This is a genomic window from Curtobacterium sp. MCBA15_008, from assembly GCF_001865065.1.
Lineage (GTDB): Bacteria > Actinomycetota > Actinomycetes > Actinomycetales > Microbacteriaceae > Curtobacterium.
Genome location: NZ_MJGN01000023.1, coordinates 155,596 through 213,266, shown reverse-complemented (window position 1 = coordinate 213,266; position 57,671 = coordinate 155,596). Strand labels below are relative to the sequence as shown.

The window sequence follows — 57,671 nt, the reverse complement described above, 5'->3', positions numbered from 1 at the left end:
GGCGCTATCGTCATGCCCTCTGGCTGCTGACCGTCCGTGACCTCCGGGTCCGCTACTCGACGTCGGCGCTCGGGTACTTCTGGTCGATCCTCGACCCGCTCGTGATGTCGGGGATCTACTGGTTCGTCTTCACGCAGGTGTTCCACCGCGGATCGGTCGGCGAAGCGCCGTACATCGTGTTCCTGCTGTCGGCGCTGTTGCCGTGGATGTGGTTCACGGGCGCCGTCTCGGACTCGACGCGGGCGTTCATCAAGGAGACCAAGCTCATCCGGTCGACGACGATCCCGCGCAGCATCTGGGTCGCGCGGGTGAACGCGTCGAAGGGGATCGAGTTCCTGCTGAGCCTGCCGGTCCTCGCGATCTTCGCGATCGCCACCGGCGCCACCGTGCACTGGGAACTCGCGCTCTACCCGCTGGCCATCGTGCTGCAGTGCGCGCTCGTCTACGGTCTCGGGCTCATCGTGGCCCCGCTCGTCGTGTTCTTCCGCGACCTGGAGCGTGCCGTCAAGCTGGTGCTCCGCTTCCTCTTCTACGCATCCCCGATCATCTACGGCACGCAGGCGCTGCCGGATCGCCTGCACGACCTCGCGGCGTTCAACCCGCTGAGCGGCATCTTCGGCATCTACCGGTCGGCGTTCTTCCCCTCGCAGCTCGACTGGTTCGAGGTGGCGGTGTCGGTCGTCGTCACGGTGGTCGTCGTCGGGGTCGGCCTCGTCGTGTTCCGCCGCAGCGAGCACCGGGTCCTCAAGGAGCTGTGATGACCGCCACCGAACAGACCGACCGCACCGCCACGGTCGCGCCCGTGATCACCGTGCGCGATGCCGGCATCCGGTTCAAGCGGAACCGGCGGGCCAGCCGCAGCTTCAAGGACCTCTTCGCAGGCAGCAACCGTCGGAAGCGCGCCGACGAGTTCTGGGCGTTGCGGCACGTGTCCTTCGACGTCCGCCCGGGCGAGGCGATCGGCGTGGTCGGTCGCAACGGCCAGGGCAAGTCGACGCTCCTCAAGCTCGTCGCGCAGGTGATGCTGCCGGACGAGGGCCGGGTGCACGTCGGCGCCGGGGTCGCACCGCTCATCGAGATCACCGGTGGCTTCGTCGGGGACCTGTCGGTCCGGGACAACGTGTACCTCACCGCGGGGCTGCACGGCATGTCGCGCGCTGAGATCCGTGATGCCTTCGACGAGATCATCGAGTTCGCCGAGATCGCCGACTTCGTGGACACGCCCTACAAGCACCTGTCGAGCGGCATGAAGGTGCGCATCGCGTTCGCCGTCATCTCACGGCTCGACGAACCCGTGATCCTGGTGGACGAGGTCCTGGCGGTGGGCGACAAGGGGTTCCGCGAGAAGTGCTACAAGCGCATCGAGGAACTCCTCGCCGGCGGCCGCACGCTGTTCTTCGTCTCGCACAGCGACAAGGACCTGCGCCGCTTCTGCGACCGGGGGCTCTACCTCGACAAGGGCCAGCTGCAGCTCGACGGCACGATCGAGGAAGCCCTGGCGCGCTACTCGGCCGACTACGCCGTCTGACGGTCGAGCCACTCCCCCACAACCCGGCCACCACGCCCCGCCCTCCACAGCCGTCGGTGCCGCGGGGTCGGACCAGCGCCCGGACGTCGGACCCTCCCCCTACCGTGACGGCATGCACCACCCGACACCGGCCTACGCAGTCCCGTTCACGATCGACCGTTCCCTCGCTCCACGCCGCTACGACCTGGTGAACGTCGGCGACGAACCCGTCGACGGTCTCACCCTCACCCACCTCGGCAACGGCTACTGCCCGCCGCTCGCCGTCCGTCGACTCGAACCCGGCCGAGGGCTCTCGATCGCGGTCTTCGGCGCCGACCCCGAGGACACCGGCGTGGTCGTCGTCCGCTGGCGTCGGCCGGACCGCTCCGAGTACCTGTGGCGGATGTCGCTCGTGGGTGACGGCCGTGCGGCGTAGGACGGTCCGGGGCTCAGCCCTCGCCGTGTGTGGCGGCGACCTCGTCCCAGCGACGGAGCAGCTGCTCCACGGCCTCGTGGAACCGAGCGGTCGCGGCACCGGGCGTGGTGTCGCCGAAGTACCGTCGCACCCAGTGCTGCAGCTTCGCGAGCTCGGCGGCGTCGTGTGCCGCGGCGTCGACGCGGGCCACGACCTCGGACGCGTCGGACGCCCGCAACCAGTTCGCGTCGCCGAGGTACCCGCGCTCGTCGACGTCCGCCTCGGGCGAGACCGGCCGCGTCACGACGAGCGGCTTGCCGACCGCCAACCGGTCGTAGATCATCGCGCTGATGTCCGTGATCGCGACGTCGGCGGCGGCGAGCTGCCAGCCGAGCTCGGGCCCGTCGTCGTACACGTGGTGGGCACTCGGGTCGGCGGCGTTCGCCCGCGCGATGGCGGCGACGATCCGCTCGTGCGCGACCTTGTACGCCGCGTCGCGGACGCCGCTGCGGGGGTGCGGCCGGTACACGAGCCGGTGCTGCGGCGAGGCGAGCACCCGGTCGGCGATGGTCGTGCCGTGGGTCGCGATCGAGCCGTAGGCGGCGGCCGGACGGTCCCCCTCCCACGTCGGCGCGTAGAGCACCACGGTGCGGTCGTCGGACGGGTAGGGCACGGCGCCGGCGAAGTGGTCCGCCTGGGGGCGACCGATGGCGAGTGCCCGCGTGTCCAGGTCGTAGTCCCACAGCGCGTCGGCGAGCCGGTCACGAGCGGCGTCACCGGCGATCAGGGCGTAGTCGTACGCCTTGAACTGGTTCGTCGTCATGTACATCTTGTCGCTCTCGCCGTGGTTGACGAAGACGTGCCACATGCGCCCGTACCGCATCATCTGGAAGTTGCGGGCGTTCTGGTTGACGTAGAACACCACCTTCGGCGCCTGTTCGTCGACGAACCGCTCGAGGTCGACGACCTGACGCGCGTAGACGGCCGGCACCGGGGACTCCTCGAGCAGCTTCAGCATCGTGCCGGGGTTCCGCGAGACGATCGCCACCGGGTGCGTCGCGGCGAGTTCGGCGAGCGGTGCGTACCACTGCCGTACCTGGTACATGTTCACGGGGCCGTCGGCGAAGTACACCGCGATCTCGATCGTGCCCGGAGCGGGGACCGGCGCGGACGGCAGCTTCCGTGCGAGGTCTCGGCGGCTGCGGCGCGATCGGAGCAGGCGCTCGGCGAGCCGGACGGCGGTGCGCGCGTCGCTGATGATCGGCATGGTCCCTCTTCCGGTGTCGGCGGTCGGTCGGTGGTGGTGGGGTCAGACGACGGGCGGGCGACCCGCGAGCGTCATCCGGCCGATGGTGAGCCAGCCCATGACGTGCACGGGACCGCAGTCGGTGGTCCAGCCCTCGCGGACGCCGCCGAACCAGGTCACCAGGCGCCGTGGGTGCCGCCACCAGCGCGCGACCTGGATCGCCGCCCACGACCCGACGTACAGCGGGCGGAGCACGGCGGGCAGGTTGCGCCGCGCGAGCCAGACGCGGTTGCGGGCGTTCAGGCGGTAGTACTCACGGTGGCGCGCCGGGTCGATCGCGGGGTGGTTCGCCACGAGGTCACCGGCGTACCAGGTGCGGCGGCCGGCATCCCAGACGCGCCACGCGAGCTCGATGCCCTCGTGCGCGTAGAAGTACTCGGCTCCCCAGCCACCGGTCGCACGGTAGACGTCCATCGGCAGGACGACCGCGCCCTCCCAGACGGAGAACACCGGCGACGAGTGGTCGGCCTCGCCCTTCCGGATGCGCGGGATCCAGCGGGTGGGGTTCGCCACGCCGGTGGGGTCGACCACGCGCGGCTGCACGAGTCCGAGCGACGGGTCGCGTTCGAACAGGCCGATCGCGTCGCGCAGGAACGTCGCCGACGGCACCGAGGCGTCGTCGTCGAGGAAGAACACGTAGTCGCCGTCCACGATCTCGGCCCCGGCGTTCCGCCCCGCGGGGATCCCGACGTTCTCGGGCAGCGCGAGCGCACGGACGCCGTCCGGCAGCCCGGTCGGCTCCCAGCCGTTGCCGACGCACACCACGTCGAGTTCGACGTCCTGCTGGGCGAGGACGCTCTCCAGCCCACGGCGCAGGTCGTCCGGCCGGGTGCCCTGTGACAGGCTCACGACGGCCACCCGGGGCCGTTCGCGGTGCGGGACCGCGTGCCGGCGGACCGTGCCGGCACTCATCCCCGGACCCGCTTCGACGAGATGATCGCGACGAAGTGCCCGAACGTCGCCAGCACGGCGAGGGGCAGCAGCACCCCGACCAGGATCCGGTCGGCCAGGGGGTGCCCGATGACGAGCGCGAGCAGGGCGAAGACGAACGCCAGGATCGTGAGCTCGACCGAGTGGTACAGGCGGTGGAACGGCAGGAAGCGGGCGGCGCGGCGCAGGGTCGCCAGGCGCCGACCGGACGGCACGGTGCCGGCGTCACGACGGTCGACCAGCTTGTCGAGACCGGCGTTGGCGCGGGCGACGTGCACCATGTCGTTGAGCGCCTTGTTGAGCACGATCACCAGGCCCAGCGCGCAGCCGATCGTCGTCCACATCCAGTCCGCGCCGTGGATCGGCCACGTGGCCGCACGGACGCCGAGCGCGATCGGGATGAGCCCCTCGGTCGTGTAGTGCCCGACCTTGTCGAGGAACACCCCGGCCGGCGAGCGGGTCCCCCGCCAGCGGGCGACCTCGCCGTCGCTGCAGTCGACGAGCATCTGCAGCTGGCCGAACACGAGCGCGAGCAACGCGCCCCAGATGCCCGGGATGAGCAGTGCTGCGGCGACGCTCCAGCCGACCAGGATCATCAGGCCGGTGACCTGGTTCGCGGTCACCCGCGTCTTGAGGAGCACCCATGTCAGGTAGGGCGAGACGTCGCGCAGGTAGAGCGATGCGGTCCAGTGCTCGGCGTTCGCCCGCGAGCGGACCTCGTCCGGCTGGGTGATCCGGCGCTGTTCGGCGATCGAGGTCGGGCGGGTGTCGCCGCGACCGGTGGTGTCATCGGTCAAGAGGTCAGTTCACCGTCCCGTGTGGGTGGTCAGTTCGGACGTCCGGGTCAGGAAGCCGATGATGAAGCCGACGCCCCAGCCGACGTGGATGCAGGGCAGCACCACGAGCAGCCAGAGGAGCGTCGGCAGCCCCGAACGCCGAGCGACCGCGACGGCGCCCAGGACGACGAAGACGAGGTAGACCGCGGGCACCGCGAAGCCCAGCAGCGCCCAGGCCGCACCGGTGCCGAGGGCGGCGCCGACGATCCCGACGACACCGGCGACGATGCCGAGCGCCATCGCGGCGACCATGGCGGGCGGCACGAAGTAGCGCAGGCCGTTGTTGGCGGGGAACCGGCGGGCGAGCTCACCGCGCCACAGGCCGGTCGCGACGAACTGCCGGACGAGCCGCTTCAGGCTCGGCCGCGGTCGGTACGTGACGACGAGCTCGGGCGTGAACCACACCGTGCCGCCGGTCTGGCGCAGCCGTCGGTTGAGTTCCCAGTCCTGACCGCGCTTGATGCCCTCGTCGAACAGGCCGACCTCGAACAGGCGGTCACGGCGGAACACGCCCAGGTAGGCGGTCTCGGCAGGGCCGGCCTGCCCACCGACGTGGTGCGGGGTCCCGCCCAGTCCGACCCGGCTGCCGTACGCCAGCGCGACGGCCCGCTCGAACGGGGTGCGTCCCTCGGCGTGCATGATCCCGCCGACGTTGTCCGCACCGGACTCCTGCAGCACGCGCACCGCGATCCGCGTGTAGTCCGCGGGCAGCACCGAGTGCGCGTCGACACGGACCACGACGGGGTGCACCGACGCCCGGATCGCCACGTTGAGGCCCGCGGGTGTGGACCCGACGGGGTTGTCGATCGCCCGGATCCGGGGATCGGCGGCGCTCATCTCGGCCACCAGCTCGTTCGTGCCGTCGATCGACGGTCCGAGCGCGAGGATGACCTCGAACGGCCCGGCGTAGTCCTGGTCGAGCAGACTCTGGACGGCTGCCCGGACCTCGGAGACCTCGTTGAGGACTGGCATCACGTACGAGACGCCCGGCAGGGGCTGTCCGTCTGTCTGCATGCGTACCTCGGGGTCCTGGCTGGGGTGCACGGGACGCACCGCGGACGGTGCCGCCCCGCAGAGCGACCCTGAGCCTATCAAGACCGCCACTCGCCCACGTCGCGACCGGCGGCTGGTGGGGCGACGCGACCGGCGGCCCGAGAACCGACGGACGCACGGACGGGAGGCGCGGTGCCAGTTGGCACCGCGCCTCCCGTCTATCGTCGGCTCAGCCGACCGCGTCAGCCCTTGTAGGTGCCGAGCGTCACGTCCGTCTCGCGGGTCTCGCCGCCGCGGATGTAGGTGATCGTCGTCTTCGCGCCACCGGCGAAGTAGCGGACCTGTGCCGTCAGGTCGGTGGCGTCGGAGACCGTCGCCGAACCGATCTTCGTGACCACGTCGCCCGCCTTGAGCCCGGCCTTCGCCGCTGCGCCGCCGGACGAGACGGACTTGATGAGGCCGCCCATCTGGGTGGCCTTGGCGTCCTCCGCGGCGTCCCCCACGGTCGCGCCGAGCAGGCCGTGCGTCGCCGAACCGTCGTCCTTGATCTCGTTCGCGACCCGCTTGACCAGGTTCGACGGGATCGAGAAGCCGACGCCGATGCTGCCGGACTGGCTCGTCGAGTCGGACGAGCTGCTCGCGCTGGCGATGGCGACGTTGATGCCGATGAGCTTGCCCTTGGAGTCGAGCAGCGCACCACCCGAGTTGCCGGGGTTGATCGACGCGTCGGTCTGGATGACCGGCAGGGACACCGTGCTGTTCGACGCGGAGTTGCTGCCGTTGTCGCCGTTGCCCCAGAAGTCGAACGGGCCGCCGCTGCCGTTGCCGCCCTCGTTCGAGTCGCCGCCCTGGCTGGGGGCGCTCGAGGTGACCTGGATGCTGCGGCTCAGCGTGGAGACGATGCCGTCGGTGACGGTGTTCGACAGCCCGAGCGGCGCACCGATCGCGACCGCCGTGTCGCCGACGTTCAGGTCGGACGAGTCGGCGAAGCTGATCGGCTTCATGTTGGTCGCGTCGATCTTGATGACCGCGAGGTCGACCGTCGGGTCCGTGCCGACGAGCTTCGCCGGGTAGATCTTGCCGTCCGAGGCGGTGACGGTGATCGTGCCGTTCGAGCTGTCGCCGTCGAGGGTGACCACGTGGGTGTTCGTGACGATGTAGCCGTCCTTGCTGAACACGACGCCCGAGCCGGTGCCGGCCTCGTTGCTCGACGAGACGTTGATGGTCACGACGGAGGGGGTCGCCTGCGCGGCCACCGCGGTGACGACGGTCGCGTTGTTGTAGTCGTTGACCGTCAGGTTGCCACCGCCCTGAGAGGACGAGGAACCAACGACCGTGCCGCCGCCATTCGAGGAGCCGGCGAGCCAACCGGCGCCACCGCCGACGAGTCCGGCGACGACCAGGCCCGCGATGATCGGCAGGACGAGCTTGCCGCGGCCGTCCTTCGTGCGGGTCGTGGTCGCGGTCTCGGCACCCGCTGCTCCGGCTGCTCCGGCTGCTGCGCCGAAGTAGTGGCCGTTGCGCTGGTTCGAGCCGTCGACGTCGCCGAAGGCGCTCGTGGCGGAGGTCGGGGCCTGCGCGGAGGCGTTCGCGTACTCGGAGGCCGAGGCCGGGGCGGACGTCGGCTGGGCGTACTCGCCGTAGCGGGGCTGCTGGCCGTAGTGGGCGGCCTGCTGCCCGTACTGCTGCTGACTGGTCTGACCGTAGGGGTCCTGGCCGGACTGCTGCTGGCCGTACTGGCCGTAGGGGTTCTGGCCGGACTGCTGCTGGCCGTACTGGCCCGCCTGCTGCTGCTGGCCGTACTGACCGCTCTGGCCGTACTGCTGCTCGCCGTACTGGCTCGTCGGCTGCTGGGTCGGCTGCTGGCTGCCGTTCTGTGCGTGGGCGCCGCCGTAGGGGCTGGTGTGCTGCCCGTAGCCACCCGACTGCTGCTCGGACTGGCTCTGGCCCTGGCCGTACTGGCTCGGCTGCCCGTACTGCGAGGTCTGGCCGTACTGGCTCTGACCCTGCCCGTGCTGGCCCTGGCCCTGGCCGTACTGGCCCTCGCTCTGGCTCTGGCCGTACTGGCCCTCGCTCTGGCTCTGCCCGTACTGGCTCTGCCCGTACCGGCCCTGCCCGGCGTCGCCCTGGCGGTCCGTGCCCGACACCGTCGGGTAGGGCGCCGTGTAGCGGTCCGTCGGGTGGTCGGTCGACGCCGCGATGACGTCGGTCTCGTTGGCGGGAGCGGGGTCGATCACATCGGTGTGGTCCGCTCGTGCGTCGCTCGTCGGAGCGTCGTCCGTGTGCTGGGAATCGTTCGGCGAGGCGTCCTCGGCAGCGGCCTGTTCGGCCGAGTCGTCCGGACGGAAGTCGTCGCCCTGCCCGTTGGGCGTGGTGTTCGTCATGCTGGACGTGCTCCTTTCAAGCTCGTGCAGTCTGTCGGACGCACCTGAGCGGTGCTCCTGACGACGCTGCGAGCGACCTATGGCGATCTTATGCGTGGCCTGTGCACGGGTTCCCGGGTGGCGTCGGAGCCGGCCGCTAGGTTGGACGGCACGTCGCCGTCGACCCCCGGAGGGAACCACATGCGTCAGGCAGGACCCTGGTTGCGAGCAGCCGAGGGAGCGATGCTCCTCGGTGCGGACGGCGTCCCGGCGCCGACGGTCTTCGCCGAGATGAGCGCCCTCGCCGCGGCGACCGGCTCGATCAACCTCGGGCAGGGCTTCCCGGACGAGGACGGACCCGTCGAGGTCCTCGACGCCGCGGTCGAGGCGATCCGCCAGGGCGTCAACCAGTACCCGCTGGGCCGCGGCACCCCGGACCTCCGTGCGGCGATCAGCGAGCACCAGGCGCACTGGTACGGACTGCAGGTCGATCCCGACCGCGAGGTGCTCGTCACCGCCGGTGCGACCGAGGCCCTCGCCGCCACGCTCCTCGCCCTCGTCGAGCCCGGCGACGAGGTGATCACGTTCGAACCCTTCTACGACGCGTACGGCGCCCTGATCCGACTCGCGGGAGCAACCCACGTCACGGTGCCCCTCACGGCGCCGGACTTCCTCCCGGACGAGGACACGCTCCGAGCAGCGTTCTCGGACCGGACACGCGCCGTCCTGGTGAACACGCCGCACAACCCCACCGGGCGAGCCCTCCCGGCCGAGGTGCTGGCCACCGTCGTCGAACTCGCCGAGCGCCACGACGCCGTCATCGTCACCGACGAGGTCTACGAGCACCTGACCTTCGACGTGCCGCACGTCCCGATCGCCACCCTGCCGGGCGCCGCCGAACGCACCGTGACCGTCTCGAGCGCTGGGAAGACCTTCAGCACCACGGGCTGGAAGATCGGCTGGCTCACGGCTCCCCCGGCCCTGGTGGACGCCATCACGACCGTGAAGCAGTACCTCACGTTCGTCAACGGCGCGCCGTTCCAGCCCGCGGTCGCCGTCGGCCTGCGGCTGCCCGACGCGGTGTTCACCGGGATCGCCGCGGAGCTCTCGGCGAAGCACGACCTGCTCGCCGCCGGGCTCCGAGCAGCCGGCTTCGAGGTCATGCGGCCAGACGGCGGGTACTTCGTCCTGGCGGACGCCGCACCCCTCGGGTACGGCGACGCGCGCGAGCTCTGCCTGCGTCTGCCCGAGCTCGCCGGGGTGGTCGGCGTGCCGGTCTCCGCGTTCGTCCGTCCCGACCACGCCGCCGGCTACCGCTCACTCGTCCGGTTCGCGTTCTGCAAGCGGCGCAGTGTGCTCGAGGATGCTGCCGCCCGCCTCGCGGGTCTCGCCGACCGCGCCTGACGGCCTGGAGGCACGACCCACCCCCGCCGCGCCGGTCCCGCCCCGGCGGGCGAACTCGCTGCGATCGGGCGCTCCCGGCCGATCCGGGCGTACTTGGTCGATTCGTGCGTACCTGGCCGATTCGTGCGTACTCGGTCAATTTGGGCGAACCCGGTCGATTCGTGCGTACTCGGCCGATTCGTGCGTACTTGGTCGAAGCGGGCGTACCCGGCCGGAACTTTCGACCTGGTACGCCCGATTCCACCAGGTGCCGTGCCGGTTCCCGCGTCGGCGGCGCGAGGTCAGCGTCGGAGGTGCGCCGTGCCTCCCGGCTGCTCGCGCAGCACCACGTCGTAGCGTCGCAGCGACAGCGAGGGGTTCGTCTGCCGGACCGTCTCGGTGACGGCCGTGTCGACCGTCGCGAGGAGCGTGCCCGGCACCGCTCCCGCAGCGGCGACGGCGACGCCGGAGGGATCGAGCACGATCGATCCGCCGATGCCGACCGGCGGGGTCTGCCCGACGCCGACGACCCACACGGTGTTCTCGATCGCGCGGGCGGTCAGGAGCGTGCGCCAGTGGTGTTCCTTGCCCGGACCACGCACCCACTCGGCAGGCAGGACGACGACGTCGGCGGCTCCGTGTTCGGTCGCGGCGAGGCGTCGGGTGACCTCCGGGAAGCGCAGGTCGTAGCAGGTCTCCAGGCCGATCCGGAGGCCGCCGAGGTCGAACACCGGCAGCTGTGCCGGGTCGCCGGACTCGATGCGGTCGGACTCCCGGGAGCCGAACGCGTCGTAGAGGTGCACCTTTCGGTACGTGGCGGCGATCGACCCGTCGGGCAGGACCGCGACGAGGGTGTTCCGGAAGCGGCCGGGGACCTCGGCCGTCTCGGCGACCCCGACCACGAGCGCGATGCCGGTGGTGCGGGCGATGTCCTGCAAGCCGGTGACGAACGGGCCGTCGAGCGGCTGCGCGGCGGCGACGAACCGGTCGTCGATGTCTGCCGTGAAGTACGACGTGTACTCGGGCGTGACGAGGAGTCCGGCGCCACGTGCCGCTGCATCGACCGCCGCCGCCCGGACGGTCTCGAGGTTGGCGTTCGGGTCGTCCACGGGTGCGAACTGCGCCGCTGCGATCGTGAGGGTGCCCATGCGCCGAGCGTACTGGCGGGCCGCGCCCGAGTCTCGCGCGCGCCAGCCCGGACGGCACGCCCGGCACGGCACGGCACAGCACGGCACGGCACGGCACGGCGGGCCAGGTGCCGGGCACACGAAGAAGGCCCCGGTCCGAGTGGACCGGGGCCTTCTTCTTCGTGACGCTTGGTTGCGGGGGCAGGATTTGAACCTACGACCTCTGGGTTATGAGCCCAGCGAGCTACCGAACTGCTCCACCCCGCGGCACGTTGATAAGCCTACACGGGCCCGTGGCGGGGCACAAATCGAGTGCCCCGCCACGGTGTGTCTAGTTCCCGTTCTCGGCTTCGGTGGCCGCCTGGATCGCGTCCTGCAGGCGCTGGTCGGCCTCGGCAGCGGCGACCAGGTCGTTGTCCGCGTAGGCGTCCTGACGGTCCTGCAGCGCCTGCTTGGCGTCGTTGAGGGCCTTCTGCAGCGCCTCGTTGTCGACGGTGCCGGTCGAGCCACCCGTCGAACCGGAGTCGGACGAACCACCGGTCGAACCCGAGTCAGAGGAGCCCGAGTCGGACGACCCGGAGTCGGACGACCCCGAACCCGACCCCGAGCCCGAGTCCGACCCGCCCGCAGCGCCCTGGTCACCCGCGGCAGCGCCGGAGTCACCGCCGAACAGGCTGTTGAGCGCCTCGTCGAGGGTGTCCTCGAACGCGATCTTGTCGCCGAACGCCACGAGGACCTTCTGCAGCAGCGGGTACGAGCCGCTCGACGTCGACTGCACGTACACCGGCTGGACGTAGAGGAACCCGCCACCGACCGGGAGCGTCAACAGGTTGCCCTGCTTCACGGTCGAGTTGCCCCGCTTCAGGATGTTCAGCTCCTGCGACACCGTGGTGTCCGAGTTGAACAGGTTCTGCACCTGCGCCGGGCCTGGGATGTTGTCCGTCTTCGGCATCGTCAACAGCGTGAGCTTGCCGTAGCCGGACCCCTTCTTCCCCTTGCCGGCACCACCGGCGTCGGAGTCGACCGCCAGGTACCCGGTCAGCACGTTGCGGTTGTTCGCGCCAGCGGACTGCTGCGGGATGTAGGTCGTGTACAGCGTGTACGCGGTCCCCTGCCCCGGCACCTTCATCGTGAGGTAGTACGGGTCCTGCAGGTTCGCCCGTGGCGTGGTGGTCGTGCCGAGGGCGTTCGTCCCCGAGTTCGTCGTGGTCGACGTGTCCGCGGTGTCCGACGTGTCGTTCGTCCCCGAGGTCGGTTCCTGCGGCGTGTTCCACGCGTCGTCACCCGAGTAGAACGAGTTCGCGTTCGTCACGTGGTACGTGCCGAGGATGGACCGCTGCACCTTGAACAGGTCGGTCGGGTACCGGACGTGGTCGAGCAGCTGCGCACTCATCTGCGACACCGGCTTGACCGAGGTCGGGAAGATCTTCTGCCACGTCTTCAGCACCGGGTCCTTGGTGTCCCACGAGTAGAGGGTCACCTTGCCCGTGTACGCGTCGACGGTGGCCTTCACCGAGTTCCGGATGTAGTTCACCTGGTCGGTGCGGTACGCCGAGCTCTCGGCGCCGGCGATGCTGTCCGACAGGCTCTGGCTCTGCGAGTACGGGTAGGCATCGCTCGTCGTGTAGCCGTCGACGACCCACTGGATGCGGTGGTCGACGATCGCCGGGTACGCGTCGCTGTCGGTCGTCAGGTACGGCGCGACCTTCTGCACGCGCGCGATCGGATCGCGGTCGTAGAGGATCTGCGAGTCCTTGTTCACCGCGTCCGACAGCAGGATCTGCTCCGACTGGAACTTCGCCGCGTAGACGAGGCGGTTGAAGAAGTTGCCGAGGCTCGGTCCGCCGTTGCCCGCGTACGTCGTCGTGGCGTTGCCGCCGTTGTCGTCGTCGGAGCCGGACGGGTAGTCGAGCTCGACGTTCTTCGAGCCCTTCGGCGCACCGACGATCGAGTACGCCGGCGAGGTCTCACCGAAGTACACGCGCTGCTGGAAGTCGCCCAGGGCGCCGTTCGACGGGATGCCCGACTCGAGGAACACCGGCTTGCCGTCGCTCGCGCGCTGGTTGCCGAAGGCCGCGGTGACGCCGTAGCCGTGGGTGTACACGAACGCACGGTTGTACGGCGTGTTGGCCTGCGAGCTGAGGCCGTCGAGGTCGATGTCGCGCACCGCGATCACGGTGTCCTCGGTCTCGCCCTTCACGTCGTAGCGGTCGACGTCGAGCTCGTCCGGGAACTGGTAGTACTGCCGGTACTGCTGCAGCTGGCTGAACGTGTCGGACACGATCTTCGGGTCGATCAGGCGGATGTTCGCCGTGGTCTGGGCGTCCTGCGCGAGGGCGCCGGAGCTCGCCTCGGTCGTGGCGTCGTAGTTCTGCTCCTGCACGCCGGAGACGCCGTACGCGTCACGGGTGGCCTTGATGTTCCGCTCGATGTACGCGGACTCGAAGGTGCGCTCGGACGGCTTCACCTGCAGGCGCTGGACGATCCACGGGTAGATGCCGCCGATGACGATCGCCGCGACGAGCAGCAGCCCGGTCCCGACGATCGAGATGCGCCAGCGGCCGATGACCGCGGTGACGATGAACAGGATCGCGACGATCGCCGCGATGCCGGCCATGATCTCGCGACCGGGGATGACCGCGTTCACCTCGGTGTACTGCGCACCGGTGATGAGCGAGTTCGACTTGGTCAGCGCCGCGTACTGGTCGAGCCAGAGGCTGACGGCCTGCAGGGCGATGTAGACGGCCGCGGTGATCGCGAGCTGGACCCGCGCGGCCTTCGAGATGCGGACCTCGCGACCGCCGAAGCGCATCGCGCCGTAGAGGTAGCAGGCGGCGAGCGCGGCGAGGCCGGCGATGAGCACGACGGCGGACGAGTACGCCACGATCGAGCGCCAGAACGGCAGCTCGAACACGTAGAAGCCGATGTCGAGCCCGAACTGCGGGTCGGTCTTGCCGAACGGCGTCCGGTTGAAGTACTCGAGCACCATGCTCCAGCGCCCCGCGGTCGACAGCCCGGCGAAGATGCCGAGGACGACCGGGATGCCGATCATCACGGCACGACGCAGCGGCTCGATGACCTGCTGGTAGCGGTCCAGCTGCGAGTTCAGCTTCGCGTACACGGGCCGGAACCGGAACGCGATCGCGATGCTCGCGTACACGGGTACCGCCATGCCGAGGAAGCCGGCCAGGAACATCAGTGTCCCGGCGATCCACCGCGTGGTGAGGACCTGCTGGAAGCCGAGCTGCGCGAACCACGCGTAGTCGGTGTACAGGCTGGCGAAGATGAAGAAGGCGATCACCAGTGCTGCCAGCACGATGATCGTGACCACGATCGGGACCCGCGGCGATCGCCGCCCGGAAGGAGAAGAACCCGAGGTGGACGAGGTTGTCGTCACTTGATGTGCTCCAGACGTGTCGAACCGGCGGGCCCGGCGCGGCGGGCCGTCAGTGCATCGATCCTATGTGGCCCGACCTCGTCTGAAACTGTACGGCGACTCAGGAAGGCGACCCGCGCCTCCCGTCAGACCGCCTGGAGGGACGGATCGCGACCCGCACGCGCGTCGCGTGGACCGCGTGGCCGGCCCTACGACGTGCAGCGCGCGAGCTTCGCGGTGCTCTTCCCGGAGGCGATCGTCTGCAGGTCGGTGACCGCCTGGTCGAGGGTGGACACCTTGTAGACGTCGAGTCCGTCCGGCACGTGGCCGACGACCTCGCCGCAGTTGTCGGCGGGTGCCAGGAACACGGTCGCGCCGGCGTCGCGGGCCCCGTACAGCTTCTGACGGATGCCGCCGATCGCACCGACCTCGCCGTCGGCGCTGATCGTGCCGGTGCCGGCGACGTGCTTCCCGCCGTTGAGCTTGCCGGGGGTGATCTCGTCGATGATCCCGAGCGCGAACATCATGCCGGCGGACGGTCCGCCGACGTCCTGCAGCTTGATCGAGACCGTGAAGGGGAAGTCGTACTGCTCGGTCACGCCGACACCGATGAGCGCGGTGCCCTGCTCGCTGCGCGGGGTGAGCTCGACCGTCTTCTCGGAGCCGTCGCGCTCGACGACGACGGTGGCCGGCCCGGAGGTGCCGTGCTTCGCCACGAGTTCCCGCAGCGTCGTCGCGTCGGCGTTGGTCGTGAGGGAGGTGCCGTCGAACGACCGGATGACGTCGCCCTCCTCGATGACCCCGTCGGCCGCCGAGCCCTTCTGGACGGTCCCGACCTCGAGGTCGGTCGGCAGCTCGTAGCCCTGCTGGATGAGCGCCGCGGCGACCGCGGACTGCTGCGACTGCTGCATGTCGGCGGCGTCCTGCTGGTTCACCTGGTCCGTCGTCGTGCCGGTCGGGTAGATCGCCTCGGCCGGGATGACCGCCTGCGAGCGGCTGAACAGGGCACGGATCACGCTCGTCCAGGACGGCCGGTTCGTGGCGTCGCCCTGGATCCCCACCGTGAGCATGTCGAGGGCGCCTGCCGTCGGGTAGGTCGGGTGTCCGCTGACCTGGATGAGCTCGACGTCCTTCGCGTCCTTGCCGGTGCCCTGCTTCTGCGTGCCGATGGTGTTGTACACGGGGCCAGGAACCTCGATGAGGTACGGGCTCGGCAGGATGCTCGCGAGCAACCCGAGGACCACGGCACCGATCACGAACGCCCACCCGACCGTCCGGGTGCGCGAACGACGGCGGGGCTCGGCGGCGAAGAGGGTCACGGACGTCCTTCCAGGGCGGGGTGTTCGCCCTCGGCGCAGCAGTTCGGGCGTTCCCACGGGGGCGTCCCAGGTGCGGCCCCGTGAGCAGCGATTAGCGTAGTCGTCATGCCTGATGAACCGCAGCCGGGGCCGGACGACGACTTCCAGGAGATGCTCCGGAAGCTCCTGTCCGGCGAGGGCCAGATCGACCCGTCGCAGCTCGCCGGTGCCGCCGGCCTGCCGAACGACCCGGCCTTCGTGGCGAACCTCATGAGCCAGCTGCAGCGTGCCGCGCAGTCCGGCGGGGACGGCATCGACTTCTCCGTGGCCGCCGAGCGCGCCACCGCCATCGCACGGGACGGCGGGCACCCCGTCGACCCGGCCACGACGCAGGCCTCCGACCAGGCCTTCCAGGTCGCCGCCCTCTGGCTGGACGAGGCGACCACGGTCGCCGAACTCACCGCGACCCCGAGCCTGTACACCCGCGAGCAGTGGGCGAAGGCGACCACCCCGGTCTGGGCGCAGATCGCCGAGCCGGTGGCCCTGAGCATCGCCAACGCCCTGACCGAGGCGATCGAGCAGCGCGCCCCGGAGCAGCTGAAGGCGATGCTGGGCGACGTGTCGAAGGCGATGCGCGGCGTCGGCGGCGCACTCTTCGCGATCCAGCTCGGCCAGGTCGTCGGGCAGCTCTCGAAGGAGGTCGTGTCCGGCGGCGACGTCGGCGTGCCGCTCCTCGACGAGCAGGTCGCCGCACTCCTGCCGCAGAACGTGGCCGAGTTCGCCGAGGGCCTCGACGTCCCCGAGGACGAGGTCCGCATCTACCTGGCGGTCCGCGAACTCGCGCACGCCCGGCTCTTCCGCTCCGCGCGCTGGCTCCGGCTGCACATCATCTCGTCGATCACCGACTACGCGCGGGGCATCCACATCCCGTTCGACCGGGTCGAGGAACTCGCGTCCGAGATCGACCCCACGAACCAGGAGCAGCTCCGCGACGCGCTCGCCTCCGGCGCGCTCATCCCACCCCGCACCGACGAACAAGAGGCAGCGCTCGCCCGCCTCGAGACGATGCTCGCGCTCGTCGAGGGCTGGGTCGACACCGTGACCGCCGCGGCGACCGCACGCCTGCCGAAGTCCGGCGCGATCGCGGAGATGGTCCGCCGGCGTCGTGCGGCCGGCGGCCCGGCCGAGTCCGCGTTCGCCACCCTCGTCGGGTTGGAGCTGCGTCCCCGTCGTCTGCGCGAGGCAGCGGCGATGTGGCAGCACCTCACCGACGAGCTCGGCGCCGAGCAGCGCGACGCGCTCTGGTCGCACTTCGACGCCGTCCCGACGTCCGAGGACATCGACGCTCCGGAGGCCTTCGTGCTCCGGCTGCGGAACCCCGGGCGCTCCGCCGAGGACGACGAGTTCGACAAGGCCCTCGAGGACCTGCTCAACGACACGACCGGCGACCGTCCCCGCGAGGACGAGAGCGGCCACGTCGACGAGACCGGCGACGACGGCGACGCTGGGTCCCGGTAGTCCTCACCGGTTCTCCACAGATCGGCGCCCGGCGCCCCACGCGACGGCTCGGTCCGCCAGCGTGGGGGCATGGGCATCCGCATCGATCCGACGCTCGAGTTCGTCTGGCGCGACCCGGCCACCGTCCAGCTCGGGGTCGACCCGCCGCGCGCCGTCGTGGCCGTCCCGACGACCGGTGAGGAACGGTTCCTGAGCGCGCTGCGCCGTGAGACCGGCCGTGATGCCCTGTCCGGTGTCGCCGCGACGACCGGGTGCCCGCCGGAGGTCGCCGCCCGCATCCTCGGCGCAGCGTCCCCGGCCGTCGTCGACGTGCTGCCGGAACCCCTCGCCCGTGTCGAGGTGCACGGCACCGGCGCGTTGCCGGACGCGCTGGCGGAGCTCCTCTCCGGCGAGGGCGTGACCGTCGCCCGCACCCGGGCTCCGCACGGCGGCCCGGTGGTCCTGCCCGAACAGGAACCGCGGCTGGCCGTCGTCGTCGCCGACCACGTCGTCGACCCGGCGCTCCGTGCGGCGTGGACGCGGCGGGGCGTGCCGCACCTGTCGGTCGTCGTCGGGGACGGCCGGGTCCGCGTCGGCCCGTTCGTCGTCCCCGGCGCGGGCCCCTGCCTGCAGTGCGTCGAGTACGCACGTGCCGACGACGACCCCGCGTGGCCGGCGATCGCCGCGCAGGTCTGGGGCCGACCGGTGGCACCGCTCTCGCCGTACCGGATCGCGGCGATCGCAGCGGCGGCCACCCGCCTGCTCGTCGAGCGGCTCCCCCGCACGACACAGCGACCGCGGGCCGAGCAGCTGGTGTTCGCGCGCGACGACCTGTCGGTCAGCCTGCAGCCGGTGCCGACCCATCCGCGGTGTGCGTGCCGAGCGCTGCCAGGAACCGACTCGCCGCCCGGGCGCCCCCACGCGTGGAACCCAGTCGCGACCACGTGATCGTCAGCGAGCGGCGGGCGCGGGTCAGGCCGACGTAGAACAGCCGGCGCTCCTCGTCCACCGCGGTGTCCGCCGTGGCGTACGAGATCGGCAGCAGGCCCTCGGCCGCCCCGATCACCACGACGTTCGGCCACTCCAGGCCCTTCGACGAGTGCAGCGTGGCCAGCGTGACGGCGTCGAGCTCGGGCTCGTGGTGCGTCGCGGCGCGGTCGACGAGGTCCTGGGTGAACTGCTGCATCGTCGTGCCGGCCGGTGCGTCCTCGGCGAGGCCCATGATCGCCTGCAACGCTTCCCACTGCTCGCGCACCGCGCCGGTGCCCTCGGGCGGGGTCGGGGTCCATCCGCTGACCTGCAGCACGAGGCCGACCCGCCGGGTGAGTTCGTCGTCGGTCTGCCGGACGGCCTCGCCACGCATGTGGTGGACCGCCAGCTTGACCTCGGGACGGTCGAAGAACCGCGTGCCGCCCTGCACCCGGTACGGGATGCCCGCGCGGCCGAGCGCCGACTCGATCGCCGCCGACTGGGCACCGAGCCGGTAGAGCACGGCGCAGTCACCGTACGCCGCACCGCCGCCGACGAGCTCCGCGATCCGACGGGCGACCGTCTGGGCCTCTTCGCCGTCGTGGGCGCAGGCGATCACGACGGGCTCGGGTCCGGGCTCGGGGTGCTGGGCGACGAGGTCGAGCGCACCGGGCTGTCCGCGCATGAGCGCGTTCGCGGCGTGCACGACCTCCGGGGTGGACCGGTAGTTCCGCTCGAGCCGCACCACCGACCCACGCGGGAACTCCGACCCGAAGCCGAGCAGGTAGCGGCTCGAGGCCCCGGCGAACGAGTAGATGGTCTGGCTGGCGTCGCCGACCACGCAGAGGTCGTCGCGACCGCCGAGCCACGCGCGCAGCAGGTCGTGCTGCACGGGCGAGACGTCCTGGTACTCGTCGACCACGAAGAACCGGTACTGCTGCCGGACGTACGAGGCCACGCGGGGTTCCGACTCGACCATGCCGAGGGTGGCGAGCAGGACGTCCTCGAAGTCGATCTGCCGCCGGTCGTCCTTGAGTTGCTCGTACGCGCGCATGAGGTCGAGCACCCGTCGCGGCGGGGTGTCCCGCGGCATCACGCGCTCGGCGGCCGCGGCCTCGTACTCCTCGTAGGAGAGCATCTGCACCTTGCGCCACTCGACCTCGCCGGCCAGGTCGCGCAGCACCGGGGTGTCCACCTGCAGCCCGACCGTGTCGGCCGCGTGCGCGATCATCCGGCCCTTCGACTCGACGATCCGCGGGGCGTGGCCGCCGACGGTGTCCGGCCAGAAGTAGCTGAGCTGCGCCATCGCCGCGGCGTGGAAGGTGCGCGCCTGCACGGTGCCGGCGCCGAGCGTGCGGAGCCGCGAGCGGAGTTCCCCGGCGGCGCGGGTCGTGAAGGTCAGCGCGAGGACGTGGTTCGGGGCGTAGGTCCCCGTCGCGACGCCGTACGCGATGCGGTGGGTGATCGCGCGGGTCTTGCCGGTGCCGGCGCCGGCGAGCACGGCGACGGGGCCGAGCAGGGTCCGTGCGACGGTCTGCTGCTCGGCGTCGAGGGCGGCGAGGAGCTCGTCCGGCGACGGCGGGCGGACGTCACCGGCAGCGCCACCACCGGCAGCGCGGGCACCGGCAGCGCTGCCGCCGTCACCGCGGGCAGGGCCGGCACCGCGGGCGGCGGCGCCGCCGCGTGCGGGGTCGATCACGGCAGGTCCAGCGGCCCGCCGTACCACTCCTCGATGATGGCGCGGGCGATCGAGGTCCGGCCCGGCAGCAGCAGGGTGTCCCCGGCACGCTCACGGATGTCCTGACGCGAGAACCAGCGGACGTCGAGGATCTCCACGCCGTCGGGTCGCGCGGTCGTCGGGTCGCCGTCGACCGCACGGGCCCGGAAGCCGACCATGAGCGACGCCGGGAACGGCCACGGCTGCGACCCCAGGTACTCGGGCTCCTCCACGTGGACGCCGGACTCCTCGAAGACCTCGCGGCGGACGGCGTCCTCCAGGGACTCCCCCGGCTCGACGAAGCCCGCCAGCAGCGAGTACCGGTTCGCGTCCCACGCGGCGTTCGAGCCGAGCAGGATGCGGTCGTCGGCGTCCGTCACGCCGACGATGATCGCGGCGTCGGTGCGCGGGAAGTGCTCGTGGCCCTCGGGGTCACGGCGGACCCAGCCGCCGGTGACGACGTCGGTGGGGGAACCGGTGCGCGGGGAGAACCCGTGGACGGCGTGCCAGTTCGCCATGGCGACCGCCTCGACCGCCAGCCCCTGGTCGCGCGCGGACAGCTCGGTGCCGAACATCCGGAGGCTCTCCCACGCGTCGTCGTCCGGCTCGATCGCGGTCGCGGTCGCCGCGTCGACGAAGGCGGCCACGAAGCGGGTGCCGGCGGGCGCGTCCGGGGCGTCGGACACCGCGCGGCCGAGGTAGAGGGTCACGGTGTCCGCCGGGACCTCGGCGGCCGTGACGAACCGCAGCGTGCCGTCCGCGTTCCGGAGCATCTCCGACCCGCGCACGGGCAGGAACCGCGTCTCAGGGTCGTCCCGCAGCACCCGGTCGAGGTCGGCGGTCGCGCGGAACTCGCCGTCCCGGTCGAGTTCGTTTCGGGAGAGCGGCAGCCGGCTGGCGAACTCGACGGTCACGGCAGGGGGCTCCTCGGGTCGGATCTGGTCGGGCGAGTGCGGGACACCGCCCGCTCCGGCCGACGCGGGGCCAGCGTGGCGCACGCTCGACCGCGGGCTGCGGACCTACCCTGAGGTGCATGGCGGGATCCCAGTTCACTCTAGCCGCGTTGGCGACCACGGCCGTCCCCGGTCTCGTCGTCACGGGCACGCGCACGCTCGGCTCGGCGGCGTCCGGGGACTACGAATCGGCCGTCCTCCGCGACGCCGACGGTGCCTGGACGGCGATCCGCCGTCCACGCAACCAGCGGGCCGAGGCCCGGCAGTCGGCCGACCTCGTCGCGATCCGCGCGCTGAGCGCCGGGATCCGCACGCGCCTCCCGTTCGACGTGGCCGAGTACCGCGGCCAGGCGCCGATCGGTTCGACCCGCGCCATCGTCACCACCTACCTGCCGGGCTCGCACCCGACCCTCGGGACCCTCGTCGAGCGCCCCGAGCTCGCCACGAGCGTCGGCCGGGCGATCGCCGCGATCCACCAGCTGCCGACGAGCTTCGTCACCGACGCCGGGCTGCCGTCGCTCACGCCCTTCGAGGTGCTGCGCTCCGCCGTCTCCGTGATGGACCGTGCTGTCGCCACGAAGCTCGTGCCTGCCGCGCTCAAGGAGCGCTGGGAGGGTGCCGCCCGCGACCAGCAGCTCTGGCAGTTCACGCCGACCGTCGTGCACGGTTCGCTCGGCACCGAGACGATCCTGGTCGAGGGCGATGCGGTGTCCGCGGTCATCGACTGGGGCGAGCTGCGGCTCGGCGACCCGGCGAAGGACCTCGCCTGGGTGCTCGCCGGCCGGAAGGACGCGTTCGACACGGTCCTCAGCGCCTACGAGGCCAACGGCGGCGGCCGTGACCGTCAGCTCGCGCAGCGCGCACGGGTGCACCACGAGCTCGAGACCGCGCAGTGGCTGCTGCACGGCGTCCAGGCGAAGAGCACCGAGGTCGTCGACGACGCGGTCGCGATGATGCACCGGCTGGTCGACGCGGTGCACGCGCCCAGCGCCGCCCCGCTGCAGTCCGTCTCCCCGGAGACGATGGAGATCGGCGAGGTCGAGCAGCTGCTGTCGTCGACCGAGCGTCGGCACGGCTGACGGGACCATCCGCCCGTCGTGATCGTCGGGTGGTCGAGACGCACCCGTCTGCCGGCCTGGAGGCGCGGTGCGGGCCCGCCACGCGCCTCCAGGCCCGCAGCCGGTCGCGTCCCACCCGCGTGCTATCAGGCGATCGCGGCCAGCCGATCGCGCTCAGCCGATTGCGTTGAGCCAGGCCTGCTCGAGACCGGCGCGGTCGAGGAGTTCGCGGGGCCGGACCTCGAGGTCGTCTGCCACGAAGTAGAACACCGCGTCGACCTCGTCGATCGGCCGCCCGGTGAACTCCGCGTACGCCACCCGGTACAGGGCGAGCTGCAGCTGCCGCTTCGCGAGGTCGTCGGCACCCTTCGGCGCCTTGCCGGTCTTCCAGTCGACGACCTCGGCCCGGCCGTCGATCTCGTAGACGGCGTCCAGCTTGCAGACGACGCTGTGGCCGAGGAACGGGATGTGGATCTCCCGCTCGACCTCGATCGGGGTGAGTCCGGCCCACCGTGACCGGGCGAAGGTCGCCTGGAAGTCCGCCAGCCGTCGGGCGTCGTCGTCGGTGACCGCTGCGTCCGTCGACGCGTCCACGACGTCGTCGTCGTCGAGGTCGAGTTCGCCGTCCCAGACGTCGAGCGTCTCGAGCGAGCCGCCGCTCCGCGCGCGCTGCTCGACCCACTGGTGGAAGAGCGTGCCGAGCCGGGTCGCGCGGTACGGCCGTTCCGGCATCGGCCGACGGAGTCGCTCGGCCACGGCGTCGGGCTCGGCGAGGTAGTCCTTGAAGCCGGACGCCGGCACGCGGTGCGGGACGACGACCCGGTGCCGGGCGCTGCGGTTCGCGGCCCGCTCGGCGAGCAGCAGGTCGATGTCCGCGGCGAACCTGCCGGCGGCGCCGGGGTTCGCGTTCCGCACCCGGTCGGCAGCGGCGACGACCCGGGCCGCGCGGTGCCCGAACGGCACGTGCGGCCACGACTGGGTGGCGCCGGCGTCGCCCAGCGGGTTCTCCTCGTGTTCGGTGGTGTCCGGGATCGCCGCACCGTCGACGACACCCGCCTCGACAAGGTCGCGGAGGTACCGGCTCGGCTCGGTCGGCCGGACCCCGCCCGCCCAGAACGACCCGCTCACGAGCAGGTCGTGCTTGGCGCGGGTCAGCGCCACGTAGGTCAGCCGGCGCTCCTCGTCCTCGTTGCGGGCCTTCACCTGCTCCTTGTAGGCGTCGATCGCGAGCGTGACGTCCTTCTGGTTGTCGTGCCCGCGCCAGTCCAGCCGTGGGAGCTCCTCGGCGTCGCCGCGGAACTCGTACGGCAGCCGCCCGAAGCCGATCCAGCCGGACGAACCCTCCTGCGGACGGGCCGGCAGCGCACCCTCGACCAGGCGCGGCACCGCGACCGCGTCCCACTCGAGGCCCTTCGAGCCGTGGATCGTCAGGATCTGCACCGTGCCGGCCTCGGGCTCCTCGGAGCGGGGGCCCATGTCGTCACGGCGGGCGGCGGCGTCGATCCAACCGAGGAAGGCCCCGAGGTCGGCGCGGTCGTCGGTCGTGACGAAGCCGGCCAGCTCGTCGACGAACGCGTCGAGGAACGCCCCGCTGCCCTGCTCGTGGGCGGCGACCTCGATGTCGAGGCGCATCTCCTGCACGACCAGGGTCACGAAGTCCACGAGGTCACCCGCGGCACGCGATCGCAGCGACGCGAGCTGCTGCCCGAGCTCGCGCATCCGGCGGCGGCCGACGTCGCTGATGTCCGCGAGGGCGCCGTGCTCGTCCGGTGCCGTGGCGACGAAGTCGAGCGCGTCGACGATCGACCCGTGCTCCCCCGCCGCGACCGACGCCCGGAACGCCGCGGTGAGGTCGTCGTCGAGGCGCTGCTGCGTGTGGTCGCGGCCGAACAGCCACCGGGCGAGGGCGTGCAGGGCGGCGATGTCCGCCGCGCCGATCCGCCACCGCGCCCCGGCGAGCAGCCGGATCAGGTCGTTGCCCGCGGCCGGGTCGTGGAGCACTCGCAGGCACGCGACGAGGTCGACGATCTCGGGCCGCTGGAGCAGGCCGCCCGTCCCGAGCACGTGGTACGGCACGCGGCGGTCGCCGAGCGCACCGGTGAAGGCGGCGAGGTCCTTCCGGGAGCGCAGCAGGAGCGCGAGCGACCCGCCCGGGTCGGCGGCGCGACGGTCGGCGAACCACTGGGCGACGGCTGCGGCCTCTTCCGGCAGGGTCTCCGGGAACACCGCGTGGACGGTGCCGGCGTCCGCCCCGGGGCGCGGGGAGAGCCGTTCGACGTCGACCTCGGAGGCCTCGGACAGCGGCGCGACGACCGCGTTCGCCCCGGCGAGGACGTCGACGGGGTTCCGCCAGCTCGTCGAGAGCGCGAAGGTGACCGGTCGCTCCCCCCGCTCGGGCTCGCCGAAGTCGCGGGGGAACCGGGCGAGGTTCGCCGCACTCGCGCCACGGAAGCCGTAGATGGACTGGTGCGGGTCGCCGACGGCCATCACCGGGTGTCCACGGAACAGTCGGGCGAGGAACCGGGTCTGCACGACCGAGGTGTCCTGGTACTCGTCGAGCAGCACGACCCCGTACCGCTGCCGCAGGTCCGTGACCACGCGCGGGGCCGACTCGGCCGCGGCGAGGGCCAGCGCGATCTGGTCGGAGAACTCCACGAAGCCGCGGTCGACCTTCTGCCGGCGGAACTCCTCGACCAGGTCGACGAGCGGTTCGAGGGCGCCGATCGCGGCGACGGCGTCGGTGACGGCCTTGTACGGGGTGCCGCGGGAGCTGCCGGGCAGTTCGAGCAGGCCGGCGAAGTCGATCGCGAACCGGCGCAGTCGCTCGGGCTCGACCAGGTGCTCGGACACCGCTCCGGCGAGCGCCACGACCGCCGCGGTCACGGTGTCGACGTCGCGGTCGAGTCCGGCCAGCCGGTCGTCCCGCGCGCCGACGACCACCCGGCGGGCGAGCTGCCACGCGGACGGCTCGGTGAGCACCTGCGATTCGCCGTCGCGGCCGACGAGCAGCGCGTTCTCGCGGAAGACCGAGTTCGCGAAGGCGTTGTAGGTGGACACCGTGGGGGCCTCGAACGCGTCGCCGGCGTCGAGCAGTCCGACGTCCTCGAGCGCGCGGATGCGGTCGTTGATGCGGACCGACAGCTCGCCGGCGGCCTTGCGCGTGAAGGTGAGTCCGAGGATCCCGTCGGGGCGGACCATGCCGTTCGCGAGCAGCCACACCACGCGGGACGCCATCGTCTCGGTCTTCCCGCTGCCGGCACCGGCCACCACGAGCGCGGGCTGCAGCGGCGACTCGATCACGGCGCGCTGCTGGGCCGTCGGGCGCGGTCGGCCGAGGGCGTCCGCGATGGTGTCGGCGTCGCGCAGCGGCCTGCTCGCGACTGCGGGCGCGGAGGGCTCGATCACCTGTTCCTCGTTCACCAGGTCACCTCGCCGACGACGTGGATCCGGCACTCGACGCCGGTCCGGGCCTTCTCGCAGTGGTCGTCGACGTTCGCCAGGAACGTCCGGCCGGCCATCCCCCGGGCGACGGTGTGCAGTCGCTCGCGGTAGGCGTCACGGGCGTCGGCGTCGAACGCCTGCTGGGTGCGCTCGGAGAACGCGTGTCCGCCGCGGGGGTTCTGCACGAACACCAGGCGGGCGTCGGCCATCGCGGACCCGGCGGGCACGCCCTCGACCGCGCCGTCCTCGACGGCCAACTGGTACGCCCCGAGCTGCGGGTGTTCCGGCATGTCCTTCTTCTCGCTCGGCATCGACCGTCCGGTCTTCAGGTCCACGACGCTGACGCGCCCGTCCGGGTCGATCTCGATCCGGTCGATGCTGCCGCGCATCCGGGCCGGACCGGTGACCAGCGCGAACGACGTCTCCGCGCCGAGCAGCCGACGTCCGGCGCTGGCGAAGGTGCGGAGGTAGTCGCTCAGCCCCTCGACCATCCGCCGGGTCCGCGCACGCTCGCGGTCGGCCACCCACGGCGACTCGAACGTGAGCTCGTCCCAGCGTCCTTCCACGTGGGACCACAACGACTCGACGTCGACCTCGGTCGCGTGCTCCATGGCCTCGTGCACGATCGTCCCGATGCCCATCGCCGGGCTCGGAGCGCTGCCGCCGAACGTCTGCACGAACCAGTGCACCGGGCACTCCTCGAAGGTGCCGATGCGGGACGGGGACACCGACACGGTCGGGGCCACCGGCTCGCCGCCCTCGGGGTCGTCGGGGTCGGGGAGCGGCTCGGCGTCGAGGTCGACGAGTGGCGTCTCGGTCGAAGGCTCGGCCAGGCCGTACCAGTCGTCCGGCGACGCCCCCGGCACCTCGGCCTCGGCCAAGCGCGCGAGTGCCGAGGCGGCCTCGTGGTCGCCCGAGGCGACGACCCGGCGGCGGAGCGAACCGGCCAGACCGCGCAGGGACAGCGGGTGGGCGGTCGGCTGACGGTCGGGCGGCACCGGCACGAGGCGCACGAACGGCGATGGTGCCTCGTCGTCGTTCGCGACCGTGCCGATGACGACCTGGGTGGTGGCGCGCGAGACGGCCCGTGCGAAGAGCCGGAGTTCGTCGGCGATCACGGCGGCGCGGTCGTCGACGGCGGCGTGGTCGATGCCCGCCGCCGCCCGGACCAACCCGTCCGGGTCGAGCAGGCTGCCGCGCACCCGGGTGTTCGGCCAGACGCCGTCCTGCAGCCCGAGGACGACGACGACGTCGCACTCGAGGCCGATGGTCGCCGACGGGGTCAGCACGCGCACCCGACCCGCGGTCCGGTCGGGACCGATCGAGTCCTCGGGCAGGTCGGAGCCGAGCAGGTCGTCGACGAACACCCGGGCCGGGGCGTCCGGCGTGCGCTCGACGAAGCGCTTCGCCGCGGTGAAGAGCCCGACCACGGCGTCGAGGCGGCGGTCGGCCTCTGCTGCGCCGACCCCACCGGATGCGGACTGCGCACCCCAGCTGCCGGCCAGTCCGCTGCGCTCCCAGAGCCCCCAGAGGATCTCCTCGATGCTGGCGTCGGCTTCGGCGTCGGCCCGTGCCTGCACCAGGCTCCGTGCGAGCCGGGTCGCCCGCCGCGCGAACCCGGCGTCGACCGTCGCGAGCCGCTCGGGCGCCCCGAGTGCGTCGACCAGCAGTTCGTCGGCGGTGCGACTGCCCCCGCCTGCGAGCTCCTCGCGACGCAGCGCGAGCCGGAGTCGGCGCATCGCCAGGGTATCCAGGCCACCGAGCGGACCGGTCGCGAAGGCGGTCGCGAGGACCGCGTCCAGCGGCAGCACCCCGAGCGCCACGGCAGCGGCGTCGAGGAGCGACCGGGCGGCGGTGTCGTCGCGGGGACGGACGGGCGCGGCGCCGGCGGTCGCCGGGACCTCGGCCACGGAGAGCGCCCGGACCAGTTCGGGGATCGCGGCGCCGCTGCGGGTCACGACGGCCATCCGGTGCCACGGCACGCCGTCGAGCAGCCGGTGTTCGCGGAGCCGCCGAGCGACCGCGACGACGAGGGCAGCGCGGCTCGCGCCCTCGAGGTGGACCACGGCGTCGGGTCGGGCGTCCTCCGTCGTCGCCGTCGCCGTGCGCTGCCGTCCGGCCGCGGCCGTGCCGATGCGCGCGGTGATGCCGGCGACGAGCGCCCGGATCGGCTCGGGGTACCGGTGCACCGTCGTCAGCACGACGTCGTCCACGCGGTCGACGCCGAGCCGCACCGCCAGCCGCCCCAGGACGTCGGGCTCGGCACCGCGGAACGCCGAGGCGGCGATGTCCGGGTCACCGAACGCCACGACCTGCACGCCGGACCGTGCGAGGGCCCCGAGCAGAGCGATCTCGCCCTCGACCAGCTCTTGGGTGTCGTCCACGACGACGAGCCGGAGTGCCGCGACGCTCGCCGGGACCTGCCCGCGCAGGACGGCCGCGGTGGCGTACGCCACGAGCTCGGCCGCGTCGAGGCTGGTGGCGCGGAAGGCGGTCACGGCCGCGCGGTACTCGTCCACGAAGTCCCCGACGGCCCGCCACTCCGGACGCCCGGTGTCGTCCCCGAGCTCGCGCATGTCCTCGGGTTCGACGCCGGCGGCCACCGCACGCATCATGACGTCGCGGAGCGCCGTGCGGAACCCGGCGCGCTCGCGGACCACCGCCGTGATGGGTGCCGGCCAGTCCGGGCCGGTGCCGTCCAGCTCGTGTCCGTCGAGCAGGTCGGCGATGATGCGGTCCTGCTCGCCACCGGTGAGGAGGGTGGGCGGTTCCTGCAGCTGCACGGCCGCGGCGTGCGCGACGATCTGGAACGCCAGGGAGTTCACGGTCCGCGCGAGCGCACCGGGGACGGCACGCTCCACCGAGGCCGCGAGCCGGTCGCGCAGCGCGGTCGCCGCCGTCCGCGACGAGGTGAGGGCGAGCACGCCGGCGTGCCCGTCCGGGGAGATCCCGTCGGCACGGGCGAGCCGCGCGGCGACCAGCCGCGCGAGCGTCGTCGTCTTGCCGGTGCCCGGTGCCCCGATCACGGCCGCGTGGCGACCGTCCGGCAGCGCGAGGACCGCCGCCTGTGACGGGTCCGTCGCCAGCGCGCGCGAGACACCCTCGGCGGCGGGTGCGGGCGTCAGCGTGGTCGTGGGCACCCTCGTACGGTAACCGCCGCGACCGACACCGGCCGGCCGCCACGACCGCGGCCCGGAGACCGGTCGTCCGGCCACCGGAGCACGCGTCCCGTGCGCCTGCGGCGAACGTCCGATGTCGGGGTGGGGCGCTCGGATACGCTGTGCTCGTGGACATCAAGATCGGCATCACCAACAGCCCCCGCGAGATCGCCTTCGAGACCGCCCAGACCGCCGACGAGATCGAGAAGGCCGTGTCTGAGGCCCTCGCGTCGAAGTCGACGCACCTCTCGCTCCAGGACGAGAAGGGCCGCCGGTTCATCGTGCCGGTCGCTTCGCTCGCGTACGTCGAGGTCGGCGCCGAGGAATCCCGCCGCATCGGCTTCGTCGCCTGACGACGTGGAACTGCTCTTCGCGGTCCTCGGCGGTCTGATCGTCGGGGCCGTCGCCCACGTCGTGCTGCCCTGGCGGTCGACGCGTGGCTCCCTGCTCGGCCCGGCGGTCGGCGGCGTCGTTGCCGCCGTCCTCTGGGAAGCCCTGAGCTGGGCGGGCTGGAAGTACGACGGCACCTGGATCTGGGTCGTCGCCCTGGTCGGCGCCGGCGTGCTCGCACTCGTCGCCGAGTGGGTCCTCGGCAAGCGTCGCACCGCGGCCGACACGGCCTACTACGAGCGGGTCAAGGCCCAGGGCGCCTAGCCCCGACGGGCCCAGCCTGGCGAGGTCAGGCCGTCAGGCCGAGTGCGTCCATCCGCCGGGTGTGCGCGGCGATGAGCTCGGTCCAGACCGGCTCGAGCCGCTCCTGGTCCTCGCGCGCGTGCGACGCCAGCGCCGACCGGGCCACGAGCAGCGTGTCCCCGACGAGCCGCCGGCCCCACATCGCCAGGCGCGAGCCGACCTGCGGTTCCTCGTCGATGCGGGCCGTCAGTTCCTCGACCACGGCCGCTTCCTCGCGCGCGTCGAACACGGTGCGGAGCCGCTGTCGGACGTCGGAGGGCAGCGAGCGGAGCAGACTGCCGAACAGGTCGTTCAGGATGCCGGCGGTCACGTACCCGGTGAGCATCGACTCGTACCAGTCCGCACCGCTCGTGCGCTCGAGGAAGAGGTCGATCGCCTCACGGTGGGGTGCCATCAACGCGGCGGGGTCTCCCCCGGAGCGCTCGATCTCTGCGACGATGGTCCGGTGCCGTTCGAGCGCGGTGGTGGCGAGCACGCCGGTCACCAGGCGTCCGGACAGCGTGGGGGCACCGGCTCCGGCGCGGCCCATGGTCTCGTAGAGCGACAGCTGCAGGTAGGCCGCCTGGCCGAGGTAGACGTCGAGCTCGGGGCTGACGTCGTCCAGCTGCAGGCGTTCCACGGGCGAGGCGTTCCGCGGGTTGCGCGACGCGAGCCACGCGGCGGCGAGCTGCGCAGCGCGCTTCCGGTTCCACCACGACACCACCCGAAGAGCATAGCGGGAACCCACCCGCACCCACGCCCGACCGGCCCGTCGGTAGACTGGTCGGGACTTCCACCAGAACTAAGGTGATTCTTTGACTTTCTCAGACCTCAACATCGAGCAGGACATCGTCGATGCGCTCGCCGGCAAGGGCATCATCGAGCCCTTCCCGATCCAGCAGCAGACGATCCCGCTCGCCCTCACCGGCCAGGACATCATCGGCCAGGCCAAGACGGGTACCGGCAAGACCTTCGGGTTCGGCCTCCCCCTCATCCAACGTCTCGGTGCCGACCCGGCCCCCGGCGTGAAGGCCCTCGTCGTCGTCCCCACCCGCGAGCTCGCGGTGCAGGTCACCGAGGACCTCGAGCTGGCTGCCTCGAACCGCCCCACCACGATCGTGTCGATCTACGGCGGCAAGGCGTACGAGGGCCAGATCGAGCAGCTCAAGGCCGGCGCGCAGATCGTCGTCGGCACCCCGGGCCGCCTGATCGACCTGCAGCGCCAGCGCATGCTCGACCTCTCCCACGTGCAGGAAGTCGTCCTCGACGAGGCCGACCGCATGCTCGACCTCGGGTTCCTGCCGGACATCGAGCGCATCTTCCAGGCCATCCCCGAGGTGCGGCACACGATGCTGTTCTCGGCGACGATGCCCGCTCCGATCGTGGCGCTCGCCCGCCGGTTCATGAGCCGCCCGGTGCACATCCGCGCGACCGACCCGGACGAGGGCCTCATGCAGGCCAACATCAAGCACCTCATCTACCGGGCGCACTCGCTCGACAAGGACGAGGTCATCGCCCGCATCCTGCAGGCCGAGGGTCGCGGCAAGACCGTCATCTTCACCCGCACGAAGCGTGCCGCGGCGAAGCTGGTCGAGGAGCTGAAGGACCGCGGGTTCAACGCCGCAGCGGTGCACGGCGACCTCAACCAGGAGCAGCGCGAGCGCGCGATGGCCGCCTTCAAGGCCGGCAAGCGCGACGTCCTCATCGCCACCGACGTCGCCGCGCGCGGCATCGACGTGGACGACGTCACGCACGTCATCAACCACACCATCCCGGACGACCCGGACACGTACCTGCACCGCGCCGGCCGCACCGGCCGTGCGGGCAAGACCGGCATCGCGGTCACGTTCGTCGACTGGGACGACCTGCACAAGTGGACGCTCATCGACAAGGCCCTCGAGTTCGGCATCCCCGAGCCCGTCGAGACCTACTCGTCGTCGCCGCACCTGTTCGAGGAACTCGACATCCCCAAGGGCACGAAGGGTCGCCTCCCCGGCGCCTCGGCCCACGCCGCCTCCGCCGGCGGTCCCGCCGAGCGGAAGACGGGCGACCGACCGCCGCGCACCGGCTCGCGTCCGGCACGCAGCCGCACCCGGTCTGGAGGCACGGACACGCCCGCCTCGGAGGCCCCGGCATCCGAGTCCCCGGCTGCGGCATCCGCATCCGGCCCGGCAGAGTCGGCCGAGGCCGGCTCGGCCGACGGCGCCGCGAAGCGTCGTCGTCGGCGTCGCCGCCGCGGGTCGGGCACCGGGTCCGAGGCGACCGCCTCGGCACCGCAGGGCACGTCGGACGGCGAGTAGCGCCTCCAGGCCGAAGGGTCCGTCGCTGACGCGACGGGCCCTTCGTCGTCCCCGCCGACCATGCTGGCCGAGACTCGGGTCGGATCAGGTCAGGCGCGAGCCCGCGCCGACGACCGGCGCGCTGCCGGTGGCCTCGGAGCGGATGGCGTCGAACGACACGAGGGCCGTCCGGTGTTCGCCGAGCCGGTTCGGCTTGCCGGTGCCGTGGTAGTCGCTCGAACCCGTCACGAACAGGCCGTAGCGCCCCGCCCAGTCGAGGAGCGTCCGCTTGCCGTGCGCGAGGTTCTCGCGGTGGTCGACCTCGAGCCCGCCGAGCCCGGCTTCGACCAGGTCGCGGAGCATCGGCTCGTCGATGACGATGCCGCGCGAGGACGCCGCCGGGTGCGCGATCACGGGCACACCGCCAGCCTGCCGGATGAGCTCGACGCCGCGGAGCGGGGTCGGGGCGTCGTGCGGCTCGTAGTAGCCCGAGGACGGGTGGAGGATGCCCCGGAACGCCGCGCTCCGGTCGACCTCGAGCCCGCGCGCGACGAGGGCGTCGGCGATGTGCGGGCGGCCGATGGTGGCACCGGCACGGGACTGCGCGATCACGTCGTCCCAGGTGATCGGGTGGTCGCGACCGATGCGGTCCACCATCCGGCGGGCGCGCGCGAGTCGGCCGTCGCGGATCCGGCCGGTCTCCTCGACGAGGCCGGGGTGCTCGGGGTCGACCAGGTAGCCGAGGACGTGGACGCTGCGGTACCCGACGCGCGTGCTGAGCTCGAGGGCCGGCAGGAGCGTGAGCGGCAGGTCGCGAGCGGTCGCCGAGGCCTCGGCCCAGCCCGCCGTCGTGTCGTGGTCCGTCAGGGCGACGGCGTCCAGCCCGGCGGCCGCTGCCGCTCGGACGAGGTCCGCGGGTCGCTCGGTGCCGTCGGAGACGCTCGAGTGCGCGTGCAGGTCGATGAACGGATCGGGCACGGCTCAATGCTATCCACAGGTGAGGAGGCGCACAGGCCGCGGTCCGTCCGGCGGTGCGATGATGGGTGCATGTCCGACACCACGCCTCGCGCCACGAGCAACCGTTCCACGACCCCCGGGTCCTCGACGTTCAAGGACTACATCGGGTCGCAGTGGGCCGATCGCGACCGCCCGCTGCCCGAGCCACGTGAGCAGGCCGCCTTCGCCGCCGAGCGGCGCGCTCGGATCTCCGAACTGCACCCCGGTCGCACCATCGTCGTGCCGGCCGGACAGGCGAAGGTCCGCTCGAACGACTGCGACTACCCGTTCCGTCCGCACTCCACCTTCGCGCACCTGACCGGGTGGGGCACCGACACCGTCGTCGGTTCCGTGCTCGTCATGACGCCGAACGGCTCCGGGCACGACGCGACCGTCTACTTCCGGGCGACCGCCGGCCGCGACTCCGAGGAGTTCTACGCCAATCCCGAGATCGGCGAGTTCTGGGTCGGACCGCGCCCGTCGCTGGACGAGGTCGCCGCGGACCTCGGCCTCGCCACGGCCGACCTCGGCGCGTTCGACGCCGTGACCGCCGGGCTCGACACCTCGGCGCTCCTCGTGCGTGAGGCCGACACCGACCTGACCCGGGCGCTCGACGAGCGACTCGGCAGCCCGATCGGCGGCGCACCGGAGACCGACGGTGTGCCGGCGACCGACGACGTCCTCGCCCGCGACCTGTCCGAGCTGCGCCTCGTGAAGGACGCGTACGAGGTGCACGAGCTCCGCAAGGCCGTCGACGCCACGAAGGCCGGGTTCGACGACGTCATCGCCGACTTCGACGCCGTGCTGGCGCACCCCCGCGGCGAGCGCATCGTCGAGGGCACCTTCAACCGCCGTGCCCGCGCCGACGGCAACACCGTGGGCTACGACACGATCGCCGCCTCCGGCCACCACGCCTGCATCCTGCACTGGACCCGGAACGACGGTGCGGTGCAGCCGGGCGACCTGATCCTCATCGACGCCGGGGTCGAGGTCGACTCGTTCTACACCGCCGACATCACGCGGACGCTGCCGGTCAGCGGCACGTTCACCGACGTACAGCGCCTGGTGTACGAGGCCGTGCTCGAAGCCGCCGACGCCGCGTTCGCCATCGTGAAGCCCGGCATCACCTTCCGACAGGTGCACGCCACCGCGATGGAGGTCATCGCGCGGAAGACCGCCGAGTGGGGCTTCCTGCCCGGCACCGCCGAGGAGTCGCTGCAGCAGGACAACCAGTTCCACCGCCGCTACATGGTGCACGGCACGAGCCACCACCTCGGCCTCGACGTGCACGACTGTGCGAAGGCCCGTCGCGAGATGTACATCGACGGCATCGTGCAGCCCGGCATGGTCTTCACGATCGAGCCCGGACTGTACTTCCAGCAGGACGACCTGACCGTGCCGGAGGAGTTCCGCGGCATCGGCGTCCGGATCGAGGACGACATCCTCGTGACCGAGGACGGCGCCGAGAACCTGTCCGTCGGCATCCCCCGGACCCCCTCGGAAGTGGAGGGGTGGATCGCCCGCTCCGGCCGCTAGCCTGAGCGGGTGACGACGCCCGAGGTCTCCCCCAGCACGAATCCCAGCCAGCGCCCCGCCACTCCGGCGGACGACTCGACCGTGTTCGCGATCGACGTCGAGCACTTCGACTCCCCCGACGCCCAGCGGCTCCGCGCCGCGCAGCGTCTCGAGATCGACCGCGCCTACGGCGGCGACACCGAGCCGGGTGACAAGCCCACGGCCGAGTCGATCGCCGTCTTCTTCGTCGCCCGCGACGAGGACGGCACGCCGCTCGCCTGCGGCGGACTGCGGGTCGTGCAGGACGGCATCACCGAGATCAAGCGGATGTACGTCCGGCCGGAGTCGCGCGGGTCCGGTGTCGCCGCGGCCCTGCTGCGTCGGCTTGAGGAAGCCGCGCTCGACCTCGGGTCACCGGCCCTGGTGCTCGAGACCGGCACCGAGCAGAAGCGCGCGATCGGGTTCTACGAGCGGGAGGGCTTCTCGCGCATCGCGAACTTCGGTCCCTACGTCGGGGCCCCGCTCTCGATCTGCTACTCGAAGGTCCTGTAGCCCGCGATCCCGGTGCCGAGCGCACGGCCGCGGACTCGCCCGTGAGATCGCACTTCTGCGGTCGTCACCGCCGCGGAACCCCGCGGGAGTGCGACCTCAGCGGGACTCGTCGTCCTTCGCCTCGGGCGCGGACGGCGGCGTGGAACCCGTGACCCGCTCGCCGTAGCGCGGCGGCTCGTCGTTTCGGGGCTGTGCGGCAGCCGCGGGCTCGGCGGGAGCGGACGCGGGAGCCGTCGCCGAGGTCTCCCCGTACCGCGGCCCCTCGTTCGTGCCGTAGCGCGGCGCGCCCGTCGGCGTTCCCGCCTGCGATCCCGAGGCCGGCGTACCGGACTGCTGCGTGCCTCCAGGCTGCTGGTGCGGTGTGGCGTGCCCACCGTAGGGCGACCCCTGGGTCTGGTTCGGCTGCCCGTTCTGCGGGCCGGGCCGCCACGGCTGCTGCGGGGGCTGCCCCTGGAAGCCGGCCCCCGGCGCTCCCGGTGCCCCGGGCGTGCCCGGGTTCCAGTGCGTCTGCGGGGCGACGCCGGCCTCGCCCAGGATGCGACGGGCCTGCCCGGTCAGCTGCGGGGCGACGACGATCTGGTAGTTCGTGGCGAGCACCTGGTGCACGCTCGTGAAGTCACGCTGCCGCTTCGTGATCGCGAACGAGACGATGCCGTAGAGCATGCCGAAGGCCGCACCGATGATGGCGGCGGCGAGGATGAGGCCGCCGGCGCTCGGCGAGAACAGGGTGAGCACGATGCCGAAGAAGATGCCGAGCCAGAGGCCGGACAGCGCGCCGGCGATGGCGGCACGGCCGTAGGTCATCTTGCCGGTGACCCGTTCGACCGTCTTGAGGTCGTTGCCGACGATCGAGAGCTGGTTGACCGGGAAGTCGGCCTCGGCGAGCTTCGCCACGACGCGCTGGGCGTCGGGGTAGCTGTCGTAGGTGCCGAGGACGTCGCCCTTGGGCAGCGTCGGGAAGGCCTGGGCGGTCCTGCCGGCGAAGGGGCTCTGATTGCTCACCCAGCCATCATTCACCGAACACCTTGCGATCGCACGTGCACCGCCGGGGAGGACGCCCGGACGCCGCGGCACCGTGCCGGGGAGGACGCCCGGACCCCGCGGCACCGTGCGGCCAGACGCAGCGACTACGCTGGGTCGGGTGAGCGCCACGAAGGTCTTCGTCGCCCGCCTCGCCGGGTGCTCCGTCTTCGACCCCGCGGGCGACCGCGTCGGCAGGGTGCGGGACGTCCTCGTCGTCTACCGCCGGGCCGACCCGCCGCACGTCGTCGGACTCATCGTCGAGGTGCCGGGCAAGCGCCGCATCTTCGTGAGCATCGGCCGGATCACCTCGATCGGCGCCGGGCAGGTCATCACGACCGGCCTCGTGAACATGCGTCGCTTCGAGCAGCGCGGTGGCGAGGTCCGGGTGATTGCCGAGATGCTCGGCCGCAAGGTCCTCATCAAGAAGGAGCGCATCCGCGCCACCATCGAGGACGTCGCGATCGAGGACCGCGGGCAGGGCGACTGGGAGGTCTCGCAGCTCTTCCTCCGCAAGCCGAAGACCACGCCGTCCCCGTTCGGCAAGGGCCCGACGACGTTCGCCACCTGGAACGAGGTGACCGAGGACGAGCTCCCCGGCGAGGCGCAGTCCGCCGAGCACGTCATCGCGGCGTACTCCGACCTGCTGCCGGCCGACCTCGCGTCGACCCTGCTCGACCTGCCCGAGGAGCGCCGCTTCGAGGTGGCCGAGGAGCTCCCCGACGACCGTCTCGCCGACGTGCTCGAGGAGATGCCCGACCAGCAGCGCATCGAGATCCTCACCCGGCTCGAGGACTCCCGCGCGGCCGACGTCCTCGACCACATGCAGCCGGACGACGCGGCCGACGTCCTCGCGCAGTTCTCCGACGAGCGCAGTGAAGCCCTCCTCCAGCTCATGGAGCCGGAAGAGGCGCAGGACGTCCGCATGCTCCTCGAGTACGAGCCGGACACGGCCGGTGGCCTCATGACGACCGAGCCGGTGATCGTCTCCGCCGACGCCACCGTCGCCGAGGGCCTCGCCCTGGTCCGACGCCACGAGCTCGCGCCGGTCCTCGGGGCCGCGGTCTGCGTCACGCTGCCGCCGTACGAGCCGCCGACCGGTCGGTTCCTCGGGCTCGTCCACTTCCAGCGGATGCTCCGCTACCCGCCGAACGAGCGACTCGGCACGCTCATCGACCAGCAGACCGAACCGGTCCGGGTCGACGCGAGCGCCGCCGAGGTCACCCGCATCATGGCGACCTACAACCTGCTGTCCGTCCCCGTGGTCGACGACGCCCACCGACTCGTCGGGGTGGTGACGATCGACGATGTCCTCGACCACGTCCTGCCGGACGACTGGCGAAGTCAGGGCGAGGGGGAACCCTCACCGCTCCCACGCCAACGCCCGCGCAAGACGCCCGTGACGACGGGAAGGAGGACCACCCGTGGCCCGAACGGATGAGAACCGCCAGGAGCGCCTGGAGCGTCAGGAGCGCCTCGACTCCCCGAAGGGCATGCGCACGCGCGTGCTCCCGACCCGCCGCCGCTCCGGTCGCGGCGACACCTTCGGTCGCGCCACCGAGGGCATCGCGCGTGGCATGGGGACGCCCTGGTTCCTGATCGGCCTGACGCTCTTCTGCCTGGTCTGGATGGGCTACAACACGCTGGCACCGAAGCCGTGGCAGTTCGACTCGGCCGCGATCGGCTTCACCGCACTCACCCTCGTGCTGTCCCTGCAGGCGTCGTACGCCGCCCCGCTCATCCTGCTCGCCCAGAACCGGCAGGACGACCGCGACCGCGTGCAGTTCGAGCAGGACCGGCAGCGTGCCGAACGGAACCTGGCGGACACCGAGTACCTCGCCCGCGAGGTCGTCGCCCTCCGCCTGGCGATGCGCGACATGGCGTCGAAGGACTTCATCCGCGCCGAGCTCCGGTCGCTGCTCGAGGAGCTCGACCGCCGCGACGCGCAGGACACCGACTTCGCCGGCGACCCCGGCAGCACCGCCCGTGGCTGAGGACGACCAGGCTCTCGGTTCCGCCGTCCTCGCTGCGCTCGCCCGCGTCATCGACCCGGAGATCCGCCGGCCCGTCACGGAGCTCGACATGATCCGCGGGGTCGACGTGCAGCCTGGAGGCGCGGTGCGCGTCGACCTGCAGCTCACGATCGTCGGGTGCCCCGCCGCCGACACCATCGAGCGCGACGTCCGCGCGGCCGCCGGTTCCGTGGACGGCGTGTCCACGGTGGCGGTCGACGTCTCCGTGATGGCCCCGGCGACCCGCGCCGCCCTGACCGAGCGGCTGCGCGCCGGACGTCCCCGTGGCGTGCAGTTCACGCCGGACTCCCTCACCCGGGTGATCGCGGTGACGAGCGGCAAGGGCGGCGTCGGCAAGTCCACCGTCACCGTGAACCTCGCCGCGGCCCTCGCCGCACGGGGGCAGCGCGTCGGCATCGTGGACGTCGACGTGCACGGCTTCAGTGTCCCGGGGCTGATGGGCCTCACCGACGAGCACGGCGTGGCGCCGCGGCCGACCCGGGTGGACAGCATGATCCTGCCGCCGGTCGCCCACGACGTGAAGGTCGTCTCGATCGGGATGTTCGTCGACGACGTCTCGACCGCCGTGTCCTGGCGCGGGCCGATGCTGCACCGCACCGTCTCGCAGTTCCTGACCGACGTGTTCTTCGGCGACCTCGACGTGCTGCTGCTCGACCTGCCACCCGGCACCGGCGACGTCGCGATCTCGGTCGGCCAACTGCTCCCGCACGCCGAGGTGCTCGTCGTCACCACGCCCCAGGCCGCTGCGGCCGACGTGGCCGAACGGAGCGGCATCGTCGCCCGACAGACCGGGCAGCGGGTGATCGGCGTGGTCGAGAACATGGCCGGGCTCGTGCAGCCCGACGGCTCCGTGCTGCACCTGTTCGGCGAGGGCGGCGGTGCCGAGACGGCCCGGCGGCTCTCCCGCGACCAGGAGACCCCCGTGCCGGTGCTCGGCAGCGTGCCGCTCTCGGTCCCGTTGCGCGAGGGCGGCGACGCCGGCGTGCCCGTGGTGCTCGGCGCGCCCTCCGACCCGGCCGCCGTCGCGCTCGACGCCGTCGCGGACCGGATCACCACCATGGGCCGCGGGTTGTCCGGCCGGAAGCTCGGGCTCTCCCTGACCTAGGCTCAGTTCCATGAGCACCGACCACGTCAGCGTCGACTGGGAGCACGCCCGCGACACGAACCGCGCGAACTGGGAGGACCGGGTCCCGATCCACGAGGGTGCGTACGAGATCGACGCCCTCGCGGATCCGGACCACCGGTCGACGGTCGTCCGGGACGACCTGCCGGCGCTCCTCCCCTGGCTCCCCGGAGGCTCGCTCGCCGGCCTCGACGTCTGCCACCTGCAGTGCCACATCGGCACCGACACCGTGTCGCTCGCGCGCGAGGGTGCCCGGCTGACCGGGGTCGACTTCTCCCCCGCCGCCCTCGCCTCCGCCGCCGGGCTCTCCGAGCGGCTCGGCCTCGACGTCACCTGGGTCGAGACCGACGTCCTCGACGCCCGGGCGGCCGTGGTCGGTGACTTCGACGTCGTCTACACGAGCATCGGCACGATCACCTGGCTCGCCGACCTCGACCGGTGGGCGGCGCAGGTCGCCGCGCTGCTCCGGCCCGGCGGGGTGTTCTTCATCCGCGACGGCCACCCGGCGCTCTACGCGCTCGACGAAGCCGCCGACGAGCTCGTCACCCGGTACCGGTACTTCCCGGACGGCACCGCACAGCAGTGGGACGACGCGGGCACGTACGCGGGCGAGGGAACGGTGGCGAACACCCGGACGTACGAGTGGCCGCACCCGCTGTCGGAGATCGTCACCGCGCTGCTCGGCGCCGGACTCCGACTGCGACGCCTCGACGAGGGCCGGACGCTCCCGTGGCGCTTCAGCTCGCGGATGGAGGACACCGGCGACGGCTCGTGGGCGTGGCCCGAGGCCGACCGCGACCGGGTGCCGACGACCTTCACGATCGTCGCGACGAAGGACTGACCCGAAGCCCGGGTCGAATCGGGCGTACTCGGTGGTTCCTTCTCACCGGGTACGCCCGATCCGTCGTTCCATCGCGGCCGTCCTGGGAAGGAACGTCGCGCCGCAACCGCTGACGGACGGGAGGCGCGGTGCCAGCTGGCACCGCGCCTCCAGTCCGTCAGGTGGTCAAGTGACGGGCGTCAGGTCGCTTCCGTGTCGAAGGGGGCGTCCTCGCCCACGGCGAGCGGCACCACCGGTGCCGTCGCGCGCACCTTGGAGGCGGTGACCTGCGCCGTCTGCACGGCGGCTGCGCTGCCACCGGAGTCGAGCAGGGCGTCGCGGATGATGCGCCGCGGGTCGTACTGCCGCGGATCGAGCTTCTGCCAGTCGACCTCGTCGAACTCCGGACCCATCTCCTCGCGCATGCGGTCCTTCGCGGTGTCGGCGAAGCGACGGACGGCCTTCACGAACTCGGCGAGCTTCTGGGCGTACATCGGCAGCCGCTGCGGCCCGAGCAAGAGGACGCCGATGATCCCGATCACCAGGAACTTCTCGAAGCCGTCGAACACGGTACGAGCGTAACCCGTCCCGGCCGCACGGCACCCGTAGAGTTGTCACCCGAACGGAGTGTGCGTGTCAGAGAAAGAGTCGAACTGGAAGTTCGCCGAGGACATCGTCTCGGAGTCCGAGGTGATCGCCCGAGCGCGTGAGCACTCCCTCGAGCTCGGGGTCGAGGCGATCTCGCCCGCGATCGGCGCGCAGATCGGCGTCGTCGCCGCCGCGTCCCGCGCGACGAGCATCATCGAGATCGGGACCGGTCTCGGCGTGTCCGGGCTGTACCTGCTCGGCGGCGCCCCGAACGCCACGCTCACCACGATCGACGTCGAGGTGGATCACCAGCAGTACGCGCGCGACGCCTACATCGCAGCCGGTTCTGCCCCGTCCCGCATCCGGCTCATCCCGGGTCGAGCGAACCAGGTCCTCCCGCGGATGAACGAGGCGTCGTACGACGTCGTGCTCGTCGACGCCGACCCGGAGCACGTCATCGAGTACGTCGAGCACGGGTTGCGGCTCGCGCGGCTCGGCGGGACGGTGCTCGTGCCGCACGCGCTCTGGCGCGGGCGTGTCGCCGACCCGGTGAAGCGGGACCGCGCGACCACCGACTTCCGGCTGCTGCTCACCGAGGTGTCGACCTCCGGTGCGGTCATCAGCGCGCTCTCGCCGGCCGGCGACGGGCTGCTGCAGATGACGAAGGTCTCCGACTAGCGACGCTCCGGGCGTCAGGACAGGTGCCGCAGGTAGCGCTCCGGCGACTCGAGGAACGACCGCTGGTGCCGCACGAGGTCGAGGTCCGCCCAGTCGGTGCGACGGAGGCCCCACTCGCCGACCTCGTGGATGGTCGCGCCGGGGAAGGCCGCGAGCACGGGCGAGTGCGTCGACAGGATGACCTGCCCCACGCCGCTCTCGACGATCGACTGCAGCAGTCCGATGAGCGCCAGGCAGCCGGAGAAGGACAACGCGGACTCCGGCTCGTCGAGGATCCACAACCCGGGCCACCGCGCCCGGTCGATCACGAAGTCGAGGAAGGACTCGCCGTGGCTGCGTTCGTGGAAGACCGGCTCGGGTCGTGACCGGTTCGGGTGTTCCTCGAGGTAGGTGAAGAACCCGTGCATGGTCTCCGCCCGCAGGAAGAACCCGCCCCGCGGTGCGCCGAAGTCCCTCCGGATGGCGATGTGCTCGCAGAGGGAGGACTCGGACGGACGCGTCGAGTGCTGCGACCCGGTCCCGCCGCCCTCGGGCCCCATGCCGAACTGCAGCGCGATCGCCTCGACGATGGTCGACTTGCCGACGCCGTTCTCCCCGACGAACACCGTCACCGGGTCGAGGTCGAGCCCCTCGTCGAGGAGCTGCCGCACCGGGGCCAGGGTCGCCGGCCAGACGTCACGGGGCATCGGGTGCGGGTCGCAGAACTCCTCGACGCGACGGATCGGCATGTGGGTCCTCGGCACGGACGCCATCATGCCGTGCGCAGCCGACACCGGGCCCCGCGTCGGCATCGGGACTGGTTCGGGCTCCGGCTCTGGTTCGAACTCGGGCTCGGGCTCGGGCTCGGGTCCCGGCTTCGGCTCCAGCTCCGGCTCCGGACGGCGGAAAGCCCGGAACGTACGCGTTCCGGGCTCTCCGTTCGGTGCTTCGACGTACTAGGCCGAGACGACCTCAGCGAGTGCGTCGTGGAGTTCCTTGGCCTCGGCATCGTTGACCGAGACGACCAGGCGGCCTCCACCTTCGAGCGGAACCCGCACGATGATGAGTCGACCCTCCTTAACAGCCTCCATCGGCCCGTCACCGGTCCTCGGCTTCATGGCTGCCATCAGATGTCCCCTTTCGTGCAGTACATGCACGCCCATTATCTCGTATCGATGGGGGAACTGCGAAACCGCCCAGGTTGGGGGTGGCGAATCGGGACGTTCTCGCGGTTCGGAATGGTCACCTTGGCGTATGCCGAACATCCGCTCCACGCGCAACCGGACCCCTCGGGACGAGGCCGCAGTGCCCGCTCCGACCGACGACGCGGTCCCTGCGGGGATGCGGATCGCCGGCGCGTTCTCGTGGCGACTGCTGGTCGTCGGCGCCCTGCTCGCGGTCGTGGTGGCCCTCGTCGTCCTGCTGCAGGACATCGTCGTACCGTTCCTCGTCGCCCTGCTCGTCTGCGCACTCCTCGCTCCGATGTCGGCGTTCCTGCAGCGCCACCGCTGGCCGAAGTGGACCGCCGTGCTGTCCTGCTTCGTCGCGATCGTGCTGGCCATCGGCGGTCTCGCACTGATCGTGACCGCGCAGATCCGGTACGACCTGCCCTCGCTCGAGCACCGGCTGCACCACAGCGTGCGGTCGCTGCAGTCACTCCTCGACAGCGAGCCCTTCGGCATCACGGCGAGTGACGTGAACCGGTGGGTGTCCGACGGCACCGACTACCTGCAGACGCACGCCTCGTCGATCCTGTCGGGCTTCCAAGAGGCAGGCTCGGGAGCGGTGCACGCGTTCGAGGGCCTGTTCATCATCGTGTTCACGACGCTCTTCGTGCTCATCGACGGACCACGGATCTGGGCCTGGGTGGTCCGGCTGTTCCCCGGTCGTGCGCGCCCGCGCATCGACGTCGCCGGACACGCCGGGTGGAAGACGCTGACCAGCTTCATCCGGATCCAGCTCCTCGTCGCGGTCACCGATGCGCTCGGCGTGGTGATCGGGGCGCTCATCCTGCAGGTGCCGCTCGCCGTCCCGATCGGCGTGATCGTGTTCCTCGGGGCGTTCATCCCGGTCGTGGGCGCGATCGTCGCCGGGATCGTCGCCGTCCTCATCGCGCTGGTGTTCAACGGGTGGGTGACGGCGCTGATCATGCTCGGCGTCGTCGTGCTCGTGCAGCAGCTCGAGAGCCACGTGCTGCACCCGTTCCTGACCGGTCAGGCCGTCAAGGTCCACCCGCTCGGCGTGGTCCTCGGGGTCACCGCGGGCACGACGATCGCCGGCGTCGTCGGGGCGTTCTTCGCGGTGCCGTTCATCGCGACGGTGAACGCGATGGTGAACGCGGCCGCAGCGTGGCGCCCGGGCGACGACGCGCCCGTCGTATCAGGCCACGCCGATCACGGCGGGGTCCAGTCGTAGCCGTCGACCCACCAGCAGAAGTACAGCCACGCCCACTGCGCGGCGATGCAGGCGACCACGACGGCGACCCGGTAGACCCGCGACCGCGGCAGCGCCACGATCCCGAGGAGCGGCGCGATCGGCAGCAGGATGCGCCAGGTGCTCGACTGCGGGAAGAACACCGCGAGCAGGTAGACGAGGTAGGCGACGCCCCAGAGCCGCAGCTCGAGCCCGATGCGGCGCGCAGCGGGCAGGAAGACGAACGCCGCGAACCCGACGACGACCACGGCGAGCAGGATCCCGCCGGCCGGCTGGCGGAACCACCACCCGAAGCCCTGGATCCAGGGCGCGAAGGGCACGAGCTCCCTCCAGCCGATGTACGACGACCGCCAGGCCAGCTCGGTGTCCGTGTAGGCCTTCGGCACCCCCGTCACCGCCCAGGCGATCGCCGGCCAGGCCAGCCCGACCACCCCAGAGACGACGGCGACCACGGCGGGCGGCACGAACCGTCGGACGGTCAGGGGCTCGGACGACCGGACCCAGGCCGGCCGGACGAACCACGCGCCGAGGAACAGCACCACGAGCAGCGCGAAGGCCAGCCCGGTCGGTCGGGTCATCCCGAGCAGCAGCACCACGGGCAGCATCGTCCACCAGCGCCGGTCGACCATGAGCAGCAGCGCGACGAGGAGCAGGAACAGCCCCATCGACTCGGCGTAGGCGACCTGGAACATCGCGGACACCGGCGCGACGCAGAACAGCACGGTGGCGAACGTCGCACGCGCCGGGTCGAGGAAGCGCCCCATCAGCCGGCGGAACACCAGCGCCGCACCCCAGCCGCACAGCAGCGAGACCGAGACCGCGACGAACTCGAACGACGCCCCGGTCAGCGCCATCAGCGCCCGCACCAGGAACGGGTACGCCGGCATGAACGCCCACGCGTTCTCGGTGACGTGACCGGCGGCGTCCACCGGCAGGGTCGACGGGTACCCGTTCGCCGCGATCACCCGGTACCAGGCGCCGTCCCAGATGGACGCGAACGACAGGTACGACGGGTGCTGCACGGTGAAGGAGTTCGCCGCCTGCACGCTCGCGAACGCGGAGAGCATCGCGCCCGTGACAAGCCGGGCGAGGACGTAGACGACCGTGATCCGCACCCACCACGGCACCACCCGGTAGCGGGCGTGCCACCGGGCGCGGGCGGGGCTCAGCCGGGTGGACCCGGCCGTGGTCAGGCCGTCAGCCACCGACGCAGACCGTCCTCGACCGAGGTGATCTGGTCGACGGGGACCTGCTCGTCGTCGTGGTGGGCGAACACGGGCTCGCCGGGGCCGTAGTTCACGGCGGGGACACCGAGCGCCGAGAAGCGGGCGACGTCGGTCCAGCCGTACTTCGGGCGGGGCGCCGGACCGCCGACCGCCGCGACGAAGTCCTGTGCGAGGGGCGCGTCGAGGCCCGGACGCGCGCCGGCCGCGAGGTCGACGATCTGCACGTCGTACCCGTCGAAGAGCTCGCGGATGTGCGCCACGGCCTCGTCGGCGCTGCGCGACGGCGCGAAGCGGTAGTTCACGTGCACCATCGCCTCGTCGGGGATGACGTTGCCGGCGATGCCGCCCGTGATGCCGACGGCGTTGAGGCCCTCGCGGTACTCGAGCCCGTCGACCGTGACCGTGCGGGGCTCGTACGCCGCGAGCGTCGCCAGGATCGGCGCGGTCTTGTGGATCGCGTTGTCGCCGATCCAGCTGCGGGCACTGTGCGACCGCTTGCCGAACGTGCGGATCTCGGCGCGGAGGTTGCCGTTGCAGCCCCCCTCGATCTGCGCGCCCGAGGGCTCCCCCAGGATGGCGAAGTCGCCGGCGAGGAGCTCGGGACGCGTCCGGGCCAGACGACCGAGACCGTTGAGCGAGTCGCTCACCTCTTCGTGGTCGTAGAACACCCAGGTCACGTCGACGCTCGGCGCGGACAGGTCGTGGGCGAGCTTCAGCTGGACCGCGCACCCGCCCTTCATGTCGACCGTGCCACGGCCCCAGAGGATCTCGGTGCCGTCCTCGGTCGTCCGGAACTCCGTCGGCAGGTTGCCGTTGAGCGGGACGGTGTCGATGTGCCCCGCGATGACGACCCGACGGTCGCGGCCGAGGTTCGTCCGCGCGACGATCGAGTCGCCGTCGCGGATCACCTCGAGGTGGGCGAGCGGCGTCAGGGCCGCTTCGATCGCGTCAGCGAGGGGTCCCTCGTTGCCGGACACCGACTCGATGTCGCAGATGGCACGGGTGATGTCGATGGACGAGGCGGTGAGGTCGAGCTGCTCCGGCATGGACGCAGCCTACCGGCCGGCCCTTGCGGAGACCGCCGAGGCGACCACCTGTGGACGGGCCGGGTCTGTCCACAGGACCCGTGCCTCCAGGCCTGGAGGCGCCGTGCGCGTCCGGCGGACCCGTCCGGACGGACGGGTGGTCGCCTCCCATCGCTGGGTACCCTGGTGCGGTGACCGACACGACCGCTGCCACCGACCGCCCGACCACCGCGTGGGGCCACGGCCTCGCGACGATCGCCGCCGACGGCACGACGCTCGACACCTGGTACCCGGAGACGCACCTCGGAGCGCTGCCGGCCGACGCCGCCTTCCCCGCCGAGCTCCGCGCGCACGTGGCCGACGACCCGCGCCGCGAGGTCCGCATCGAGGCCGTCACCACCGAGGTCACGATCGACGCGCCCCCGTCCAGCACCGAGGACGCGTACCTCCGCCTGCACCTGCTGAGCCACCTGCACGTGCGCCCGAACGAGATCAACCTCGACGGCGTCTTCGCGCACCTGCCGATCGTCGCGTGGACGAACGCCGGCCCCGTGCACCCCGAGTCGCTCACACGCCTGCGTCCGGGTCTGCAGCGGGCCGGCATCGCCGTGCACGCCGTCGACAAGTTCCCGCGGCTCCTCGACTACGTCGTGCCGGACCGCGTCCGCATCGGCGACGCGAACCGGGTCCGCCTCGGCGCGCACCTCGCACCGGGCACGACCGTCATGCACGAGGGTTTCGTGAACTTCAACGCCGGCACCCTCGGCGACGCCATGATCGAGGGCCGCGTCTCGCAGGGCGTCGTCGTCGGCAACGGCACCGACATCGGCGGCGGAGCGTCCATCATGGGCACGCTGTCCGGCGGCGGCACGCACCGGGTGTCCCTCGGCGAGCGTGCGCTCCTCGGGGCGAACGCCGGCCTCGGCATCTCGCTCGGCGACGACTCCGTGATCGAGGCCGGGCTCTACGTGACGGCCGGCACGAAGGTCGTCCTCGTCGGCGCTGCGCCGAACCCGGACGGCACCCCGAGGACGGTCAAGGCCGCGGAGCTCTCCGGCACCCCGAACATCCTCTTCCGCCGCAACTCGCTCACCGGCGCCGTCGAGGCGCTCCAGCGCCAGGGGCAGGGCATCCAGCTCAACACCGCGCTGCACGCGTAACGCGGGGCGCTCCGCGCGCAGCGCGGCCGCCTGGAGGCGCGGCGCCGGTCGGAGAGACCGGCGCCGCGCCTCCAAGCGGTTGCGCCTCGTGCGCTGCCGCTCGCGCCGTGCCCGTTCGTCCTTCTTTCTTTCCTTCCTTCCGCGAGCGGGCGGAAGGCCGCAGTGCGTGCGCCAGCCGACGCCGCGCCTTCGCCCGCTCGCCTCGCCCGCGCCCGCCTGCCCGCGCCAGCTGGCGAACGACGAGCGGGCGGAATGCCGGCGTGCGCCCACGACCGGACCACGGGAATCCACCCGCTCACGCCCGGCCAGCGCCCGCAAGCGACGAGCGGGCGGAACACCGGCGTGCACCCACGACCGGACGCCGGCAATTCGCCCGCTCGACCTCGGCCCGCCCGCCCGCGAACGACGAGCGGGCGGAACACCGGCGTGCGCCACGATCAGACCGCGGGAATCCGCCCGCTCACGCCCGGCCAGCCCCCGCAAGCGACGAGCGGGCGGAACACCGGCGTGCACCACCAACGCGACCGAGGCACTTCGCCCGCTCGACCCCGTCCCGCCCGCCCGCAAGCGACGAGCGGGCGGAACACCGGCGTGCGCCCACGACCGGACCGCGCGAATACGCCCGCTCACGCCCGGCCAGCCCCCGCAAGCGACGAGCGGGCGGAATGCCGGCGTGCGCCACCAACACGACCGAGGTACTTCGCCCGCTCGACCCCGGCCCGTCCGCCCGCGAACGACGAGCGGGCGGAACACCGCGGTGCGTCCGCCACCCGACCCCGACAAATCGCCCGCTCGCGGCCCGCGGCGGGGCGCGCAGACGAGCGCGAGGCGCCCGCCCGCGCACACGCACGAGCGCCCCGCGCCACGGATTCGTGGGGCGGGGCACTCAGGATGGGTCAGTGCTTCGGGAGGTCGCGCTCCGGGTACCCGACGTAGAGCTGCTGCGGGCGGCCGATCTTGTTGAGCGGGTCGTTGTTGAGCTCACGCCACTGGGCAATCCACCCCGGCAGACGACCGATCGCGAACAGGACCGTGAACATCCGCGGCGGGAAGCCCATCGCCTTGTAGATGATGCCCGTGTAGAAGTCGACGTTCGGGTAGAGCTTGCGCTCGACGAAGTACTCGTCGGAGAGCGCGATCTGCTCGAGTTCCTTCGCGATGTCGAGCAGGTCGTCCTGCACGCCGAGCGACTCGAGGACCTCGTCCGCGCTCTCCTTCACGAGCTTCGCGCGCGGGTCGTAGTTCTTGTAGACGCGGTGCCCGAAGCCCATGAGCTTCACCCCGCGCTCCTTGTTCTTCACCCGCTCGACGAAGCGCTGCACGGGCTCGCCGGAGTCCTTGATCTGCTGGAGCATCTCGAGGACGGCCTCGTTCGCACCACCGTGCAGCGGACCGTACAGGGCGTTGATGCCGGCGGAGATCGACGCGAACATGTTCGCCTTCGTCGACCCGACCATGCGGACCGTGGCGGTCGAGGCGTTCTGCTCGTGGTCCTCGTGCAGGATGAGCAGCCGGTCGAGGGCCTTCGACAGCACCGGGTTCGGCTGGTACGTCTCGGCCATGGTGCCGAAGTTCAGGCGCAGGAAGTTGTCCACGAAGGACAGCGAGTTGTCCGGGTACAGGAAGGCCTGCCCGATCGACTTCTTGTGCGCGTAGGCGGCGATGACCGGCAGCTTCGCGAGCAGCCGGACGGTCTGCAGCTCGACCTTCTCGGGATCGTCGACGTCCATGTCGTCCTCGTAGTAGGTCGACAGGGCGCTGACGGCGCTGGAGAGGACGGACATCGGGTGGGCCGAGTGCGGGAGGGCGTCGAACAGACGACGCAGGTCCTCGTGCAGGAGCGTGTGGCGGCGGATGCGGGCGTCGAAGTCGGCGAGCTCGGACTCCGAGGGCAGTTCGCCGTAGATGAGCAGCCAGGCGACCTCGAGGAAGGTGCAGTTCGAGGCGACCTGGTCGATCGGGTACCCGCGGTAGCGCAGGATGCCCTGGTCGCCGTCGATGTAGGTGATCGCGCTCTTCGTCGAGCCGGTGTTCACGAAGCCGTAGTCGAGCGTGTTCATGCCCGTCTGCTTCTTGAACGTCGAGATGTCGACGGTCGACGCGCCGTCGACGCTCGGCAGGATCGGGAACTCCGCGGTGCCGCCCGGGTACGTCAGCGTCGCGGTCTCGATCGTCTGCTCGGCGGCGGGACTCACGGGGACGGGCGTGGTGGGCGGTGTGGCCGTCTTCTGAGCGTCGTTGGCAGTGTCAGTCACGAGGACAGCCTAATCGCGCCGTGTGGAGGGTGTGCACACAGGGTGGCTGCGGATGTGGTGCGAACCAACGCTTGCGGTGCCCGGGCAACGCCCCGCATCGCGTTCGATGCGGGGCGTCGCCACCGATCAGCGGCTGAAGTCGTACTGGAACGAACGCGGGGCGGAGAAGCCGTCGGCCGTGATCTGGCTGACCGTGATGTCGTTCTTGCCCTGCACGAACTCGACGGTGAACTTCGCGATGCCCTTGGCGTTCGCCTGCTTCGTCTGGACGACGCCGTTCACCGAGTAGTTGATCGTCGCGCCCGGCAGACCCTGGACCTTGATCTTCTGGGTGAGGGCACCGTTGTAGGCAGCGAGCTGCTGCGTGTAGGACGTCAGGTCCGTGGGGGACTCGACCGTCGCTGCCGCCTGGGACGCGACCGGCGCGGGCGCGGGGGTCGCAGCGTTCGCGGCGACGGGGCTGAGCACGAGGCCGAGGCCGAGCAGGGCCGAGGTGCCGATGAGGGACTTGCGCATGGGATCTCCTTGGTAGGTGCCGCTTGTGCGGCGACACCATCCTGGTGGAGAAATACTGGACGTTACATTTCAGAATGCGTGCGATGCGTTGCGATCACTCAGCGCCCCGCTGGCGCGTGACGGCGACCAGCCTCGACGCGGCCGCAGCGATCCGCTCGTCCGTCGCGGTCAGGGCCACTCGGACGTGCTGCTCCCCCGCCGTGCCGTAGAACGTGCCGGGCGCCACCAGGATGCCGTGCTCCGCCAGCCAGGCGACGGTGTCGAGCGCCGGCTCGCCGCGGGTCGCCCAGAGGTACAGGCCCGCCTCGCTTCGGTCGACCCGGAAACCGGCTCCTTCGAGTGCCCGTCGGAGCATGTTCCGACGCGCGCGGTACAACACCTTCTGCTGCTGCACGTGCGACTCGTCGGCGAGGGCGACGATCATGGCCTGCTGGACCGGCAGGGGCGGCATCATGCCGGTGTGCTTGCGGACGGCGAGCACGTCGGCGAGGACCGCGGCGTCGCCTGCGACGAAGGCGGCGCGGTACCCGGCGAGGTTCGACTGCTTCGACAGTGAGTACACGCTGAGCACGCCGTCGAGCGAGTCACCGACGACGCGGGGGTCGAGGATGGTCGGGGTCGGCTCGGTGTCGTACGGCGCTTCCCAGCCGAGTTCGGCGTAGCACTCGTCGCCCACGATCACGGCGCCGAGCTCCCGTGCACGGGCGACAGCGGCGCGGAGTTCGTCGACGGACAGCACGCGGCCGTCCGGGTTGCCCGGCGAGTTCAGCCACACGAGCTTCGTCGTGTCGGGCCAGGCAGCCGGGTCGTCGGCGGCGAGGGCGTCGGCGCCGACGAGGGCGGCACCGAGTTCGTACGTCGGGTACGCCGCCTCGGGGAAGACGACGGTGTCTCCGGCGCGGATGCCGAGCCAGAGCGCGAGCCCGGCGATGAACTCCTTCGAGCCGATCGTGGGCAGCGTGTTCGCCCCGGTCAATCGGACGCCGTGCCGTCGGCCGTACCAGGCGGCGATGGCCTCGCGCAGCGCCGGGGTGCCAGCGACCTGCGGGTAGGCGTGCGCGTCGGTCGCCTCGGACAGTGCCGCGCGGATGACGGCCGGCGTCGGGTCGACCGGTGAGCCGACGCTGAGGTCGACGATGCCGCCTTCGTGCGCCGCTGCCTGCTGCTTGAACGGGACCAGCTGGTCCCAGGGGAAGTCGGGGAGGTCGAGCGCCACGTGCGTGCTCCGCGTCAGCCGCGGGGCGGTTCGGCCAGGACGACCGGGTGGTCCTTGTGGATCACGCCGACCTTCGCGGCACCGCCGGGCGAGCCGACCTCTTCGAAGAACTCGACGTTGGCCTTGTAGTAGTCGGCCCACTCCTCGGGGAGGTCGTCCTCGTAGTAGATCGCCTCCACCGGGCAGACGGGCTCGCAGGCACCGCAGTCGACGCACTCGTCCGGGTGGATGTACAGGGAGCGGTCGCCCTCGTAGATGCAGTCGACCGGGCATTCATCGATGCAGGCGCGGTCCTTGACGTCGACACAGGGCTGGGCGATCACGTACGTCACGGCTGGGGTGCTCCCTTCGGACTGAGCGTTGTCGAGTCTACTCGCGACGGGCGGGCGCCCCTGACCGCGGGGCGGCAGCGTCGGCACGCGCCGCAGTCGCAGCCGCCCGCACCCCCGACAGGTCCGGCCACGCCAGCACGAGCGCCGCGATCACGGCGGGCCCGAACGTCCACACGTACCCGGCCGTGTTCGCCAGCACGAGCGGAGAGCTCTGCCCGCCGACCGAGACGAGCACCTGCGTCGCGACGATGACGCCGATCCCGACCGCGGCGACCATCGCCCGCGAGCGGTACAGCAGCCGGAGGCCCACGGTCAGTCCGACGACGACGAGTGTGGTCAGCAGCATCCCGATCGGGAACGCGCCGAGGGTCTGCTGGTGCGTGACCGTCCCGAGGCCACCCGCGACGAGCCCGAGCACGAGGGCGACGACGACCGCCGTCACCTTGCCCTGCCGGGACATCTCGGCGTAGGTCTGCGGCGCCGGGGCGACGGGTGCGTCGGCGTGCCGGAACGCCTCGACGGCGGGAGCCGGGTGGCGGGCACCGTGCGGCATCACCCACGACAGGGCCGTGGGGTCGGCGGGGTCGACCGGGTCGACGGTCACCTGCGACCGGTACTGCTCGACCGCGGCCCGGACCTTCGCCCGCACCGGGATCACGTCGACGGTGACGTCCGGCTCGGTCGTGGCCGGGTCGACGATCATCGAGAACGGCAGCTCCTCGGCGCGTGCGGCGTACCGCGCGGCGTGGTGGACGCGGACGTGGTCGGGGTGGCCGTACCCGCCGTCGTCGTCGTAGCTCACGACCGCGTCGGCCCCGGTCGACCGGATCGCGGCGCGGATGTCGTCGACGACCTCGCCGAGGTCGGCCGCGGTCAGCGAGTCGGCGGGGGCGTCGTCGGCGGCGATCGCCCGCCCGTCGGGTCCCCACTGCATGCCGGAGTCGGTGTAGCGGCGCTCGGGCAGGTCGGTCGGACGCGCGCCCGTTCCGCCGAGCCACAGGTGCCGCGGCCCGCCGAGGGCAGCGAGCGCCCCGGCGATCTCGGTCTCGCGGTGGGCTGCGACGCGCGGACCGTCGCCGTACAGGGGCGCGAGCGACGCGGTGAGCATCTCCCCGCGCTCGCCACGGGTGGCCGTCAGCACCGTCACGTCGGCGCCGAGCTCGAGCAGGGTCGCGATCGTCCCGCCCGACGCGAGCGTCTCGTCGTCGGGGTGGGCATGCACGAACAGGACGCGCTCGGGGCGGGTTGCGGGGACCTTCGACATCGCGTCCAAGCGTACGGGCTAGCGGGGCGTCACGATGTAGGTCGCGGTGACGCCGTCCTGCCCGTCCGAGAAGGTCAGCACGACCCGGTAGGCGTCGCTCCGGAACATCCCGAAGGCGCTCGACGAGTCGGCGCGCTTGGCGGACTCGGTGAACCCGGCGTCGGTCAGCTGCTGGTCGGCGACTGCGAAGTCGTCCACCGACGCCGCACGGACCTGGGTCACCCACCCGGAGCCGTTCGGCCCGGCGCCGCCACCGAGCACGGTGCCGTCGACGAGCGGGACGTCCTTCGACGGGAACCCGTCCGGGACCTTGCCGTCCGAGGTCACGTCGGTGCCCTCGAGCGCCGTGTCGAGCGCGCCGTCGATGCCGCCGGCGACCGAGGACATGCCGTCCTGGATCGCCTTGCCGTCGATGCCCTGCACGCCCTCGGCGACGCTCGACGCGACCGAGGACCCCAGGTCGGTGGCCTGCTTGACCGCGTCGGTCGAGCAGCCGGCCAGGCCGGCGAGCGTGATGCCCGCAGCGACAGCGGCGATCAGGGTGCGGGTGGTGGTGCGCATGCGCAGCACCCTAGGGGGCCAGCCGGGAGGCGCGGCGTGAGTCCCCTGGGAACGTCACGTGGACGGCTGGTCGCCGCTCACCACCGTCGGCCCGCCCCCGCCTCGCGGCCGGCACGACGGGTCAGGCGACGTAGGCGCGGGTCGCTGCCACGAACGCGTCGACGCCGACCGGGATCGCGGTCTCGGCCTGCGGTGCGTAGAACGGCGAGTGGTTGCTCGGGATGTCCTCGCCACGACGGAAGAGCTCCGGGTCCGTGATGCCGGTGAACCAGTACACGAGCGGCGCCCCCGCGGCGGTGGCGAGCTGCCCGACGTCCTCCGACGCCATCGCGAGCCCGATCTCGAGGTCGCGGGCACCGGGGACCTCGGCACGGATCGCGTGGAGGACGGTCGCGGCGGCCTCGGCGTCGTTCACGGTCACCTCGGCACCCGGCGCGCGGGTGATCGTCGGCGCCGACAGCCCACCGGCCTCGCTCTCGGCGCGGACGATGCGCTCGATCGACCCGATGATCCGCGCGCGGGTCTCCTCGTTGCGGGCGCGGGTGGAGATCTCGATGACGGCCTCGTCGGGGATGATGTTCGCCCGGGTGCCGGCGTGGAAGCTGCCGACGGTGACGACGCCGGCGTCGCTCGGCGAGACCTCGCGGGACACGACGGTCTGCAGGCGGACGACGGCCGACGCAGCGGTGACGACCGGGTCGAGCGAGGCCTGCGGCGCGGAACCGTGCGCACCGCGACCGTTGAACGTGACGGTGAGGCGGTCGCTCGACGCCATCACCGGGCCGCTGCCGACCGCCACGATGCCGACCGGCGCCGGTGCGGAGTGCTGGCCGAGCACGACGTCGGGCTTCGGGAAGCGGTCGACCAGGCCGTCCTCGATCATGGCCCGCGCGCCCGAGATGACCTCTTCGGCGGGCTGGAACACGGCGACGACGGTGCCGTGCCAGTCGGTCGTGGTGGCGGCGAGCCGCTCGAGCGTGCCGAGCAGCCACGTCACGTGGATGTCGTGCCCGCACGCGTGCATGGTCGGCACGTCGTTGCCGTCCTCGTCGGTGCCGTGGTGCTCGCTGGCGTAGGGCAGGCCGGTGCGCTCCTGCACGGGCAGCCCGTCCATGTCCGCGCGGAGCCACACGACGGGCCCCTCGCCGTTCGCGAGCACGCCGACGACACCCGTGCCGCCGACGCCCGTGGTCACGTCGATCCCACCGATCTCCGCGAGCCGGTCGGCGACGATGCCGGCGGTGCGGTGCTCCTGGAAGCCGAGCTCGGGGTGGGCGTGGAGGTCCTGGTACAGCGAGAGGAGGTCGAGAGTCACGCGCCCCACGCTACAACCGACACCGGCCCGGCCACCTCGATGAGGTGACCGGGCCGGTGGTGGAGGGCGTGCCTCCCGGCTGTCGCTTACGCGTCCTGACGCTTCAGGCGAGCGTACGAGCGCTGGCGGGCCTGCGCGTCGAGCTCGACCTTGCGGATGCGCACGGCGTCGGGGGTGACCTCGACGCACTCGTCCTCACGCGCGAACTCGAGGCATTCCTCGAGCGAGAGCTGACGCGACGGCGTCATCGACTCGAACGTGTCGGCGTTGGCCGACCGCATGTTCGTGAGCTTCTTCTCCTTGGTGATGTTCACGTCCATGTCGTCGGCGCGCGAGTTCTCGCCGATGACCATGCCCTCGTAGACCTCTTCGGTGGGGTTGACGAAGAACGTCATCCGCTCCTGCAGGTTCGTGATGGCGAACGGCGTGACGACACCCGAGCGGTCGGAGACGATCGAACCGTTGATGCGGGTCTGGATCGCGCCGGCCCAGTCGTCGTAGCCGTGCGAGATCGCGTTGGCGATGCCGGTGCCGCGGGTCTCGGTGAGGAACGACGTGCGGAAGCCGATGAGGCCGCGCGACGGGACGATGAACTCCATGCGCACCCAGCCGGTGCCGTGGTTCGTCATGTTCTCCATGCGGCCCTTGCGCGCCGCCATGAGCTGCGTGATCGCGCCGAGGTACTCCTCCGGCGTGTCGATCGTCATGTGCTCGTAGGGCTCCTGGAGCTTGCCGTTCTCGTCACGCTTCGTCACGACCTGCGGCTTGCCGACGGTGAGCTCGAAGCCCTCGCGACGCATCTGCTCGACCAGGATGGCGAGCGCGAGCTCACCACGGCCCTGGACCTCCCACGCGTCCGGGCGACCGATGTCGAGGACCTTGAGCGAGACGTTGCCGATGAGCTCGCGGTCGAGGCGCTCCTTGACCATGCGGGCGGTGAGCTTGTGGCCCTTGACCTTGCCGACGAGCGGCGAGGTGTTCGTGCCGATCGTCATGGAGATCGCCGGGTCGTCGACCGTGATGGTCGGCAGCGGGCGGACGTCCTCGGGGTCGGTGAGCGTCTCACCGATGGTGATCGTGTCGAAGCCGGCGACGGCGACGATGTCACCGGGGCCAGCCGACTCGGCCGGGTAGCGCTCGAGCGCCTTCGTGATGAGGAGCTCGGTGATGCGGGCGTTCTGGACGGTGCCGTCGTGCTTGACCCACGCGACCGTCTGACCCTTCTTCATCGTGCCGTGGAAGATGCGGAGCAGCGCGAGGCGACCGAGGAACGGCGACGCGTCGAGGTTCGTGACGTGGGCCTGCAGCGGGTGCTCGTCGTCGTACTTCGGCGCAGGCACGTGCTGGAGGATCGCCTCGAACAGCGGCTCGAGGTCGTCGTTGTCGGGCAGCGAGCCGTCGGCCGGCTTGTTGCGGCTGGCGGCACCGGCACGACCCGAGGCGTACACCACGGGGACGTCGAGGATCGCGTCGAGGTCGAGGTCGTCGACCTCGTCCGACAGGTCGGACGCCAGGCCGAGGAGCAGGTCCTGCGACTCGGAGACGACCTCGTCGATTCGAGAGTCGGGGCGGTCCGTCTTGTTGACGAGCAGGATCACCGGGAGCTTGGCGGCGAGCGCCTTGCGGAGCACGAAGCGGGTCTGGGGCAGCGGGCCCTCGGACGCGTCGACGAGCAGGACGACGCCGTCGACCATGGAGAGGCCGCGCTCGACCTCACCGCCGAAGTCGGCGTGGCCGGGGGTGTCGATCACGTTGATGGTGATCGGACCGCCCGCGCCGAACTCACTGGCGTGCTTGCCGTTGTAGAGCACCGACGTGTTCTTCGCGAGGATCGTGATGCCCTTCTCGCGCTCGAGGTCGTTCGAGTCCATCATGCGGTCTTCGCCCTCGAAGTGGGCGTCGAACGAGTTGGTCTGCGTGAGCATCGCGTCGACGAGGGTGGTCTTGCCGTGGTCGACGTGTGCCACGATGGCGACGTTGCGCAGGTCGGACCGGGTGGCGAGCGCCATACAGGACATCCTTCAATTTCTTGGGAAGAGTCGGGCCGGCAGCATCGGCGCCACGCCCGCGGGCAGAACGCCCGACACGCCAGTCTACCGGTAGTTCGCAACCGACAGGAGTACAGACGATGAGCCGTCGGCGAACGTGGGTCGAGATCACCATCGTCCTGATGCTGTCGCTCGGCGGCAGCGCGCTGTACTCGGTGCTCCAGATCATCGACGACCTGTCCCAGACGACACCGCTCGGGCAGCAGTCCACCGCGCTCAACACGTCGACGACCACGGTGCAGTACGTCGACCTCGCGCGGCAGCTCGTGGGCATCGCCGTCGACCTGGCCCCGGTCGCGCTGGTGTGCTTCCTGCTCTGGCGCACGACCCGACCGCACCTCGGTCGCCTCGGCATCGACCGCTTCCGGGTCGGACCCGACCTCGGCGGTGCGGCCCTGATCGCGCTCGGCATCGGGATCCCGGGGCTGGCGCTCTACTTCACCGGCCGTGCGCTCGGGTTCACCGTGAACGTGAACCCGGCGGCGCTCGACTCGTACTGGTGGACGATCCCGGTCCTGCTGCTCTCGGCGATCCGCTCCGGGCTGCAGGAGGAGGTGATCGTCGTCGGGTACCTCTACGAACGGCTCGGCGGCCTCGGCTGGGGGCGCTGGCAGGTGATCCTCTCCACCGCGGTCCTGCGCGGGAGCTACCACCTGTACCAGGGCTTCGGCGCCTTCGTCGGGAACGCCGTGATGGGCATCGTCTTCGGATGGATCTACACGAAGTGGGGCCGGCTGCTCCCCTTGGTCATCACGCACTGCCTGCTCGACGCCGCGGTGTTCGTCGGCTACCCGTGGGTGGCCCATGCGTTCCCCGCGTTGTTCCGCTGACCCGTGGTCGCGCGCGGCGGGGTGGAAGGTCACTTCGACGGGCGGCACCCCCGTTCGGGCGTCGGCGATGCTGTGGACCCGCACGACCCCGGTCCGGCGAACCCACGGGGAACCCACAGCGCGCCGCAGCGCACCGCCGATCCCGCAGCCCTAGCGTTGCGGCATGAGCATCCCCGAGGTGGGCGACCCCGCGCCGCGCTTCACCCTGCCCGGCATGATCGTACGCGACGGGAACCGGCTCGACGACGAGTACTCGCTCTCCGCCGAGATCGGCCGGACCCTCGTCCTCGCCTTCTACCCCGGCGACGCGACCCCGGTCTGCACGGCGCAGCTCTGCAGCTACCAGGAGGAACTCGATGACTTCGGCGGCCTCGGCGCCGTGGTGTGGGGCGTCAGCCCGCAGGCGCTCGACTCGCACGAGGCCTTCGCCCGCGGATCCTCGCTCACCTTCCCGCTGCTGAGCGACACCGCCGGGGACGTCATCCGTGCGTACGGCGTGCGGGCGCCCGGCATCGGGCTCCGCCGGTCGGTGTTCGTGATCGGGCCGGACGGGGTGGTCCGGTGGCGGCACGTCGGGCTGGTCGGACTCCGGTTCCCGAAGGCCGAGACGATCCGGGAGCAGATCGAACTCCTGGTCGCGTGAGCACGCGCTCGATACGCGTGCATGCAGATAACGCGGATACGGCGCGGCGATCCCTGGAATTTCTCGTCGTGGGGTATTGACACCCGAACGGGGGGACGAGGACCATTGGTGGAACGAGAGGTCCACACAGGATCTGCCTCCCCGGGAAATCGGGTCGTCCGGAGATACGCGACGGTGTGTCACACCCGCTCTCCGGGCGTTCCCGGGGAGGCATCTCGTAACCTCGTCGCTCTCCGGGCGTCACGGCGCCGACACGGGTCGGCAT

The 57,671-nt window shown here is 71.8% G+C and carries 49 protein-coding genes and 1 tRNA gene (1 of these 50 running past the window's edge); 21 read left to right on the top strand and 29 right to left on the bottom strand.

Annotated features, from left to right (window positions below; translation table 11 throughout):
- From BIU96_RS11560 to BIU96_RS11550, 3 genes are all read left to right on the top strand, one after another.
- Positions 1-758, top strand: partial view of an ABC transporter permease gene (locus BIU96_RS11560; RefSeq protein WP_071292739.1) — the 3' portion only. The gene continues 67 nt to the left of window position 1, outside the view; the window shows 758 of its 825 coding nt (coding positions 68-825); the start codon falls outside the window, past its left edge; it ends in the stop codon at positions 756-758.
- Positions 758-1,528, top strand: a complete 771-nt coding sequence (locus tag BIU96_RS11555; protein ID WP_071292738.1) for an ABC transporter ATP-binding protein — start codon at positions 758-760, stop codon at positions 1,526-1,528. The genes BIU96_RS11560 and BIU96_RS11555 overlap by 1 nt, the downstream gene beginning before the upstream one ends.
- A gap of 112 nt (positions 1,529-1,640) precedes the next feature.
- On the top strand, positions 1,641-1,943 hold the full coding sequence (locus BIU96_RS11550) for a hypothetical protein (protein WP_071292737.1): 303 nt from the start codon (positions 1,641-1,643) through the stop codon (positions 1,941-1,943).
- A gap of 13 nt (positions 1,944-1,956) precedes the next feature.
- Here the strand turns inward: BIU96_RS11550 and BIU96_RS11545 are convergent, their stop codons facing one another.
- The 5 genes from BIU96_RS11545 to BIU96_RS20095 form a co-directional block, all read right to left on the bottom strand.
- Positions 1,957-3,189 carry a CDP-glycerol glycerophosphotransferase family protein gene (locus BIU96_RS11545; protein WP_071292736.1) on the bottom strand — a complete coding sequence of 411 codons (1,233 nt, stop codon included), beginning with the start codon at positions 3,187-3,189 and terminating at the stop codon, positions 1,957-1,959.
- A 42-nt stretch (positions 3,190-3,231) separates the two neighbouring features.
- The gene (locus BIU96_RS11540) at positions 3,232-4,140 is read right to left on the bottom strand and encodes a glycosyltransferase family 2 protein (protein ID WP_071292735.1); all 909 of its coding nucleotides are present in this window, start codon (positions 4,138-4,140) and stop codon (positions 3,232-3,234) included.
- On the bottom strand, positions 4,137-4,955 hold the full coding sequence (locus tag BIU96_RS11535; RefSeq protein WP_071292734.1) for a CDP-alcohol phosphatidyltransferase family protein: 819 nt from the start codon (positions 4,953-4,955) through the stop codon (positions 4,137-4,139). The genes BIU96_RS11540 and BIU96_RS11535 overlap by 4 nt, the downstream gene beginning before the upstream one ends.
- Before the next feature lie 9 nt (positions 4,956-4,964).
- A complete protein-coding gene (locus BIU96_RS11530; protein ID WP_071292733.1) occupies positions 4,965-6,008 on the bottom strand; it encodes a glycosyltransferase family 2 protein in 1,044 nt (347 codons plus the stop codon).
- 221 nt (positions 6,009-6,229) lie between these two features.
- Positions 6,230-8,371, bottom strand: coding sequence for a S1C family serine protease (locus tag BIU96_RS20095; RefSeq protein ID WP_071292732.1), 2,142 nt, complete (start codon positions 8,369-8,371; stop codon positions 6,230-6,232).
- Positions 8,372-8,551: 180 nt separating this feature from the next.
- On the opposite strand from BIU96_RS20095, the gene BIU96_RS11520 reads away from it, so the two are divergent.
- Positions 8,552-9,754, top strand: a complete 1,203-nt coding sequence (locus tag BIU96_RS11520; RefSeq protein ID WP_071292731.1) for an aminotransferase class I/II-fold pyridoxal phosphate-dependent enzyme — start codon at positions 8,552-8,554, stop codon at positions 9,752-9,754.
- A gap of 281 nt (positions 9,755-10,035) precedes the next feature.
- Here the strand turns inward: BIU96_RS11520 and BIU96_RS11515 are convergent, their stop codons facing one another.
- The 4 genes from BIU96_RS11515 to BIU96_RS11500 form a co-directional block, all read right to left on the bottom strand.
- The gene (locus BIU96_RS11515) at positions 10,036-10,881 is read right to left on the bottom strand and encodes a carbon-nitrogen hydrolase family protein (protein ID WP_071292730.1); all 846 of its coding nucleotides are present in this window, start codon (positions 10,879-10,881) and stop codon (positions 10,036-10,038) included.
- Positions 10,882-11,050: 169 nt separating this feature from the next.
- Positions 11,051-11,127: transfer RNA gene (locus BIU96_RS11510), tRNA-Met, on the bottom strand.
- A 64-nt stretch (positions 11,128-11,191) separates the two neighbouring features.
- Positions 11,192-14,191: a UPF0182 family protein gene (locus tag BIU96_RS11505; RefSeq protein WP_175477528.1), complete on the bottom strand. Its 3,000-nt coding sequence runs from the start codon at positions 14,189-14,191 to the stop codon at positions 11,192-11,194.
- 254 nt (positions 14,192-14,445) lie between these two features.
- Positions 14,446-15,555: a PDZ domain-containing protein gene (locus BIU96_RS11500; RefSeq protein ID WP_071292729.1), complete on the bottom strand. Its 1,110-nt coding sequence runs from the start codon at positions 15,553-15,555 to the stop codon at positions 14,446-14,448.
- Between the two features lie 105 nt (positions 15,556-15,660).
- Here BIU96_RS11500 and BIU96_RS11495 point away from each other — a divergent pair, with 105 nt between their 5' ends.
- Both BIU96_RS11495 and BIU96_RS19435 read left to right on the top strand, forming a co-directional pair.
- Positions 15,661-17,052, top strand: a complete 1,392-nt coding sequence (locus tag BIU96_RS11495) for a zinc-dependent metalloprotease (protein ID WP_071292728.1) — start codon at positions 15,661-15,663, stop codon at positions 17,050-17,052.
- A gap of 69 nt (positions 17,053-17,121) precedes the next feature.
- The gene (locus BIU96_RS19435; protein WP_139199970.1) at positions 17,122-17,979 is read left to right on the top strand and encodes a TOMM precursor leader peptide-binding protein; all 858 of its coding nucleotides are present in this window, start codon (positions 17,122-17,124) and stop codon (positions 17,977-17,979) included.
- Here the strand turns inward: BIU96_RS19435 and BIU96_RS11485 are convergent.
- Both BIU96_RS11485 and nudC read right to left on the bottom strand, forming a co-directional pair.
- Entirely contained in the window at positions 17,870-19,699 is a 1,830-nt protein-coding gene (locus tag BIU96_RS11485; protein ID WP_254786103.1) for an ATP-dependent helicase, read from the bottom strand. The genes BIU96_RS19435 and BIU96_RS11485 overlap by 110 nt on opposite strands.
- Positions 19,696-20,631 carry an NAD(+) diphosphatase gene (nudC, locus tag BIU96_RS11480; RefSeq protein ID WP_071292726.1) on the bottom strand — a complete coding sequence of 312 codons (936 nt, stop codon included), beginning with the start codon at positions 20,629-20,631 and terminating at the stop codon, positions 19,696-19,698. The genes BIU96_RS11485 and nudC overlap by 4 nt, the downstream gene beginning before the upstream one ends.
- Positions 20,632-20,750: 119 nt before the next feature.
- Here nudC and BIU96_RS11475 point away from each other — a divergent pair, with 119 nt between their 5' ends.
- A complete protein-coding gene (locus tag BIU96_RS11475; RefSeq protein ID WP_071292725.1) occupies positions 20,751-21,749 on the top strand; it encodes a phosphotransferase in 999 nt (332 codons plus the stop codon).
- A 153-nt stretch (positions 21,750-21,902) separates the two neighbouring features.
- On the opposite strand, the gene BIU96_RS11470 is transcribed toward BIU96_RS11475, so the two are convergent.
- Entirely contained in the window at positions 21,903-25,148 is a 3,246-nt protein-coding gene (locus BIU96_RS11470; protein ID WP_254786102.1) for an ATP-dependent DNA helicase, read from the bottom strand.
- Positions 25,145-28,309 carry an ATP-dependent DNA helicase gene (locus tag BIU96_RS11465; RefSeq protein WP_139199969.1) on the bottom strand — a complete coding sequence of 1,055 codons (3,165 nt, stop codon included), beginning with the start codon at positions 28,307-28,309 and terminating at the stop codon, positions 25,145-25,147. The genes BIU96_RS11470 and BIU96_RS11465 overlap by 4 nt, the downstream gene beginning before the upstream one ends.
- A gap of 146 nt (positions 28,310-28,455) precedes the next feature.
- Between BIU96_RS11465 and BIU96_RS11460 the strand changes: the two genes are divergently transcribed.
- Both BIU96_RS11460 and BIU96_RS11455 read left to right on the top strand, forming a co-directional pair.
- Positions 28,456-28,680 (top strand): DUF3107 domain-containing protein, encoded by a 225-nt coding sequence (locus tag BIU96_RS11460; protein WP_071292768.1) that lies wholly within the window; start codon positions 28,456-28,458, stop codon positions 28,678-28,680.
- Between the two features lie 4 nt (positions 28,681-28,684).
- Positions 28,685-28,981: a hypothetical protein gene (locus tag BIU96_RS11455; RefSeq protein WP_071292724.1), complete on the top strand. Its 297-nt coding sequence runs from the start codon at positions 28,685-28,687 to the stop codon at positions 28,979-28,981.
- A gap of 25 nt (positions 28,982-29,006) precedes the next feature.
- Here the strand turns inward: BIU96_RS11455 and BIU96_RS11450 are convergent, their stop codons facing one another.
- Positions 29,007-29,723 (bottom strand): ferritin-like fold-containing protein, encoded by a 717-nt coding sequence (locus BIU96_RS11450; RefSeq protein ID WP_071292723.1) that lies wholly within the window; start codon positions 29,721-29,723, stop codon positions 29,007-29,009.
- Between the two features lie 91 nt (positions 29,724-29,814).
- Between BIU96_RS11450 and BIU96_RS11445 the strand changes: the two genes are divergently transcribed.
- The gene (locus tag BIU96_RS11445; protein WP_071292722.1) at positions 29,815-31,299 is read left to right on the top strand and encodes a DEAD/DEAH box helicase; all 1,485 of its coding nucleotides are present in this window, start codon (positions 29,815-29,817) and stop codon (positions 31,297-31,299) included.
- Positions 31,300-31,383: 84 nt separating this feature from the next.
- Here the strand turns inward: BIU96_RS11445 and BIU96_RS11440 are convergent, their stop codons facing one another.
- Entirely contained in the window at positions 31,384-32,256 is an 873-nt protein-coding gene (locus BIU96_RS11440; RefSeq protein ID WP_071292721.1) for a PHP domain-containing protein, read from the bottom strand.
- A gap of 69 nt (positions 32,257-32,325) precedes the next feature.
- Between BIU96_RS11440 and BIU96_RS11435 the strand changes: the two genes are divergently transcribed.
- Together BIU96_RS11435 and BIU96_RS11430 are read left to right on the top strand one after the other, a co-directional pair.
- The gene (locus tag BIU96_RS11435) at positions 32,326-33,810 is read left to right on the top strand and encodes an aminopeptidase P family protein (protein ID WP_071292720.1); all 1,485 of its coding nucleotides are present in this window, start codon (positions 32,326-32,328) and stop codon (positions 33,808-33,810) included.
- Between the two features lie 9 nt (positions 33,811-33,819).
- A complete protein-coding gene (locus BIU96_RS11430; protein ID WP_368072974.1) occupies positions 33,820-34,341 on the top strand; it encodes a GNAT family N-acetyltransferase in 522 nt (173 codons plus the stop codon).
- A 96-nt stretch (positions 34,342-34,437) separates the two neighbouring features.
- Here the strand turns inward: BIU96_RS11430 and BIU96_RS11425 are convergent, their stop codons facing one another.
- Positions 34,438-35,343, bottom strand: coding sequence for a general stress protein (locus BIU96_RS11425; RefSeq protein ID WP_071292718.1), 906 nt, complete (start codon positions 35,341-35,343; stop codon positions 34,438-34,440).
- A 139-nt stretch (positions 35,344-35,482) separates the two neighbouring features.
- On the opposite strand from BIU96_RS11425, the gene BIU96_RS11420 reads away from it, so the two are divergent.
- From BIU96_RS11420 to BIU96_RS11405, 4 genes are read left to right on the top strand one after another with little or no spacing between them, the layout of a single operon-like run.
- Positions 35,483-36,802 (top strand): CBS domain-containing protein, encoded by a 1,320-nt coding sequence (locus BIU96_RS11420; protein WP_071292717.1) that lies wholly within the window; start codon positions 35,483-35,485, stop codon positions 36,800-36,802.
- Positions 36,803-36,854: 52 nt separating this feature from the next.
- Complete coding sequence (locus BIU96_RS11415) at positions 36,855-37,355, top strand: DUF1003 domain-containing protein (protein ID WP_071292767.1); 501 nt, start codon at positions 36,855-36,857, stop codon at positions 37,353-37,355.
- Positions 37,348-38,499, top strand: a complete 1,152-nt coding sequence (locus BIU96_RS11410) for an Mrp/NBP35 family ATP-binding protein (RefSeq protein WP_071292716.1) — start codon at positions 37,348-37,350, stop codon at positions 38,497-38,499. The genes BIU96_RS11415 and BIU96_RS11410 overlap by 8 nt, the downstream gene beginning before the upstream one ends.
- A gap of 10 nt (positions 38,500-38,509) precedes the next feature.
- Entirely contained in the window at positions 38,510-39,358 is an 849-nt protein-coding gene (locus tag BIU96_RS11405; protein WP_071292715.1) for a bifunctional 2-polyprenyl-6-hydroxyphenol methylase/3-demethylubiquinol 3-O-methyltransferase UbiG, read from the top strand.
- Between the two features lie 179 nt (positions 39,359-39,537).
- Here BIU96_RS11405 and BIU96_RS11400 read toward each other — a convergent pair whose 3' ends face one another.
- Complete coding sequence (locus BIU96_RS11400) at positions 39,538-39,906, bottom strand: twin-arginine translocase TatA/TatE family subunit (protein WP_071292714.1); 369 nt, start codon at positions 39,904-39,906, stop codon at positions 39,538-39,540.
- 64 nt (positions 39,907-39,970) lie between these two features.
- Here BIU96_RS11400 and BIU96_RS11395 point away from each other — a divergent pair, with 64 nt between their 5' ends.
- Entirely contained in the window at positions 39,971-40,603 is a 633-nt protein-coding gene (locus tag BIU96_RS11395) for an O-methyltransferase (protein ID WP_071292713.1), read from the top strand.
- A 14-nt stretch (positions 40,604-40,617) separates the two neighbouring features.
- Here BIU96_RS11395 and BIU96_RS11390 read toward each other — a convergent pair whose 3' ends face one another.
- Positions 40,618-41,346 carry an AAA family ATPase gene (locus BIU96_RS11390; protein WP_083402841.1) on the bottom strand — a complete coding sequence of 243 codons (729 nt, stop codon included), beginning with the start codon at positions 41,344-41,346 and terminating at the stop codon, positions 40,618-40,620.
- Between the two features lie 192 nt (positions 41,347-41,538).
- On the bottom strand, positions 41,539-41,709 hold the full coding sequence (locus BIU96_RS11385; RefSeq protein ID WP_017887054.1) for a DUF3117 domain-containing protein: 171 nt from the start codon (positions 41,707-41,709) through the stop codon (positions 41,539-41,541).
- A gap of 178 nt (positions 41,710-41,887) precedes the next feature.
- On the opposite strand from BIU96_RS11385, the gene BIU96_RS11380 reads away from it, so the two are divergent.
- A complete protein-coding gene (locus BIU96_RS11380) occupies positions 41,888-42,997 on the top strand; it encodes an AI-2E family transporter (RefSeq protein ID WP_175477527.1) in 1,110 nt (369 codons plus the stop codon).
- On the opposite strand, the gene BIU96_RS11375 is transcribed toward BIU96_RS11380, so the two are convergent.
- Positions 42,976-44,220, bottom strand: coding sequence for a hypothetical protein (locus BIU96_RS11375; protein ID WP_071292711.1), 1,245 nt, complete (start codon positions 44,218-44,220; stop codon positions 42,976-42,978). The two genes, BIU96_RS11380 and BIU96_RS11375, sit on opposite strands and share 22 nt — an antisense overlap.
- Complete coding sequence (gene dapE, locus BIU96_RS11370; RefSeq protein ID WP_071292710.1) at positions 44,205-45,287, bottom strand: succinyl-diaminopimelate desuccinylase; 1,083 nt, start codon at positions 45,285-45,287, stop codon at positions 44,205-44,207. Before dapE ends, BIU96_RS11375 begins: the two co-directional genes overlap by 16 nt.
- A gap of 170 nt (positions 45,288-45,457) precedes the next feature.
- Here dapE and dapD point away from each other — a divergent pair, with 170 nt between their 5' ends.
- Entirely contained in the window at positions 45,458-46,426 is a 969-nt protein-coding gene (gene dapD / locus BIU96_RS11365; protein ID WP_071292709.1) for a 2,3,4,5-tetrahydropyridine-2,6-dicarboxylate N-succinyltransferase, read from the top strand.
- 896 nt (positions 46,427-47,322) lie between these two features.
- Here the strand turns inward: dapD and BIU96_RS11360 are convergent.
- The 8 genes from BIU96_RS11360 to typA all read right to left on the bottom strand — a co-directional run bounded on the left by BIU96_RS11360 (position 47,323) and on the right by typA (position 55,894).
- Positions 47,323-48,621: a citrate synthase gene (locus BIU96_RS11360; RefSeq protein ID WP_083402831.1), complete on the bottom strand. Its 1,299-nt coding sequence runs from the start codon at positions 48,619-48,621 to the stop codon at positions 47,323-47,325.
- Between the two features lie 186 nt (positions 48,622-48,807).
- Entirely contained in the window at positions 48,808-49,197 is a 390-nt protein-coding gene (locus tag BIU96_RS11355; protein WP_071292708.1) for a hypothetical protein, read from the bottom strand.
- A gap of 94 nt (positions 49,198-49,291) precedes the next feature.
- The gene (dapC, locus tag BIU96_RS11350) at positions 49,292-50,413 is read right to left on the bottom strand and encodes a succinyldiaminopimelate transaminase (RefSeq protein WP_071292707.1); all 1,122 of its coding nucleotides are present in this window, start codon (positions 50,411-50,413) and stop codon (positions 49,292-49,294) included.
- A gap of 14 nt (positions 50,414-50,427) precedes the next feature.
- A complete protein-coding gene (gene fdxA / locus BIU96_RS20090; RefSeq protein ID WP_071292706.1) occupies positions 50,428-50,745 on the bottom strand; it encodes a ferredoxin in 318 nt (105 codons plus the stop codon).
- Between the two features lie 37 nt (positions 50,746-50,782).
- Complete coding sequence (locus tag BIU96_RS11340; RefSeq protein WP_071292705.1) at positions 50,783-52,009, bottom strand: PIG-L deacetylase family protein; 1,227 nt, start codon at positions 52,007-52,009, stop codon at positions 50,783-50,785.
- An 18-nt stretch (positions 52,010-52,027) separates the two neighbouring features.
- On the bottom strand, positions 52,028-52,570 hold the full coding sequence (locus tag BIU96_RS19850; RefSeq protein WP_071292704.1) for a hypothetical protein: 543 nt from the start codon (positions 52,568-52,570) through the stop codon (positions 52,028-52,030).
- A gap of 121 nt (positions 52,571-52,691) precedes the next feature.
- Positions 52,692-53,885, bottom strand: a complete 1,194-nt coding sequence (locus BIU96_RS11330; RefSeq protein ID WP_071292764.1) for an amidohydrolase — start codon at positions 53,883-53,885, stop codon at positions 52,692-52,694.
- Positions 53,886-53,971: 86 nt separating this feature from the next.
- Positions 53,972-55,894 (bottom strand): translational GTPase TypA, encoded by a 1,923-nt coding sequence (typA, locus tag BIU96_RS11325; RefSeq protein ID WP_071292703.1) that lies wholly within the window; start codon positions 55,892-55,894, stop codon positions 53,972-53,974.
- Between the two features lie 119 nt (positions 55,895-56,013).
- Here typA and BIU96_RS11320 point away from each other — a divergent pair, with 119 nt between their 5' ends.
- Together BIU96_RS11320 and BIU96_RS11315 are read left to right on the top strand one after the other, a co-directional pair.
- Entirely contained in the window at positions 56,014-56,763 is a 750-nt protein-coding gene (locus BIU96_RS11320) for a CPBP family intramembrane glutamic endopeptidase (RefSeq protein WP_071292702.1), read from the top strand.
- A 163-nt stretch (positions 56,764-56,926) separates the two neighbouring features.
- Positions 56,927-57,406 carry a peroxiredoxin gene (locus BIU96_RS11315; protein WP_071292701.1) on the top strand — a complete coding sequence of 160 codons (480 nt, stop codon included), beginning with the start codon at positions 56,927-56,929 and terminating at the stop codon, positions 57,404-57,406.
- Positions 57,407-57,671 lie beyond the last annotated feature (265 nt).

Coding starts and splice junctions, on each gene's coding strand:
- BIU96_RS11555 (WP_071292738.1), top strand. CDS start 758: ATGACCGCCACCGAACAGACCGACCGCACCGCCACGGTCGCGCCCGTG.
- BIU96_RS11550 (WP_071292737.1), top strand. CDS start 1,641: ATGCACCACCCGACACCGGCCTACGCAGTCCCGTTCACGATCGACCGT.
- BIU96_RS11545 (WP_071292736.1), bottom strand. CDS start 3,189: ATGCCGATCATCAGCGACGCGCGCACCGCCGTCCGGCTCGCCGAGCGC.
- BIU96_RS11540 (WP_071292735.1), bottom strand. CDS start 4,140: ATGAGTGCCGGCACGGTCCGCCGGCACGCGGTCCCGCACCGCGAACGG.
- BIU96_RS11530 (WP_071292733.1), bottom strand. CDS start 6,008: ATGCAGACAGACGGACAGCCCCTGCCGGGCGTCTCGTACGTGATGCCA.
- BIU96_RS20095 (WP_071292732.1), bottom strand. CDS start 8,371: ATGACGAACACCACGCCCAACGGGCAGGGCGACGACTTCCGTCCGGAC.
- BIU96_RS11520 (WP_071292731.1), top strand. CDS start 8,552: ATGCGTCAGGCAGGACCCTGGTTGCGAGCAGCCGAGGGAGCGATGCTC.
- BIU96_RS11515 (WP_071292730.1), bottom strand. CDS start 10,881: ATGGGCACCCTCACGATCGCAGCGGCGCAGTTCGCACCCGTGGACGAC.
- BIU96_RS11495 (WP_071292728.1), top strand. CDS start 15,661: ATGCCTGATGAACCGCAGCCGGGGCCGGACGACGACTTCCAGGAGATG.
- BIU96_RS19435 (WP_139199970.1), top strand. CDS start 17,122: ATGGGCATCCGCATCGATCCGACGCTCGAGTTCGTCTGGCGCGACCCG.
- BIU96_RS11475 (WP_071292725.1), top strand. CDS start 20,751: ATGGCGGGATCCCAGTTCACTCTAGCCGCGTTGGCGACCACGGCCGTC.
- BIU96_RS11435 (WP_071292720.1), top strand. CDS start 32,326: ATGTCCGACACCACGCCTCGCGCCACGAGCAACCGTTCCACGACCCCC.
- BIU96_RS11415 (WP_071292767.1), top strand. CDS start 36,855: ATGCGCACGCGCGTGCTCCCGACCCGCCGCCGCTCCGGTCGCGGCGAC.
- BIU96_RS11405 (WP_071292715.1), top strand. CDS start 38,510: ATGAGCACCGACCACGTCAGCGTCGACTGGGAGCACGCCCGCGACACG.
- BIU96_RS11385 (WP_017887054.1), bottom strand. CDS start 41,709: ATGGCAGCCATGAAGCCGAGGACCGGTGACGGGCCGATGGAGGCTGTT.
- dapE (WP_071292710.1), bottom strand. CDS start 45,287: ATGCCGGAGCAGCTCGACCTCACCGCCTCGTCCATCGACATCACCCGT.
- BIU96_RS11355 (WP_071292708.1), bottom strand. CDS start 49,197: ATGCGCAAGTCCCTCATCGGCACCTCGGCCCTGCTCGGCCTCGGCCTC.
- BIU96_RS11340 (WP_071292705.1), bottom strand. CDS start 52,009: ATGTCGAAGGTCCCCGCAACCCGCCCCGAGCGCGTCCTGTTCGTGCAT.
- BIU96_RS19850 (WP_071292704.1), bottom strand. CDS start 52,570: ATGCGCACCACCACCCGCACCCTGATCGCCGCTGTCGCTGCGGGCATC.
- typA (WP_071292703.1), bottom strand. CDS start 55,894: ATGGCGCTCGCCACCCGGTCCGACCTGCGCAACGTCGCCATCGTGGCA.
- BIU96_RS11320 (WP_071292702.1), top strand. CDS start 56,014: ATGAGCCGTCGGCGAACGTGGGTCGAGATCACCATCGTCCTGATGCTG.
- BIU96_RS11315 (WP_071292701.1), top strand. CDS start 56,927: ATGAGCATCCCCGAGGTGGGCGACCCCGCGCCGCGCTTCACCCTGCCC.